We start from the raw sequence: 57,671 nt of genomic DNA on the forward strand, positions 1-57,671 counted from the left end.
GATGCCTTTTGTTGATGTTTAGGACTCTTTTTATATGTACTGGTCATATTAGGATTAATGGAAGACGGTACGACCCCCGGAGAGGATGATAAACAGGGGGCTGACTGGTATCGGACGCTCGTTGAAGAAGTGAACGATCTCGCAACAGTCGTCGATACCGACGGGACGATAACCTACGTCAGCCCAGCCGTCACACGCATTCTTGGCTACGAACCTGACGAGTTGAATGGCCACGAGGGATACGAATTCGTCCATCCCGACGATCAAGAGCGAAACGCCGAGGCGGTCGAGACCGTTCTATCGAACCCGTCTGAACACCAGACTGTCGAAGTCCGGTTCCAGCATGCTGACGGATCGTGGCGCTGGATCGAGGCTACAATGAGGAATCGACTTGACGACGGCCTCATCAAAGGGATTCTCCTCAGCAGTCGAGATATCACTGAGCGAAAAGAGTACGAGATCGAAGTTCGGGAACTCGCCGAAGAGTACGAAGCCCTTCTGAACAATGTGGAGGACGCGATCTTTCTTATCGATGTTAAACAATCGGATGATCGTGATGTCAGATTCGAATTTGAACGGCTCAGTCCATCCTATGAGCGACAAACTGGTATTACGACTGAGGAAGTGCAAGGTCGGACGCCACCAAACGTCTTCGGTGACAAGCAGGGGGCGGACCTCGAAGCAAACTACCACCGCTGTGTCGACGCTGGTGAGCCAATTTCGTACCAAGAGGAGCTACGGGTCGGGGAGGAAGCACGCTTCTGGCAGACGAAGCTTGCGCCGGTTGTCACCGATGATGAGATAACTCGCCTCATTGGGATCACTCGGAATGTGACCGACCGCGTCGAACGGGAACGACAGTTACGTCAGCAAAACGAGCGACTCGACGAGTTTGCAAGTGTTATTTCGCACGACTTGCGTAATCCACTCAACGTCGCACAGGGGCGTGCGACGCTCCTTGTCGAGCAAGCAGAAAGCGAACATCTCGAGCCACTCCTGCAAGCCCTCAACCGGATGGAAGCTATCGTCGAGGACACGTTGACGCTCGCTCGTCAAGGCGATACAATTGACGAGATGGAGTCAATCGGTTTGACCGCTCTCGTCGGGAAGTGCTGGGCGACAGTAGACACCAAAAACGCGACCATCGAAATCGTCGACGGGATGACTTTCCAAGGTGACCCCGACCGGTTACAGGACGTGTTCGAGAACCTGTTCCGGAACGCTGTCGAACACGGTGGGTCTGGCGTGACCGTTCGTATCGGACGTTACGGCGAACAAGGAATTTACGTCGAGGACGATGGACCGGGAATCCCGGCGGACGAGCGGGAGGAAGTGCTCGAACCGGGCCATTCGTCGGCCCGTGGTGGCACTGGCTTCGGGTTGACTATTGTAAAACGAATTGTGGAAGCTCACAGCTGGGAGTTGTCCGTGGGCGAGGGAACAGATGGTGGAGCACGGTTTGAGTTCGAGATGGTGGAATAGGGAGAACGTGTGGGTGGGCAGACAAATGCTGCCACCTATGCATCGAGAGCCTCAGTCTCAACTTCTGCTGCCGGGGGGAAGTTGAGACTACACCGGGGGTAGCTGGCCTGTAATGCGTGGCTTCGGCTGAATCGACGAGTGGAAACTGCTTCAAATCGCTCTCTGAACAGGCATTATTATCATATTTCCAACTAGACGGGCGAATTTCGAGAACGACGGCGACTGGTTGGTCGCTGCCGATGTAACTGCTGAACTTGCAGCGAAGCTAAATGTGGGAGCCTATCCGACTGCTGTGGCACTCGATCCGACTGGCCGAATCCAGTGGTCTGAGTCCGGCATTCACACCGCCGACGAGCTTGTCGCAGGAATCGAAATCGCTCTCAACGCATGATCAGCGAGACGCTTCTGACAAACGCCTCGTTCGCGCTCACAGCGGGTGTAGCAACGTTTTTTCACCGTGTGCCTACCACTGCTGCCGGGCTACGTTGGCTTCTACGTGAACTCTACTGACACCGGAAGCGCCTCTATCACAGGCGCGGGGATTCGAGGAGTGGCAGCCGCGTTGGGCGTACTTGCGACGTTTGCGTTGCTGGGCGGGGCCACGGCGTGGGTCGGCCACGAGGCACTGTCAGATATTACCATTTTTGAGACACTGGTCGGCGGATTGCTCATCATCTTCGGATTACTTGTCGCATTCGACCGCGCTCCGTCACTGTCGTTATCACTTCCAAAGCGCCGATCAAGCGTTCTGGGCTTCGGTCTTTTTGGCGCGGGATACGCATTAGCTGGTGCCGGATGCGTCGCCCCAGTCTTCCTCGCAGTTGTAGCCCGGGCTATCACCCTCTCGACCGAAGCAGCGATGCTCGTATTAGGAGTCTATGCCGGTGTTGTTGCTGTACTAATGGCTGCAACAACCGTCGCAACCGGAGTCGGTATCATCAGTAACGCAAATCGCGTAATGGCTCATGTCGGATGGCTCAAGCGGCTCGCCGGCGTTGTGATGATCATCGCTGGGATCGGTCAACTCTATCTATCAGTTATCGTATACTGATACGGCGATTGAGGCGTACAAAAAATATGGTTCTAATAATCAAAACTGTTGTGGTGAATGCTCCAAAGTGGGAACCGTGTGGCTACTCAAAAGCTATTGTGCCGTAGCGCAAGGTGAATGGGTCCAATCACACTACTGGGTGCCGTCGACCCAGTATGGGTGGCGTTCCTCTCTCCGGAAGTCGCGAGTCGCATGCAGTTCGGATGGACGATCTCCGTTCACATCATCTTCGCGTCCCTTTCGATCGGGCTCGCACCGTTTATCATCTACTTCACCTGGAAAGACGTGCGGACGAACGAGCAGCGGTATGCGCGATTGCGCTCGTTCTGGGTGAAGGTTTTTGCTGTCGGCTTCGTGATGGGTACAGTCACCGGGATTCCGATGAGCTTCCAGTTCGGCACGAACTTCCCACAGTTCGCCGAGGTAGCCGGTGAACTGATCGGCGGCCCGCTGGCCTTCGAAGCGAAGATGGCGTTCTTCTTAGAGGCCGTCTTCCTCGGCGTGTTGCTGTACGGCCGCGACCGTGTTGAGGACCGAACATACCTCATCTCGTCGATGCTCGTCGGCTTTGGCGCCTGGCTGTCGGGGTTCTGGATCCTGATCGTCAACGCTTGGATGCAGACCCCACGGGGCTACGAGATGGTCACCCGCAACGGGATGGAAGTCGCCAAACTAACCGATCCGTTCGCCGCGTTCCTCACCCCGCGAATGCCCTGGATGTACGTCCATATGATGAACGCGTCGGTGATCTCGATCGCACTGCTGGTCGCGGGCGTCTCGGCGTACATCGTCTGGAAAAAGCCCGACACTGAAGCCTGGAACACCGCACTCAAGCTGGCTGTCGTACTCCTGATCATCTCCGCACCGTTCCAAGCGGTCCACGGCGATGCCTATGGCCGCCACGTTGAGGACACCCAGCCACAGAAGTTTGCCGCGATGGAGGCTCACTACGAGACGGGGCAGGCCGACCTACACCTGCTCGCGTTTCCGAAGTCACCTGAGGCACTCACCGACCCGCGAGCCGAGAACCTCGTCACCGTGAGCCTTCCCGCAGTCGGGTCGTTCCTCGCCAGTGGCGGGGACTTCGACGCCGAGGTCATCGGACTGAACGAGTACGAGGAGAACCCCCCGGTAGCACTCGTGTTCTGGTCGTTCCGCTTCATGGTCGGGCTCGGATTCCTGTTCATCGGGTTGGCACTGTGGGGCGGTTACCTCATGTACCGCGGGCGGCTGTCCGACAGCACACGCTATCTGAAGGCGATGATCGCTGCATCGCCGTTCGGCTACGCTGCGTTGCTCACCGGCTGGTACGTCACCGAGATCGGCCGGCAGCCGTGGGTCATCCAGGGCGAGCTCAAGACGAGCGAGGCGGTGTCATCGACGCTCACCGGGGCCGAGGCGACACTGACCCTGGTCGGGTTCGTCGTGCTCTACGTCGGGCTGATGCTGACTGCGCTGTACATCCTGAAGTGGCTGGTCCGGGAGGAACTCCGGTCACTCGGCGTCCGAGAGTCGAGTGGCGGCCGCTGGCACGGCCCGATTCCGTGGGTGAGTAGCGATGACTGACCCGCTGTTGCCCGTCGACGCGTACCTCGTCGAATCGCTGCCGGAGATCTGGTTCGGCGCCGTGCTGTTCGCGTTGGGGATGTACGTCGTTCTCGACGGGTTCGACTTCGGTATCGGGATGCTTTACGCGACCCGGGCGGACGAACGCGAGCGGGAGACGTTCCTGGCGGCGTTCGGACCGGTCTGGGACGCGAACGAGGTGTGGGTCGTCGCCTTCGGGACGATGCTGCTAGCGGCGTTCCCGCGCGTGTACTCGCGCCTGCTGGCGGACAACTATCTGCTCGCGCTCGGGTTCGTCCTCGCGTTGGTGTTCCGCGGCCTCGGTCCGGAACTCCGCGAGCAGCGCGACGACGAGCGCTGGAAGCGCTACACCGACTACGCGTTCATCGGCGGGAGCGTGTTCGCGCCGCTCCTGTTGGGGATGCTTGCGGGTCGCTGGCTGTTCGGCGGGGCGACGCTACCAGTGGCGTTGACTGGCGTCGGCCTGGTCGCCGTCTCGATAGTCACGGGGGCGGCGTTCCTCGCAGCCAAGACCGAGCCCGGTCTGGCATCGGAACTGCGAGCGTACGGCATCGGTGGGACACTGGCGTACCTTGGCGGTGTGGTCGTGCTGCTGGGAACCGTCGTCCTGACCGATGCGGGCGGCGCTGCCGACGCGGTGCTCTCGCTGCCCGTCGCTGCAGTGGTCGCTCTCTCGGTCGCCGTCGGGCTGGGCGGGAGCGTACTGGCCAGACGCGGCCGGTACCGAGCCTGGCTCGCGAGCGCGCTGGCGCTGCCCACACTGTTGACGATCTTGGTCGCAATTCTGCTGTACCCGACGATTTATCCGCCGACCGGGCTGTTGGTTAGAGAAGCGGTCGTGTCGCCACTAGCGCTGAACCTCGTGACCGTCCTCGGGTTTCCGGTCCTGCTGCTGGTACTGTGGTACTTCAAGTTCCTCTACGGCGTGTTTAGCGGTCCAATCGAGGGTGAGGGCTACGGGGGGTAACCCCACCAACCTCTCGTCGTTCCATTCTCCGCTCAGTACTGGTGACTCTCCGATCGGGGATATGTACGATATGATGGAATCACATCCTCGCGCCCGGCCGCCCAAGTTGAGACCGGTTGGCTCAATGCATATGGTATAGATGCGGGTGGCACATTCGTATCTGGTCAGCTGGCTTCGGTTAGTCGTTGTGCGCCGGACTCGGGTCGGGGACTTCGACGGCGCTGCCACCTCGGAGATGCCAGTATGCACCGGTACACGGCGCTTGATCTCTTGGATATCTCACGCTCCGTCGGAGGTTGTAGACGGTGCATTTGAGGATCATCTCGAGGAGTTCCAGATGACAACTTCGCGCATGCACCTATTGGCAAATATATAAGATAGAAAACAATTGAATACGATTGCAGTTCACTCTTGACTGGGGGGTGGTGGGAGGACCGACTCCGACGATTCGCTCGATTCGCTCGGGAAGGCAATCTATCGCGACTGGTTTTCACTCTGGACGAGGGGTGTCCGCCACGCGTCTGACGCTTCTTTCATGTTCTTACTTAGTGGGAATTGACACTTCTTCCGACGGGAGTTACACTCTGGATCAGGGGTGTGGTCTCGATCGTCCGGGCTGTCCAGAACGACAGTGTGCGATACACTCTTGATGAGGGGTGTCCATTCGTTCGAATAGCTCTCCGTGATCGACGCTTACACTCGGGATAGGCCCGATACTTCTGACGGATGATACGCGTCAGACAAAACATAAGAAGACGGTCAAAGGCAGATTTACACTCTGGTCGTGGTAGCCGAATTGTTAAGTAGCCTGCTTGCGCGGTGTCTCATATCGATGGCCGAGGAACCGTCACAACTCACTGATTTCAACGAACGATTCGAGGACCCCTCCGAGGATCCGCTATTCGACTTCGACGAGGAGGACCCCGACCGGGCCAACATCTTCGCTCGAAAGGAACTGCTGAAGGTGGGACACGTTCCCGAGAGTACCCGGATCGTCGGTCGCGACGACGAGATCAAAGCCGTCGCAGCGGCCCCGGCCGATCGTCCAGGGCGACCCTCCGAATAACGTGATGATCTACGGGAAGACGGGGACCGGGAAGTCCCTCGTCGCCCGTCACGTCACCGAGCGAGCTCGACGGGCGGCGATCTCGAACGACGTGGCTGTGGGAACGGTATACGTCGACTGCGCCCAACACAATACGCAAACCCGGGTGGCGAGGACCGTCACACGATCGCTCAACGAAACCGACGCGACCGACTTCGACATCCCGCGTGCCGGGATCGGGAGCGGGGAGTACTATGACTATCTCTGGGAGATTCTCGACACGGCGTACGAGTCGGTCATCATAATCCTCGACGAGGTCGACCGGCTGGACGACGACGACATCCTGATGCAGCTTTCCCGAGCGCGTGAGTCCGGAAAGGCTGACTGTCACCTCGGCGTCATCGCGGTGAGCAACAAGATCGAGTACCGCGATCGGCTGAACGAGCGGGTCAAGTCGAGCCTTCGCGAGGAGGAGTTCGTCTTCCAGCCTTACGACGCGAATCAGCTGCGGCAGATCATGAAGCACCGGCGGGACGCCTTCTACGACGATGTTCTCTCCGACGACGTGATTCCGCTGACCGCGGCCATCGCTGCACAGGAGCACGGGGACGCCAGAAAAGCGATCGAGATTCTCCGCCATGCCGGTGAGCTCGCTGAACGAGAGAACGTCGAGACGGTCACCAAAGAGCACGTCCGCGACGCGCAGGAGTGGGCGCAGATCGACCGGTTCGAGGAGTTGCTCCGCGGTTCGACGACTCAGGTGAAGTTCATCCTGTACTCACTCGCGCTGCTCTCCGAGGAGAACCCGAAAACGGAGGGTTTCTCGACGAGCCGGATCTTTGATCGGTACAAGGAGATGGCAGAGAAGATCGACGCGACCGTCCTCAGCGAACACCGGGTGTACGAGTTGCTGAAGGAACAGGCGTTCCTCGGAGTCGTCGAATCGACGCGCACCGGTGGTGGTCGTGGTCAGGGGAGTTACCTCGAACACCGACTCGTCCAGGACACCGAGATCGTGCTAAAATCGGTGCTTCGCGACAGCCGGCTTGAGGATCTAGCCTGAGGTTTCGAATCCCTGTCCGTTGATTTTTAGATGTTCCGTTCGGCAGCAGCTTTCTGCTCTGAGTTACCCCACAATCCAAACATAATTCTGACTTCGTGGGGTAACCACCTACTCCCGTAATGCGAGCTTGGAGAACTGGCAGTTGACTCGGTGTTTGCCGCGGCGAGAGACGAAACCAAACAAATAAGATGATATTCCCTATTTTATTAAACAATAAGGTACCTCAAAGCCCTTATAGGGGACGAGTAACGGCTTCGTGGCAGAGATACTGGCTGACTGTCCAGCAAACATTCAACTCCCACCCTTCAGGATTGACCTGCCCGGCCAGCACCGGGTAGGAGGCCCGCGCCTTTAAGCGCGGGAGGATGTCACTCGCAGCAGACCGTGTGGCGCCTCGTGGGCGAGGAACACGTCGACGTCGGTTAGTCTAGAGTTCGCTCTACGTCCTCCCGAACGAAATGCCGACGACGTTCGTCTTCGAGTTCTGAGCGCGGCTTGTCGAACTGAGTGGGCGCATAGTTTCCCGACAGCCCCGCGACTCGCAGTCCCTTGAGGTCGACGGCGTCACTCGCGAGGACGTGTACATTCCTCACGCCTTCTGGTTCCCTCCCCTCTCAGTGCCTCGATGACGTTTAGATCTTCGTCGTTGCCAGCAACGAACCACGTCGGGACCGGCAGCTCGTAGTACTGGAGGTCGCCTACCTGGAGGGCGCGATCCGCATCCGTTTCGCCGAAGGCCGCCAAGAGCGCCTCTCGTTTCGCTTTTTCGTCTGCGTGGGCGTCACCCAGGACGAGCATCGGATCCAGTATTCATCACGGTCGGATAACTCTCCTACGCGCGACCCGATCAGTGGTCGGTCAGGTGCCGCGTCGACGGGGTTCGTTCACCATTCCATCCCCCCGTTGATCCCGAGCACCTGTCCCGTCATATAGTCTGAGTGATCGCTGGCGAGAAACCGCACGACGCCGACGATGTCACGCGGATCGGCGAATCGATTCAGCGGGATGTTTTCCTTGATCTTCTCCCGGACCCTGTCGGGGACCTTCTCGAGCATATCGGTCTCGGTGAACCCCGGTGCGACACAGTTCGCTGTCGAGCCGTGCCTGGCGAGTTCCAGTGCGATAGTCCGAGTAAACGCGATGAGCCCGCCCTTCGAAGTCGCGTAGTTGGCCTGTCCGTAATTGCCCTGCTGGCCCACGACGCTTGAGATGTTGATCAGTCGACCGTGATCGGCCGATTTGACGTCATCATAGAACGTCTTCGTGCAGTTGAACGTCCCGTTGAGATTGACCTGCATGACCCGGTTCCAGTCCTCGTGGGTCATGTTCTCGAACTTATTATCGAGCGTGATCCCCGCGTTATTGACGAGGACGTCGACCGATCCGAGCGTCTCGTGAATCTCGTCGGCCATCCGTTCGACCTGTTGCGGATTGGCGACATCAGCGCCCACGCAGATCGCCGTGCGATCGTTCGCTTCTATCACGTCCGCGACCTCCCGGGCCCGGCCTTCGGAGGTATGGTAGTTCACTACGACGTCACCGCCACACCGGGCGAATTCGAGCGCGATTTCACGACCGATGCCACGGGACGACCCTGTAACGACACAGGTCCGACCGGAGAGGGCGATTGATCCAGTGGTTCCAAACGCTGTGACGTCTGCGCCATGCGTCTGACACCACCACGAACGGTGATAAACCGGGTAGGATATTCCCAGACGGTCGGAATTGCGATGTCCTCGGACTTGTTGCGTAGTTCACCAATCGGGCCGGGGAGCCGCTAAATCGTCTCGGCGCAATCCGGCTGCGTATTCGAGTCGACCAGATGATCCGTGACAGCGGGAGCAGTCTAGTGGTCTGTCACGATGTCCGCTGACAGCGGATGATGGGGCCGTCCCCCAGGAACCATCCCTTGGTTGCCGGAGGAAGGCCGGTCGCAGGTAATATCGCTCACCTGTCGTGTACATCACTCCGTCCGATCAGAAGGGTCCAGAACGCGTCCGTGGATATCGATCTCCCCGTTCCGGATGCGGGTGCTACTAATCCGCTCGTTATCTTCGACGACTACGAACGGTGGGATGTGAACCTCGAGTGGCGGGAGCCCAGCGTCCCGGCGTCGCCGGTTGAGTTCGTATACACGATGCTGGGCTTTCGTCTCCGGAGAGGCTACGAGCGCGCCCACGTCCTCGCGTGTCGCGGCAGGCCCGTCGAGGTCTTTCAGCCGGATCACCTCGTAGGAGGCCGTGTAGGCACCCTTCATACGATCGAGTTCGGTTTCGAGGTTCGAGCGACGCTTCTCGAAGGGCTCGATCAATTCGACGTGGGCAGGATCACTCCGGGTCTGCTTAGCCAGACCGGTTGGGGTGATGCCGATGATGACGTGACCGTCACCGTCTTGGCTTGCGGTCTGGAAGCCCTGTGCAGGAAGACGAGATGGCTGCTGTGAATCGGCGAGAACGTCCAACCGAGGATGGCGATACGTTCAGTCAGATCTATACCGAGATGGGTGCTCCCCGTCTTCATATATCAGTCGGGGATGCCCTGGTGGAAGAGATAGGGGTACTTCCGCCCTTCGATGCCGTGTCCAGTCAGTCACCATCGGGCGTCGTTTCTGCCCTGGGTTCCCCACCCTTGGATGGATGCCTGCGTCTTGCGCTCTTCGTGGTGAGCCTGTCGGAGACGGGCGGTCGTCGGCGTGCGGGGATTTAACCGAGTTGGGGGGAAAGGACCGCTCGTCGAGCACGAACGACACCGAGTACGGGTACATCACGCCGGAGAATCTGGCGCTCTTCACCGACCTCTACGAGCTGAAAATGATGCAGGCGTACCATAACCAGGAGCACGATCCGGAGGCGACGTTCGACCTCTTCTTCAGGGATCTGCCGCCGGACAGGGGCTATATGATCGCGGCGGGGCTGGAACAGGCGATCCACTATATCGAGACGCTGTCGTTCACCGATCGGGCGATCGACTACCTGAGCGACGAGGGGTTCGACGAAGCGTTCCTCTCGCATCTGGAGACGTTAGAGTTTACAGGGGAGGTGCGGGTGCTTCCGGAAGGAACGGCCGTCTTCCCGAACGAACCGCTGCTGGAGGTGACCGCCCCGATCCTGCAGGGACAGCTGCTGGAGACCATCGTCGGGATCGACCGAATCCGACCGAGCGATTCCCGGGAGACGAGGATATTCTTGTAGTCACCCACGTGTCCAGTTAGCGGTAGTGAGTGTTCCCGCAGGACGAGAACTCTGAACCGAAGGCATTGGTGACCCTTGACTGGGGCCGCTTGAGGTGCACGGAAATCAGCGAGGATCGCGATCGTGACTCGCCGAGAACTAGCCGATTCACAGAGGGCCGATCAGCCGCCCATCAAAACCTCCGGGAGGATCGATTTCGATTCCCACCCGACGGTACTCGTGGCGAGGCTTTTGTCGCTCTCTTTCTGCATCCCAGTATGGACATCGAACAGCCATCCCGACGTACGGTCGTCACGCTGGTCGCCGTCGCCGTCGTGTCCGTGGTTCTCGACCTCGTGTTCGGGGCGTTCAGGATCCGCCGGACGGACGGCGAGGACGGTCGTCGAGTCATCGAGTCCGTTCCGTTGCCCGCGCCTGCCGAGGAGAGTGACGTCTCGGTCGAGGAGGCGATTGCTGACCGCCGCTCCCGGCGCGAGTACGGCGAGCGCGCACTCGAGCGCCGTGAACTCGGACAGTTACTCTGGGCGGCACAGGGCGTGACGGAACAGTCGACCGGCTTCCGGGCGGCGCCTGCGCCGGCGCCCTCTACCCGCTCGAACTGTACGTCGCTGTCGGAACGCCCGGCGTCGAAGGGCTCGAATCCGGCGTCTACCGCTACCAACCAAGGAGCCACGAACTCGCCCGTGTCAGCTCCGGAGACGTCCAATCGGAGTTACAGCGGGCCGCAGTCGATCAGGCCTTCGTCGAGGCGGCGGCCGTCGATATCATCGTGTGTGCGGTCGACGATCGGACGACGGGGAAGTACGGTGAGCGGGGGCGACAGCGGTACGTCCCGATGGAGGCCGGTCACGCGGGCGAGAACCTCTATCTGCAGGCCGAGGCGCTGGGGCTGGCGACCGTCTCGGTCGGTGCCTTCCACGATAGCCAGGTGCGAGACCTCGTGGGTGCCCCGGCGAACGAACGGCCGCTGTACGTGTTTCCAGTCGGAGGGCGAGCCCAATGATCGAAGTCGTCTTCAGCCATTGGGGTCTCGCGACCACGACCCTCGCGCACGCAGTCCTGACGCTCGTGACCGGGGTCGTCTTGCTGGCGGAACGGTACTGCTACCTGCCACGGGGCCGCTGGCGGCCGGTCCTGCGGGTGGCTCACACGGCGTTCGGGGTGCTGCTGGTCATCTACCTCGTCGCCACGTATCTGGTCGTCCCTATTTGAGTCCCCCAGGCCCGGCCCAGAGCATCCCCCGGACCGTGAGGCAGAATAGCATAGGAGTCCCGACGCCGAGCGCCACCACCAGCGACGAGTTGTCGAGGAGGTTGCCGTCCCGATGTGTCTCGGTGAACACGATGTTACTCACGGGCGGGACGGGCCCGCCAGGAGTGTATCGTTGGTTCCCAACGCCACAATCACTCGACGCGCGAACTACGTTCTACGCTCATCTCCTGCCTCCAGCTCGGAAGGCGAACCTCGAGTGGGCTTGGCGATACCTCAGCAGTACGGTCGAGGCTCGATCTCGACGGTGTGAGTTCGATCCGAAGGAACGGTTCCGCTCGTGATCCCCGGCCTCTCACCGAGTTCCGTTCGGCGGTTCGACGAGCCGGACCTCCTGGGTGCAGCTGTCACCGCATCTCATCAAGTGGGACGAACGACCCTTCGTGGGCCGCGATCCACTCGGAGTGCAGCATTCGCTCACTCTTCGGGAGCGGCGAGATCGTACATGTCTGCACGTCATCGCCCCGCTCCGTGATATCGGCCGTGAACAGCTCTCGTCGATCGGACCAGGGCAGGTCTCCGTCGTCGGCTCTCGTTGGCGGGGTACTCACTCTTATCACCCGTGTCGTGTCACACTGGCGTGCTACACGGGCGTATGCCCCACGTCGATTTAGGTACCATCGTTGTTCCAAGAAATTGGGACTGGACAACCGGAGAGAATCAACGTCGCTCTCAGCCACGAACGAGCCCATGCTGCCGAATCGATCCCTTCCCGCCCGTCACCGCTGGTCGGTCCGACGGTGACACGGGACACTCGATGCCGAACGGGTCGGTTCAAACGTTGCGCCCCAGGAGGCAGTTGGCTACTCCTCGAGCATCCAGCCGAAGCGCCGCTCCCAGAACGTCTCGTCCGGGGGCTTCTTCGTGCGCCCTTGGGTCTTCTTGTCGCGAATCTGCCGCTCGAGGACGTCCCGCGCCTCGTTGAGCGCATGGCTCGCGCCGTACCCCTCCCCCGATGCGACGTAGAGCCCCTGGTCGGTGTGCAGGCGGATACGGGCGAGCAGCAGTGGCGTCCCCCGATGCTTCTCATCGTGCTCGTGGAGGTGGACCTTCGCGTCGAGAACGTTCATCCCGTGGTCCCGATCGTCGAACTTCTCGACCATCGCAACGACCTCCTCGTACTGCACGTCGTCGAGCAGATCCGCGCCGTAGACCTGGACAGCCCGGTTGCCGCCGGCCTCCCAGGTGAGCGCGTCGATGACATCCGTCTTTGTGACGATTCCGTAGGGGTGGCCGTCCTCGGTTACGACCAGGGAGGATCCCTCGATGGCGAACATCTCTTCGACGGCGTCTTGGAGCGTCGCGTCGGGTCTGATCGTCCGCACCGGCGAGACCATGACGTCCCTGACCGGGAGGTCGAGCACCCGTGCGAGCTCCCCTTCGCGTGCCCCGAACCCGCCACCGCGCGTCCGACCGCTGCTTGCGGAGACGTTCCCGCCGAACGAGTCCGTCCCGCCCGCGTCGCCGCCCTTGCTCTGCTCCGCCGGACGGATCGTGAGATCGGTCACGTTGTAGAGACTCAGGATACCGACCACTGTGTCGTTCTCAACGACTGGGAGGTGCGTGATCCGGTGCTCCCGGAAGACGTGGAGCGCCTCGCCGAACGTCGAGTCCGGATCGACCGTGACGAGGTCAGCGGTGTACGCGTTGGCCACGGTCGCCGCATCGAGGAACGGCTGGACTGCCTGTAAGATCGCATCAATCGTGACCACCCCCACCAGATCGCGCCCCTCGAACACGGGGAGGATCTGCGAGTCGCTGTCGATCATGAGCTGTGCGACCTTGCGAACGTCCTCATCGGGCGTGAGCCTAGGGACGTGCCAGACCAGCGATCCGAGCTTCTCGTGGGGCTGGTGGTGTGAGGTGGCGAGTTGTCGCCGCGTGACGACTCCCTCGAACTCGTCGCCGTGCACCACCACACCCTTGAGGGTGGGGTCGTCAAACGCACCGACGAGTTTCGACACGGGCGTCTCCGGGTCGAACTGAACGTACTCCTCCGAGACGATATCAGTGATGTCCATGGTTGGGGGTGTATTCAGCTGGGGCAGTCGTTCGGTCACGTCCGTCCGACTGGGTGACTTCCAAGCGGACCTTCGCGAGATACCTGCAAGTACTCGCCGGTGGTTCTCGTCGTCTGGAAATCCACAGACGATCCGCCCAGTACGGCGACCGGTGACGTGGCAGATCATTGCCCTCATGATAGCCGGGGGCAGTAGAGCCGAGAGCGGTTCTACGGGTCCCAAATCGAGGTATGGAGTCCGGCATCCTGGCATGGCAAGAGAATCTATCGGACCACGGTGACCGGGATGTCGGCGTGCAGAACCACACCGAAGGCGACGCTCCCGAGGAGCAGTTGCGGGACGTTCGACATCCCTCTACCGCCGATGACGATCTGGTCGATCCCGCGTTCGTCGACGTAGTCGAGGACTTCGCGGACTGGATGTCCGATCAGGACCTCCGTCTCGATCTGGACGCCGGCCTCCTCGGCAGCCGTCTCGGCGTCCTCGAGGAGTTCTTCAGCCCGTTCCGTGGCCCGTCGTCGTAACTCCTCGCGTCCGACGAGGAGCTCTCCATAGGGGGCCCCCAGGTGAGCACGGTCGATGACGTGCAACGCCGTGATGTCTGCATCGGGAAACGACTCGATGGCGTACTCGAGCGCATCGAGGGACGTATCGGAGCCGTCATAGGGGACCAGGATGTCCGTCATCGGTCACGGACCCCCCCGCATTCTGGAAGGGATGGTGTCCAGTCGACCCGTCATTCTGCTCCCGTGTCAAGGTACGTCATCGCCTCCTCGTCGGAGACCTGCTCGAACCGTTCATAGAACTGGCCGACGCCCATGAAGCTCTCCGGCGTTTCAAGGCAGACGACCTCATCAGCCATCTCCTCCAGTTCGTGGATGGTCTCCGGCGGGCCGACGGGCACCGCGAGCACGATCCGATCGACGCTGGCGTTGCGAAGCCGAAGCAGACATGCCTTGATTGTTGAGCCCGTCGCAACGCCATCGTCGACGACAACCGCGGTCCTGCCGGACAGGTCGGGCTCGGCCCGGTCGCCCCGGTACCGCTCGGCCTTCTGGCGAGCGTTAGCCGCTTCCTCCTCGCGCTTGCGCTCGAAGTACATCTCGTCGCCGCCCGTTCCACGGAAGGTCTCCTCATTGCGCCAGACGCTCCCGTCGCTCGCGACGGCGCCGATGGCGTACTCCGGGTTTCCCGGCGCACCGATCTTCGTCGCGACGACGATGTCCAGCGGGACATCGAGCGCGTCCGCGACGGCCCGCCCGAGCGGAAGGCCGCCCCTGGGAATGGCGAGGACAATATCCGCGTCGATCTCCCGCTCGCGGAGTGTCTCTCCGAGCAGTTCTCCCGCTTCCGTTCGATCCCTGAATCGACGAGGTCTCGGCATCGTTCTCTGAAGAGAGCTGACTCACACCAATGTAGTACACGGCTGTTCCTGTGAGATGGGAAGGACCGTGTCTGTGAACCTGCTGGGAGTGTCGGTTCGGGCATGCCCCGGAGTTCAGAGGACCTGGTATCAATCCCGGTCGATGACGTCGAACTCGAGGGAATGCTCGAGATTCCGGATGGTACGTCGGGACTGGTCGTTTTCGCTCATGGGAGCGGTTCCAGCCGGAAGAGCCCGCGAAACAACTACGTCGCAGAGGTCATCCGCGAGCGAGGCCTCGGGACGCTGCTGTTCGATCTCCTGACCGAGGAGGAGGAACGGGCCCGCGAGAACCGCTTCGATATCGAGTTACTGACCGACCGACTCGTCGCAGTCACCGAGTGGCTTCGAGGGCACGGGGCGACCCGCGAGCTGTCTGTAGGATACTTCGGGTCGAGCACGGGTGCCGCCTCGGCGCTCCGGGCAGCGGCCCGGCGCGAGGACGTCGACGCGGTCGTCTCGCGCGGTGGTCGCGTCGACCTGGCCTCGGCGGTGCTCGAGGAGGTCCAGGCACCGACGCTGTTCGTCGTCGGGGAGGACGACACGCAGGTCCTCGAACTCAATCGCGAGGCCTACGACGAACTCCCCGGCGAGCGGGACCTTCACGTGGTGCCCGGCGCGGGTCACCTCTTCGAGGGCGAGGGCGAACTCGAAGAGGTCGCCGACGTCGCCGCCGACTGGTTCGCCGAGCACCTCCGATGACGGTCTCCCGTCACTATCCCCTCGTCGATCCGACTGTCGCTCCTCGCATGTCCGATCCGATACTACTCGGGCGTGCAGCTACGACCATCCCACCCTTCCGACGATCCGCGCCCTCGGGGAGACGGTGGGTCGGAAGCAACGACGTGTCGAGACGGCCGGTCGGCCGGCGCTCGAACGGGGTCGACGTCAGGGAGTCCCATCGGGAGATCCGTCGCCGCACGGAACCGTTCCGTGTATGGATTCGGGGCCATCCTGTACCGGCTGTTCGGGGACGAGCTAGTCGTGACGCCACGGGCCCAGGGGTGTGGTCCTGATGGATTTCGTCGTTACGCCGACGGCCGAACACTTCGATATCGACGCACACCGACTCGGGGAGCATTCACAGGACGAGACTCGCACCTTCCCCGATGGCGAAGTTTACGTTCAGTTGGAGGCGCTCGCTTCGATCGACCGTGCCACGGTGATCCACTCGGGACAGCCACACCCGAATCGCGGACTGGCATACCTCTACGGCGTGCTCGACCTGCTCCGGACGAACGGCTGTACGATCACGCTCGTGTTCACGTACGTCCCGTACTGTCGACAGGATTCGGAGTTCTACGCCGGAACGCTGAACTACGCTCGATCGCTCCTCCGTATGGTAACCGACTGCTACGGGGTGGATCGTATCTATGCCGTCGATCCGCATTTCAGTCACCAGGAGTGGATCCGAGACTTCCCCGTAGAGCGGCTCGAGGCGTATCCGCTGATCCACGAACGGGTCGAAATGGAAGACTACGTGGTGGTCGGGCCGGATCTCGGCGCAGTCGAGCGGTTCGACATCCCGGGCTTCGAAAAGACCCGGACAGGCGCACGCGACGTCGAACTGGCGGGCGAGTTCGATGTCGGGGGGCAGAACGTGCTGGTGTTCGATGACCTCATTGCCACTGGGGGGACGATGGTGAGCGCCTTCGAGCGGTTGAAAGATCAGGACGCGGCCACCGTCCAGGCTGCCGCGATCCACGGCGTCCTAGAAGACGGCGTCGAGCGTGTTCGGGAGACCGACGACACACTCTATCTGACGAATACGATCGCGAGGGAAGCAGCCGACATCGGCGCCGAACCATTGATCGAGAACACGGTTCCTGGGTGAACGGCTGTCTCTCCGACGATCGGGTATCGATCGCGGTACTTGGAGCCCGCGCGTCGAATACAGGCTGCTCGCAGTCCCCCTCTCCATCCGACCCCCGTCCCGTAGTCCGGAACAGTTCCATGATCGCGCCGTGTATTCGCCGTGTAGTGTAGACGAATATACCGCGCAAGCCGGGCGTTCAGCGGATGAACTCGCTTACGATACCACCCGCGATGGCCAAAGTGATTGCACCGGCGATAAAGGGCGCTCCCGGAGCGAATCCCGCGACTACGACGAGGTACACGCTAATGGCGCTCACGGTGCCGACCGCGATCGAGACGCGGATGGCGAGCGACTGGATACCTCCTGACCGAGTTCCCGTCGCATTTCGACCGAGGGATATGCCACCGAGAACGCCGAAGAGGAGGGCGCCGATCGAAACGACAGCGGCAGGAACAGATTCCCGATCCGGAAAAGTGGCTCGATACCAGTACTAGGGGGTGGATAGGCGATTACAACAGCGATGAATGCGACGACGACCAGTGCTTCACCGAGTCGATCCATGTCGGCTACAATTCCCTCGTTTGCCCCTACTGAAAAGTACCTTCTGGATATACCGGGTTACCAGCATCGACGCCGGTTCCATTGAGTCGGTGATCTCGGCTCGATATCCCGGATCACACACTCGATACCAGGTGGGTGGACAGGGATCAGGATCGCGAGCGAACGGGGATGCCTCGAGAATACGGGGGTCCGGTACGATTCGAACATCACGAACAAGAGGTATATAGCGCAGGAGGAGTACAGAACCGTGTGCGATGGGTAGCGACGACACGTCGCCGACGACTTCCACGGGATCTCGGTGCAATTGTAAGATCGGCAAGGCGATCGAGCGGTTCGGCCTGACCGAACTGAACGGCGACCTGATCGACGCGTGGACGGGGGCGGCGGACGGAGCGAGCCTGCGGGACCTCGAACGCGAGATCAATCGGCGCGTGCTCTCGGCCGCACTTCGAGCGGCGGCCGTCGACCCGCCCGAGGGCAGTGTGGAAGCGACCTACCGCGTGCTTACCGAAGACGACAGCGGTGGGGGCCGCGTGGCGATCCGGAACCGACTCGACCGACAGGGAGTCGATATCGACGCTGTCGAGAACGCCTTCGTCTCCCACCAGACGGTCCATAACCACTTGCGGAGGTGTCTCGACGTCAGTCATAATTCCGAGTCCCCGACTCCCGAGGAACGGCTCGACACGGGCCGCCAGACCGTGACAGCCCTCCGCTCTCGGCTCGAGGCCGTGACGGAGACCGTCGTCGACCAGTTACGACGCGCGGACGTGCTCTCGCTCCCGCCGTTCGATGTCTACGTCGATGTCAACGTCGCCTGCCGCGAGTGTGGACGGTATCACTCGATCGAAGAGTTGCTTTCGACTCGTGGGTGTGCCTGTCGCGACGATGACTGACGGGCGGGGAACCGGCCTGTTTTGAGACGGTCGTGACGTATATAGCGTTTCACACCGACCTTCGAGTTCGTATGTCGGAGATGTCGTCGCCGGAGGTGACGAACGCATCGGCGGAGGTCGATGTCGTTAATATCGGAGGGATCATTGACACGTCGGTCTCCCTCCGACCGGGTGTGAACGTGCTGACCGGTCGGAACGCGACTAACCGGACGTCGTTCCTTCGAGCACTGATGGCGGCACTCGGCAGCGACAGAGTGTCGCTCAAGAGTGACACCGAACAGGGGTCAGTCAAACTCACGCTCGGCGACCAGACCTATACCCGGACGCTACGGCGCGACGGGTCGGGGTCACGTATCCAGCTCGACGGCGATCCCTACCTCGAGGAGTCCACAGCCGCGAACCTGTTCGCCTTCCTCCTCGAGGACAACGAAGCACGGCAAAGCGTCGTCCGGGCGGATGGGCTCCGTGAGGTCATGATGGAGCCGGTCGACGTCGAATCGATCCGAGCCGAGATCGAACGGCTGGAGGCGAAGAAACGCGACCTCGAAACCCGGCTGGACGATCTCGAAGGCGCCCGCGACCGACTCGTCGAGCTGCGATCCCGACGTGCGGAACTGGAAGACGAGCTCGAGGAGAAGCGGGCCGAGCTGGATGACATCGAAGCGACCATCGAGGCGGCCGACACGAGCGTCGAGGAGACGCGTAAAGAGCAGAAGACGTTCGAATCGACGTTGGGTGCCCTCCGGGATGCCCGTTCGACACTCGAGGACATTCGGTTCAAGATAGAATCCGAACGGGAGAGCCTCACGTCGACCCGAGACTCGATCGAGGCGGCCCGCGAGGAACTGGACGAACTCGACGAGGTAGAGTCGGAGATCGCGGTCGTAGAGGAGCGGATAGAGGCGCTAACCGACCGGAAACGCGAACTCGATTCGACCGTCAACGGACTTCAGAACCTCATTCGGTTCAACGAGGAGGTGCTCGACGGCGAGAACGACCTCCGGGAAACGCTCCGGTCGATCGAGGACGGTCCCGCCGATGATGGTGACACCGGCTCGATTACCGACCAACTCGTCGCGGACGAACGGGTCTGCTGGACCTGCGGGACCGAGGTCGAACGGAACCGCATCGAGTCGATGCTCGACCGATTGCGGTCGACGAGCCGAGAGAAACAGCAGGAACGGAGTGACCTCACCTCGGACCTCGACGAGCTTCGTACACGCCGACGAGAACTGGTGTCGCAGCGCGATCGTCGACAGGAACTCAAGGAGCGTATCGAACGCCTCGAAGAGGAGGCCGACGAACGTGAAGGTCGTCTCGAGCGGTTGACCGAGGAACACGAGACCGCCGAGCGCCGAGTGAGGAAGTTAGAGTCCCGCGCGGACGAACTTCGGACTGACGATGACGACGAGCTGCTCGAACTGCACAGTGAAGCCAATGAAATCGAGTTCGAGATCGGTCGGTTGAGTACTCAACTGGAGGAGATAAGCGATGAGATCGAAGATATCGAGTCACAGTTGATACAAGAATCGGAACTCGAGAACCGGCGTCAGGATATCCAAGCCGAACTCGAAGAACTCCGGACAAAGGTCGACAAGATGGAGCGAGACGCGGTCTCGCAGTTCAACGACCACATGGAGACACTCCTCGAGATCCTCGAGTACAATGATCTTGAGCGCGTCTGGATCGAGCGCCGGAACAGCGAGAGGAGCAAGAGCCGCCGATCGACGTCAGACAGTCGATTTGACCTCCACGTCGTACGGAAGGGCGAATCGGGAGCGGCGTATGAAGACACCGTCGACCATCTGTCGGAGAGTGAACGAGAGGTAGTTGGGTTAGTTTTCGCGCTCGCGGGCTACCTTGTCCACGAGGTCAACGAGGAACTCCCGTTCGTACTCCTGGATTCGCTGGAATCGATTGACGCGAACCGCTTGGATGCGCTCATCGGATACTTCAGCGGGTATGCGGACTACCTAGTGGTCGCCCTCCTCCCGGAAGACGCGTCCGAAATCACCATCGAGCACCACCGAGTGACCGACATCTGACCCGGCTATTCTACCGGCGGGATCCATTCGAACGGAGCTCGCGCATCGGTACTGCTTCGGAGTCGGCGCCAACCCGTATCAAGCCAGGGAAACGCCGGTCTGAATCGGATCGGATCTCCCGGGGCCGGTTCCGTTCGTTTTGAGTGGCAAACCCCTGCTCCGTACGGTTGCTGAAGAAGAGCGTACAGTCGCTCGCTCCGGGGAACACGAGATGATCCTCCCGTCCGGCCACATGTGGTCAAGAGGGCATCGGCCACCTCGCACGAACTGGTCATGAAGGCCAGTTCGTTCGACGGAGCGGAGCACCGACAGTCGACGGACATTTGCGCAGGAATCGGTCTGTCTAACGGTAGGTGTGACCCGACGTTCGACTCTTCTGCTGACGTTTACGTTGAGTTGGGATGCCACGAATCCGGATCGACCACCCCGTGAAATACAACCATTATTAGGTAATTTTTCGGATGTGATGTATCGGAGTTTGACGGCACTAGTTCCGTCAATCACTGGATCACCTCCAGTGAATCTGTATCCCGAGTTCCCTGCAACTGGGATAGTCGAATGGGATAACTGTACGACGGTTTAGTCGAGAGGAAGTGACCTCGGTTGGGGAGAGACCACTTCTCGGATGCGTCTGCGACCTCTAACAGCTCTTGGTATCGGTTGCGGATAGTCACGACACTGACCGCCTTCTGTGAGGGCTTTTCGCCGGTGAGTTGCCCGGCGGCGTAGATCGCTGCTGCGGCCAGCCCGACCGGGCTCTTCCCGTTGAACACGCCCGTCCCTTTCGCCTCGTGGAGGAGTTCGCGGGCGTGATAGCGGGTTTCGTCTCCCACTTCAGATCGTCGACGATTCGGTCGACGAACCGGAGCGGGTCCGCGGGCTCGACCGCGAGCCCGATCTCCCGGTTGATATACCGGTAGGTACGTTTGAACTCCATCTCACCGATGCGGCTGACGGTAGCGACTTCGTCGATGCTGCGCGGTCGGTTCATTTGCCGGGCCGCGGCGTAGATCGCGGCGGTCGCGACGCCCTCGATCGATCGACCCGGCAGGAGGTCCTCGTCGAGCTCGCGTCGGTAGATGACCGAAGCGGTCTCGCGCACGTCCTTCGGGAGCCCGAGGGCACTACCCATCCGTTCGATCTCCGCGAGGGCCTGCTTGAGGTTGCGCTCCTTGTGGTCGCGTGTGCGGAAGCGTTCGTCCCACGTCCGAAGTCGCTGCATCTTCCGGCGGTGCCGCGAACTAAGCGCGTTTCCGTGGGCGTCCTTGTCCTGCCAGTCGATTACGCTCGAGAGCCCTTTGTCGTGCATGAGATTCGTCGTCGGGGCCCCGACGCGGCTCTTCTCGTCTCTCTCCTCCGGGGTGAACGCGCGCCACTCCGGGCTGGGATCGACCTCGGCCTCGTCGACGACCAGCCCACACTGGGCGCAGACCGTCTCGGTGCGGTCGGCGTTGGACTCTAGCTGTCCGCCACACTCGGGACACGTCGACGCTCGACTCGAAACCCGCGAATCTTCGGTCGATTCCGTATCCAGTGACTCGTTACTGTATGCTCGAAGTGTGGTCTCACTCATTGGGATACCAGTTTGGGAAAGGGGACCTGGAGCTTCCCCACCCTAATACTAACGTAAGATAAGTACTATAAATGTATAACTCTTACTCACAAGAGCCTCCGGCGATCCTGGAAACAGCAAAGAGCCCGTGGAATACCGGAGTCAAGCTGTTGTGGGCGGAACTCTTTCACAACCGGGCGACTCATCGACGTGGAGGCTCGAGTCGATTCCCCTTTATAACTCTATCGTCAAACTTCATGGGATGGCGGTAACCGTACGACCCGAGTCAACAGCCGGAGATAGGGTCCCGTGACTCCCCATGCCGGAATGCAAGAACTGCGGTTCGTTCGTCACGCCCGGATTCGCCCGGGTGTTCGGTGACAATCGAAACGAGGTTCACGGGTGCAAGAACTGCCTGAAGATGGCCGAGATACGGGACGGGGGCACGGCTTAGTTCGGGCCGTCATTCGCTATTCGCGATACGTGCGCCCGAACACGACAGAAGCCAATTCGTCCGGTCAGATAGTCCTCGGTCCGGCAGGTAAACGGGAGGTGTCCGAGGTAACGTGGTGCGAGTCGCCGATGTCATATCAGTACAGTTGATACCCGACGATGCGGACTCTCGAGCAGATGGGTTCACGGAAACCGCAGACGAGAGCGACTCTCGTTAGTTTCGTCCTCGCGATCGTTCTCCTCTCTGCGCTTCTCTATATCGTCGGCGTGGCGGATATACTCGCGGTTCTGGGCGCAGTCGATCCCGTGGTGGTCGGTGTCCTCTCGGGCGTCGTCCTGTGCTGGATCGGCGTGTGGAGCGGATCGTTACGCATCGTCCTCCGAGTCCTCGATCTACCCGACCCGCCCGTTCGGACGTTCCTCGCATATACCAGCATGATGTTCTGGGACAACATTACACCCTTTTCGACGGTCGCTGCGGACCCTATCGCTGCGGGGATACTCGCCGAGACGTTCGATGTGGAGTACGAACGAAGCCTCGCTATCGTCATCACGGTCGATTTCCTCAATTTCGTCCCAGCACCCCTTTTTGCCATCGTTGGCCTCCTCTACGTCGTGGCGACCGCCGCCGCGGGGGATATCATTGGGACTATTATGATCCCCCTCATTGCGGGCTTGGTGCTCCTGACGCTTGTCAGTTACCTCTCCTGGCAACATCGACAGCTGCTCGGCAGCGCGGTCGTCACAGCGATCGCAAGGACGACACGGATGCTCGGGCGGATCGTCCCGGGTATCGAAGCCCAGGAGCGACACGAGCTCCAGTGGCGCATGGATACGCTTCTCGAGCAACTAGAAACGGTCGCGACTCATCGACGAGCACTCGTGCTCGTCCTCCTGCTCGCGGTTACCGGGTGGGCGTTCCTGTCGCTCGCCCTCTGGCTTTCGCTCTACGCTGTCGGCGTGGTTATTCCGCCCGGTGTCACTCTCTTCGCCGTCCCCCTGGTGACCGTCGTCGAACTCGTCCCCTCCCCGGCGGTGTCGGTGGACTGGAACCTCTACTCGTGCTGCTCCTTGCGTCAACAACGGGCGGTTCACTCGCAGCCGTGACGGCGGGCGTTCTCGTGTTTCGACTCGGCACACACTGGGTTCCAATCGTCCTCGGTGGAACCGCGCTCCCCGTTCTCCTGGCTCGTTGATCGACGGCCTACCTTGACGGGAAGGGCGACTCCGACGTCGCTGGGATGGCACCTCGGCCCGGCCTGGGTCGTGTCGATCACACGAAGCCCATGCTCGATGGCGCCCTCTCACTTTTCGAGCATGTCTTCGGGCCCATCCCCTTCGACCTTCTCGATCGATTCGAGGACCCGTTCGATATCCTCTTCGGCTGCCTGTCCGGCCTGTTCGCCAGCACCTTCTTCGATGCGAGTCTGTTCGACGGTCTTCTCGCTCACTTCCTCACCAAGTGCTTCGTGAGCTTTCGGCCGCCAGTCGTCACACTCGGCGAGTGCGTCCGCATCGATGTCGCTCTCTCGCAACGCTCGGGCGATCCGCTCACCGTGAGCGACGACCTCATCCCATCATCCGTGGACAAGAAAGCCGGAGACGCGTTCTTCCATAACGGACGGTCATCTCGAACGGTGACTCACTCCGAGTATCCTTCCTGGAGGAATTCCCCTTCCGTCTCGTAGATGGAAACTAACTCCGTGATGAACTCCTCGTGGAACCAGTGGTCCTCCTCACTGTATCCCTCGAGAACAGCCCCGTTGGCCTCGATGATCCCCCTGATAATGTCGAGTTTGCCGAGGATCCACTCGATGCGATAGAGCTGCTGGACGGTGTCCGGCGCTTCGCCCTCGAACTCGTCGAGGGTCGAGACCGACGATATCTTATCGCTTTCTCGGAGCGTTTCGGTTAGCGCCTCGAGCGCGGTCGGCGATCCCGTGACCCAGACGTATGGTGGCCCGGCTCTGCGTTGGGACGATCCGCTCGAGTTCAGCAGAGAGTCCGTTGCCACCAGCAATGTAGCTCCCGAGTTCGAAGCGCTCCGTCGAGATCGTAAACTCGACCAGTATAGTCACACCCAGGAATCTCCTCGGGGCGATTCTTCGGACGACATTGCGGTGTTCGAATACCGGAAACCGTCGGCGAATAAACCGGTCGCCCGAGCTCCGGCGGAGTTCCGACCCGGATTCGCTATCCAGGATGGGGATGGACGAGAGACCCGACTGGCCCCTCGCTTTCAGGCGTGACTGATTGGAGAACTTCGGACTGTACCTGGCCACCTCAAGCCCCGTTCGGATGAGCAGGAGAAGGAGAACGCGTGGCTAACTGACTTCCAGCCCGGCGACGCCCTCCGGGATGGCACCCGAATCGCCACGACGTGCTGTAGTCTCTTTCCCACACCGCAGGAATAGGCGCGATGATTGATGCTACCGTCGCGGGAAGGGTCGAATGGCATGGATTTCGACGAGTTCACAGGGACGGTCCAGCACCGACTCGAACTGCCGGCTACCGGCGAGACGATGCGGGCGATTCGGGCGACGCTGATGACACTGGGACAGCGGATCCAGGACGGAAACGCCGAAGACCTCGCCGCCTCGCTCCCGATGGAGATTAAGTGGTACCTGACCGGCGCGGTTCACGAGCACGGCCAGCGGTTCGACTGGTCGGAGTTCGTAACACGGGTCGCCGAGATCGAGCACGTAGACAGGTCGGATGCCGCGTATCACGCCCAGGTCATCATCGACCTCGTGAGGACGCTGGTCCCGCCGTCGGACTTCCAGCAGCTCCGGGACCAACTCCCGGAGAGCGAAGACGACGAGAACTGGCGGAAACTGTTCGAGGTCGTCGACGCCGGTGGCTGGGGCGACGCTCAGGAGGCACAGACCGGTGGCGGGCCACAGACTGAGGGATAGAGACGACGGGGCAGCCCTCAGAGTGACCCCCAGCGCTGTACGTCGAACCTGCAGCGGTCGTCGACGGCGACTAAGGACGAAACGATAAACCCCACTCAACGGGCACCGTACGTCACAATAGGTGGGATGGCAGAGTGGACGAATGTGCCTGCCTGGAAAGCAGGTGGCCGAGAGGCCTCGTGGGTTCGAATCCCACTCCCACCGTTCTCCGAGGAGTGAAATACGACCAGCAAACGATCGACATTTTGACCGAGCCACCCTGTACAACGCACACGAGCAAAGGGAGCGACCGTCTCTCGGCCGGCCCAGAATCCTGTCGATATCGCCACGACTACTCTTACGAAACGCGATACTCACATTTCGGGACGCGTATACCGAGGTCGTATCCACGAGCTCCGATCACGACGCTGTCGGCAATGCTCCGAGTCTTGCCAATCTGCCGACCTCGGACTGATGAAGTCGTTGTCCCCGCCTGGAATCCTTGGTACCGGATTCTTTCATCACGTCACGGAGACGGCGTACGTACCGGTCTTTTAGCCTTGCTGAGAGGTTCAGTCGAATCCCGCACGAACCCCGCTAGTGAATCAGGATTCCCGCCGTTCGGACGGCCGACCCGGGGTACGCGGGCGAGTAATAACAGACCGAACGGCTGCCACACACAGGGATTCTTCTCCTCAACTGGGATCCATCTTACGAGCTTTTGTTTATGACGCACCATGATGTGTACTGGTGGAGACATCATGGATAAGAACGTTGGCGGTTACGATCGAATCGGGCGGTTCGTGGTCGGTGCAGTATTCCTCGTGGCGGGAATCGCTGGCTACGCCGGTATGTTGCGAGTCGCTGTAGGACCCGTCCCACAGGCTCTTCTGGCGTTGATGCTCGTCCTGATCGGAGCGATTTTGCTCGCGACTGGATACATCCAGAAGTGCCCGATCAACAGCGTGCTGGGGATGAACACCTACGAGTCCCGCAGTCGCTGACCCGGGCCCAACTACCATCTGTTTGATCCGCTCTCCATGTACTAAGCGCGACTTTCACATATCCGCAGGATGCCCGTTTCCAGTGGTATCACGTCAGGGTTGTCGCTCATCGGGAGGACCGGATCCGATGCCCATCGATTGGGTGGCCGAACCACGACTCGGGACTGACGGGCGAGCTCTTGTCAAGAAAGAGTAAACACCGAGTGTCCGCTTTCACCGTGCCCGAAATCACGGCTCCCGGGCGTCGTTGAGCTCGCGATCGGACGTCGCGATGACGAGGTCGTCCGCGTTGTAGACGACCTCCGTCCCTTCCTGGAGGTCGCGGACGGTTACCTCGGTCCCGTCGGTGGTCCACTCCGCTCGGAGACCGTCTCGTTCGACCGCGTCGAAATCTGTCTCCGAGAGGGCGTGCGCGAGTCGATCGAACGCGTCGTTTCCAAGTGGCATTTATTACTGGCTCGGACGCGGCCTCCGAAGTTAATACCCTCGGAGTGACACTCCGGGGATATGGTGCTCCCCTGACGTTCGGTGGGCTGGTCACGTCGGCGCTCGGTGACCTCCTCACACGCCTGTTCGATGCCGCGCAGGCGGCCGGCCTCTTCACCGGGATCCTCTTGGTAGTGTACCTCCCTGGACGGCTGCTGGTTGTCCCGGCGCTCCAGCGACTGGAACCGGTCGTGCCGATCTCCGAGACGGTCACCCATCCGTTCATCAAGATCACGAACGCCGCCTTCGCGTTGTTCTCCCTCTACCTGGCGGTTCCGTTGTCGGGACTGGCCACGACGCCGACGACGATCACGGCCCTCTCGGCAGCAGCGACCCTCGCTATCGGCTTCGCCTCCCGGGACGTCCTCAGTAACCTGGTGAGCGGCGCGTTTATCGTGACCGACCCGAAGTTCCACATCGGTGACTGGATCATCTGGAAGGACAGGCAGGGGATCATCGAGGACGTCAGTTTCCGCGTCACCCGCGTCCACACGTTCAACAACGAGCTCATCACGGTTCCGAACTCGGAGCTCACGGCGAACGCTGTCGTAAATCCCGGCGCGAAGGACGCGCTCCGTATTGCCCAGGAACTTCCGGTCAGTTACGAGGACACTGTCGCCCACGCGGAGGGGGTCATCATCGACGTCGCCCGCGAGCACAAGGAAATCCGCGACCGGCCACGAGCGACCGTCCGGGTCGAGGAACTGGGTGACTCGGCGCTCGTGCTGATGGCCCGGTTCTGGATCGACGACCCAGCGCGGGCGAACGTCCTCCGCATCCGGTCGGAGTTCATCGAGCGGGTAAGCGAGCGATTCGCCGAGGAGGGCATCGAGATGCCGTACCCGCAACGCGAGCTCTCGGGGAACATCGAGACCCACGCGGCACCCGGACAGGCGTCGCTTGTCGATGAGTGACGCGGAGTCGAGCGACGGGAAAGCACGTCCCTCGGTCGGATCCCTGCCCGGCAGTTCTGGCAAACTCCGATCCCATCCAGACGTTCACTCATGAAGAGTCCTCCCTGCCGAGTCCCGGTCGAAGGAAAGACCACACCGTTCTGGCTATCGATCCCGGTGTTCTCACCCATAGCCTGATCTCTCCATCGAGCCGCGCCGAACGTATAGTTAATAGAATACTACCTCCCGAGCCAGATCGGCTTCAGAGAGCCGCTTGGTGAGACCGAGAAAGAGACTGTGCCGCGTGTCGTACTCCCGCACCTCCCAGACTAATTTCCGCTATTGGCTTAGAGTTGGTCACGGTTTCGACCAATGCGATATGTTGACATTGATGAAATCGTTGCCTTCCCCGGACATGTGGACGTCTATCCGATCGACGGTACAACAGTACCGGCCGAGATGTTTGCCACAAGCCGAGAGTCGGGGCATTCAATAAGCAATATATCGGAGAGTCGTTCGAGTTTCCGATAGGCCGTTGAAAGGGGTAGACCTCACGCGTCGGACAACTCGGAAGCGGTGAGTCTCTAATTCGTCGTCACTCGGGAGATAGCTTTCTATCTCGAATCAGCCAGTGCGATCAGATCGGCTTCCCGGGATTGTTCGTCGGTGCGAAACGCCAGCTCCGATCCGTCAGGGGTTCAGTATCGGTCCCAAGTCACGACTCGGTGATTTTTCATATGCCTGGTGAATTTTATAGTTATCTGTGTAGAACTGTCTCGAGAGATCGATCGGGTCACCGTCTTGTATCGGTCCGGTCTCTGGACCTTCGAACCCGAGCGCCGGTTACCACGAGTCAGACGAGCTGGACTGGGCGGTCGGATTGGGCGACGAACCGACTCCCCACGACCTCGCCCGGTTGATCGACGTAGACATCCCCGTCGTGCGAGTCCGATACGAACTCGAGGAGAAGAATGTCACGCTAAAGACGGTGCTCGACCGGCACACGGAGGAATTAGGCCTCTGACCGCCGGACGCCGGGCCCTCATCGGTCGCAAGGCGGGCAAGCGGAGAGACGAGTCGTCGCGGATGTCTGGACTCCTGAGACTATAACAACCGGATCCCATCATGGTGAACGGAGACGGGATGGATACAGCTCTCGGTGGAGGGCGAACTCGGAGCAGCGAGGTACAGGTATTCTCGTCGGCCCGGAGTCGACGACGGTTTGCGACTCACTTGCTCGTGGCTGTCGTCGCCCTCGTCGCCGTGACGGTCGTCGTCCGACAGCACTTCACGTTCCTAGCCGACGCCGACGCGCTACGGTCGATCATCCGACAGTACGGGTTCTGGGCGCCGCTCGTTCTGGTGGTCCTCCAGATACTGCAGGTCGTTCTGGCGCCGATCCCCGGACAGGTCCTGGCGGTCGTCGCCGGCTATCTCTTCGGCGCGTGGTGGGGTACCCTCTACAACATGATCGGGATCGCCATCGGGAGTTCCATCGCGTTCTGGCTGTCTCGACGGTTCGGCCGGGCATACGTGGAGAACATCGTCCACGAGGAGGCGCTCGCATCGTTCGACGCGATCAGCGACGACTACGGCCGGGCGACGCTTTTTCTCCTGTTCCTCGTCCCCGGCCTTCCGGACGACGTGCTCTGTTTCGCCGGCGGGCTGACCGAGATCCCGCTCCGACAGCTCATTTTTCTCGCGGTGATCGGTCGAACGCCGGCGTTCTTCCTCGCGAACGTCGTCGGTGACTTCCTCGGCACCGGCCGGGGCACGGCCGCGATCGCGCTGACCGTCGCTCTCTCAATCCTGGCCGTGCTCGGATACCTGAACCGTGACCGGATCGTCCGTCTGTTCTCGAGCGAACCATAGAACACACGGCTCGGTCAGTCGTCGGCGGTTCGTTCGATCGTGGTGGTTCGGTCGCCCCATTCGGTGGCCTCCTCAACACTCACCCCGGCAGCGTCGGTAACCGCGTCGACGTCCGAATCCGCGAGGTCCACGATCCTGCGGATACCCCCTTGCCGGAGCCGTTCGGCGTAGGTCGGGCCGATACCATCGACGGTTTCGAAATGTCGACCGGACTCGCCCGACCGCTCTACCCCTCGGCCAGATCGCGTGCCGACTCCACCCAGTCTTGAGCTTGATCGCGGGTCGCCTCGGCGGCCGCGGCGACGGTCTCCGGCTCAGTGGTGGCGAGCGACATGACGTCCTCGATCCCTGCCTCGCGCAGTCGACCCGCGTAGGTGGGTCCAATCCCCTCAACGTCCTCCAGTTCGACCGCGGCCGCGAGGTCGGCGTCCTCGATTGCCTCCTCGATCTCCTCGCTGATGGCCGCGGCGATTCCCATAACGACTACCCTGCCGGCCGTCTCATCGCCCTGTACCTGGACGACGATGCCGTCGGACCCTTCACTGATCCGGATATCGACGCCCAGTGCATCCTCAACGAACCGTCGGATCGACTCAACGTCGCGCTGGACGATCCCGTGATCGATGTGACCGGATTCGCCGGCGATCCGGACCTCTACTTCGTCCGCGCCCCCGACAGTCACGTCCGTTTCGACATCGTAGCCGAGCACCTCTTCGATGCCCTCGCCGATGACGTCCGCGAGCGAGGGCGCTCCCGACTGCTCGAAGAACCACTCGGCGACCTCTGGCCAAACGTCACGGTGGACGGTGTCGGACATCGACAGGCCGACGTGCCCTGTCGGATACTGAATGACCGTCACGTCGGCGGGGATCACATCGTTGAACGCTAGACTCGCCTCATTCGGCACGAGGTTGTCGTACTCGCCGACGATCTGTAACACCGGCATGTCGAGATTCATAATATCGACGTGTTCGCCGCCGACCTCCAGTTCGTTTCTGTAGAGACAATTGCTCTGATAGATATCCTCCAAGAATTGGACGTAGACTTCGCTGGCAACGTCGACCCCGTCGGAGAGCCAGCGCTCCATCCGGGCGAAGTTCTCGACGAAATCCTCGTTCTCGAGTCGGTCGTACAGGTGGACGTACTTCGTGAGGTAGTTCGCGATGGGATCCATCAGCGCGAACCCGATAGCGAGGAATTCCGCTGGAACGGTCCCAAACATCTCGGTCACACCGCGAGAGTCATAGTACGCCCCGTCACCCCACAGCTCGAGGATTCCGCCGCTGTCCTCGAAGTAGAGGCCCGTCGCCATCAGCCCGAGCGTTTTGACCTTCTCGGGGTGGAGCGCGGCGTAGATGGTCGACAGCGTCCCCCCCATGCAGTAGCCGAGTACGTTGATCGCGTCCTGCCCCGAACGGTCGCGAACGACGTCCACACAGTTGTCGATGTAGCGTTCGACGTAGTCGTAGATGCCGAGCGATACGTCCAGCCGTGACGGTTCTCCCCAGTCGATCAGATACACGTCGTGACCTGCCTCCAGCAGACGACGGACGACTGAACGATCGGGCTGGAGGTCCAGTATGAAGGGTTTGTTGATCAGGGCGTACACGACGAGGATGGGGACGTCGTGCTGTGACTCGGTCAACGGTTCGTAGTGCAGGAGCTCCAGCTTGTTTTCCGTGTAGACGACCTCACTGGGAGTCTCACCGACGTCTACCGATGCCATCGAGGTCAGGCGGTCGTCAGCGATAGCCGACTTCCGAATCACGTCAGCGGCCGTCTTCATTACCTCGCGTTGAATGGCCGCCGTATTCGTGACTGGGTTTGACTTCGTCGGCTCCCAACTATTGTCGGTCATAGGATCGGACCTCGCTTCGCTCACTCGGGTGTCCACAGTCGAGCTCTCGTAGCATTCGACTTCTCCGCGAGACTCGGTCCCCGGTGAGGGTATATCCTCCTTCGGTTCTCATGAAATGGGTACCAGGAATCGATTGATTTCAGCCGAGGATCCACGCCTACGTACCATGCTAGACAGCAAGGTCGCCATCATCACCGGCGGTGCGTCGGGGATCGGCCGGGCCACCGCTGCGGAGTTCATCGCGGAGGGTGCGGAGGTCGTGATCGCGGACATCGACGAGGACCGTGGAACCGCCGTCGCCGAGGAACTGGGCTGTGAGTTTGTCCGCACGGACGTGAGCGAGTACGACCAGGTCGATGAACTTGTCGAGTCCACCGTCCAGGAGCACGGGAGGCTCGACGTCATGGTGAACAACGCCGGGATCGGCAGCGAGACCAGTATCGAAGAGATGGAACTGGAGGAGTGGCATCGGGTCGTCGAGGTGGACCTCAGCGGGGTGATGTACGGGATGAAGGCCTCCCTCCCGCACTTGGACGAATCGGACGGATGTATTATCAACACGGCTTCGATCTACGGGCTGGTGGGCGGAAAGGGCGCGGCCTCCTACTCGGCGGCCAAGGGGGGCGTCGTCAACCTCACCCAGCAGGTGGCGATCGACTACGCCGACGAAGGCATCCGCGTCAACAGTGTCTGCCCGGGCTTCGTCGACACGCCGATGACGGAAGAGTTGCTGGAGTCAGAGCGGTTCTACAGTTTCCTTGAGGCGAACACGCCGATGGACCGCCCGGCCCAGCCCGAGGAGATCGCCCCCGTGATCGCGTTCCTCGCCTCGGAGAAGGCCTCCTACATGACCGGGGCGAACGTCCCCGTCGACGGTGGGTGGACCGCGCACTGACCGATGTTCCCGACCCACAGCCGTCTCAGGCCCGGTTCCGGAGGGAATCTCCTCTGGTTCTCGATAGACAATCCCGCACGCCGACGACAGAGACTCGAGGAGTAACGGTCGAGCGGGAGCTCGGATCCCCGAAACTCGCCCCGTGTGACGCACACAGGTAAAATATCGCTTCGCCGCCTCACCGGAGCCCCACCGGTAGTCATCACGCCAGTAGTCCTCCGACCGTCGATAGTCCGGGGTTCGTATTCCACGCGCCGGAGGAGAGGCACACTGACTGACGGAGCGACCGGGCAAGACAGAGAAAGGGAACGCAGTTCGCTGCTGTCCTCGGGTTGAGGTCCCTGGCTATCTCGGGCGCACGCTTTTTCAAGCCACACCCATAGGTCAGGTACAATGAACACCAACCAGAATTCTGGATCGCTATCCAGGATCGGTGTGTGGCTCTCGAACCCGGGACCGAGCTGGTAACGCCGCGTTCTAGCCGGCCGTTTCGAGTCACCGAGATCTCACCCGATCGTCTCCGGATCCGCTTCGACGATAGCGGCGAGGAGCGCGTGCTCAGGCGGGAACAGTTCGGGATCCTCGCCGACCGTCTGGAGGAACACCGACTCGCCGTTGCCGAACTCCCACACGGCGTCGAGCCGTACGCCACGATCCTGACGCCGCTGGCCGACTATGGCGTCGAGGACGACGACATCGTCTACTTCTCCGACCCCGAGATGGGCGGCGGGAGTCCATACCTCATCTCGCCGGCAGAGGCCCGCACGCACCCCGAGCGTCTCTACGATGACGCAATCTTGCTGGCGGACCTACTCGAGTCGCTGGATGCTGGCGATCCCGAGCGGCTCGAGACAGACTCATTGACCGACCTGTACGTCCTCCTCTCGGATGTACAACACGAGGCGGACCGCCTCCGACAGACCGCTCGGGAGTCGCTTCTGGCCCGCCTCAGTTCGGATCAGGAATTACACGGCAGGTTCGGGACGATACGTCGAACGACCCGCGAGCGCCGGCAGCCGAAGGACGACGAGGCGGTATTTGACGCCCTGGACGAGCGCAGTATTCCCCGCGAGTGGGTGCTCGGAGTAGATCGCGACAGGCTCGACGTCGTGTTGGCCGTGACCGACCTCGATGAGGACGAAGTGTACGATATCGAAGAGCAGGACTGCGTCCAGAAGATCCACGTCGAGGAGGAGGCGAAGTATTCCAGACTGCAGGACCTCGCGGACCGACTCGAGGAGATCGAAGGGGCGGATGCCGAAGAACTTCGCGATGACATCCTCGAGTTGGAGGCCCGCTTGAACGAGGCGTTGTCGGCCTGATGCTGGCGCCAGATGCTGCTGTCGATACGTTGTGCTGCTGAGGACTGCCCCGGGGTTGGATCGGATGGAACAAGAGAACCCGATGTAGGGATTCGATCGATTCGAACTCCGGGAGCGATTGGACCGGAGTAACGGACCCGACTTGACGGACGATCAGGAGGTCGACAACGCCTCCGGATCGATGGTCAGGCGCAGGTCGATCGCGTACACGCTGTCGGGAGAGACGACGAGCGGATTGACGTCGAGTTCTTCGATCGCGGGGAAGTCGGTCACGAGCTGGGAGATCCGCTGGATCGTCTCGACGACGGCGTCGAGGTCCGCCGGCGCCCGGCCCCGTGCACCGCGGAGCATCGGAGCGGCCTGGATCTCCTCGGTCATCTCGCGGGCCTCGCGCTCGGTGACCGGTGCCACCCGGAACGACGTGTCCTCGAAGATCTGGACGAAGATTCCGCCGAGCCCGAACATCACGAGGTGGCCGAACTGGGAGTCCCGCTTCGCGCCGACGATCGTCTCCGTACTCTCGTCCGGATCGACGAGTGCCTCGACGTGCACACCGAGGATCGTCGCCTCGGGGTCGTGATCGGTCGCCCGCTCGCGGATCGCCTGGAAGGTCTCTCGGACGTCCTCGAGCGGAACACCGACCTCGACGCCGCCAACATCGGACTTGTGGACGATGTCCGGGCTGACGATCTTCATGACGACCGGCCCGCCGATCTCCTCGGCGATCGACTCGGCCTCCGGGGCGCTCTCGGCGAGGCCACTCGCCGGCGTGGGGATCCCGTACGCGTCGAGCAGGTCCATCGCCTCGACGCCGAGGTAGTCGACCCCGCGGTCGACCGCCTCAGCGAGTATCTCGTGCGCCCGCTCCCGGTCGACGTCGAACTCGGTCGGCGATCCGTACTCTCGCTCCCTGACGTCCCGGTAGTTGGCGAGCGCGGTGAGGCTCGGGACCGCCCGGGCGGGGTCGAAGTAGTTGGGGATACCGTACGACGCCAGTTCTTCGGCCGCCCGGTCCGCCTCCTCGCCGCCCATCAGACACGCCACCACCGGCTTCCCGTGCCGTTCCTGCAGATCTCCGATAGCCTCGGCCAGCTCGTCGAACTCGAAGAGGGCCGTCGGGATCGAGAGGACGACGGCACCGCCCACCGTCTCGGCGCCCAGGACGATATCGAGCGCCTGCCGGAACCGGTCGAGGTCCGCATCGCCGATGATATCGAGCGGGTTGGTCGGGTCGGCCTCCTTCGGGAGTAGCTCCACGAGTTCGGCGCGCAGGTCCTCGTCGAACTCGGCAACGGTCAGCCGCGATTCGCCGATGGCGTCGGTCGCCAGCACGCCCGGCCCCCCGCCGTTCGTGACGACCGCCACGTCGTCGCGGTCGAGGAGCGGTTGCCCGGCGAGGACCTGCCCGAAGTCGAACACCTCCTGGATGTTCATCGCCCTGAGCGCCCCCGCCTGGCCGAGTCCGGCCTGGTAGGCCTGGTCGCTGCCGGCGATAGAGCCGGTGTGTGAGGCTGCGGCCTCGGCGCCTGCCTCGGTCCGGCCGGACTTGATGACCACGAGTGGGGTGTCCCTCGTCACCTCCCGGGCCGTCTCGATGAACGCCTCTCCGTCGTCGATGTCCTCGAGATACGCGAGGATGACGTCCGTGTCCGGGTCCTTGCCCCACTCGGCGAGGAAGTCGACCTCGTCGAGGACGGCCTCGTTGCCCAGCGAGACCACGTGTCTGAACCCGACCCCGTGCTGGGCCGCCCAGCCCAACACCGCGGCGATGAACGCCCCCGACTGGCTCATCAGCGAGACGTTCCCCTCCGGGGGACATCCCCGGGCGAACGTCGCGTTCAGCCCGTTGGACGTGTTGATGACGCCGACGCAGTTCGGCCCGACCAGGTCGAGGTCGTACTCCTCGGCGACCTCGATCAGTTCCGCCTCCCGTTGCCGACCTCGGTCGCCGGTCTCGCTGAATCCCGCCGTGATGACGACGACGGTCCCGATGCCGGTTTCGCCGGCCCCCCGGAGGACGTCGACCGCCTCAGAGGCAGGCACGACGACGATGGCCAGGTCTATCGACGACGTGTCCGGGACGGCGTCGATCCCTGGATAACACCTCTCGCCGAATACCGTCTCGCGGTTCGGGTTGACCGCGAGCACCTCTCCCTCGAACGACGAGAGGTTCTCCATCAGTGCCCGGCCGACCGAGCCCTCGCGATCGGTCGCCCCGATGACCGCAACTTGCTCCGGCGCGAACAGCGTCGAGAGGTCGGACACGGCGCTCACGCCTCCGCCGGACGGAACGTGAGGAGCGGCGCTCCCTCATCGCGCGGTTCGGTGTCGAGAAGCACCTCGTCGCCGATGGCAATGTCCTCCGCGGTCGCCTCCCGGAGTTGGCCCGTGAGTTGTATCCCCTCAGCCAACTCGACGAGGAGGACGGTGTAGGGGTCTCCCCGTGGAACTTCGGGGTCGTGACCGAGATCTCGGTGAACGACAGGACCTCACCCCGGTCCGAGAGCGCTTCCCGCGTCAACTCGGTCGACCCGCAGTCGGGACAGATCTGACGGGGTGGGAGCGTCGCCTCCCCGCACGCCTCGCAGACGAGGTACTGCCCGTCGCCCGATGCGATGGCGTCCGTGAAGTCGTCGAACCATGCAGGCATACTCACGCACCTCCGAGGACCGTCACGGTGGTGCTCGCACCGCTCCCGCCGACGTTGTGTGCGAGGGCGATCTCGGCGTCGTCGACCTGGTTCGGATGCCGTCCCTCGAGCTGTTTCGTCAGTTCGACGACTTGGCCGATCCCGGTCGCGCCCACCGGATGGCCCTTCCCGAGGAGGCCGCCCGACGTGTTGACCGGGAGTGTGCCATCGACCGCCGTCTCTCCCTCGACTGCCCCCCGTGTCCCCTCGCCCCGCTCGTAGAACCCCAGCGCCTCGATCGCCAGGACCTCCGCGATGGTGAAGCAGTCGTGGACCTCCACCACGTCGACCTCGTCGGGCGTGACGTCGGCATCGCGGTAGGCCGCCCGGGCCGCGCGCTCGGCCGCCGGCGTCCGGGTGATAGACGCCCGGTCCTGGAGTGCCACGGCGTCGCTCGACTGACCCGTCCCGAGAACGCTCGCCGACGTGTCGAGGTCGTTCTCCGCTGCGAACTCGTCGCTCACCATGACGACGGCGCTGGCCCCGTCGGAGACCGGACACGCGTCGTAGAGGACGAGCGGCGTGGCGATCGGTTTCGATTCCAGGACCTCCTCGGTGGTCAGTTCCTCTTGGAACTGTGCGAGGGGGTTCTCGACTGCGTTGTTGTGGTTCTTGACCGAGACGGCGGCGAGATCCCCGTTCGTCGCATCGAACTCGTGCATGTAGCGGCGGGCCATGAGCGCGTAGATCCCGGGGAAGGTCAGCCCCTGCTCGTTCTCGTAGACATCGTCGGCCGCGTTGGCCAGCGCGTCGGTCACGTGCTCGATATCGGCGACGGACATGAGTTCGACCCCGCCCGCGAGCACCACGTCGGCAGCCCCCGATTCGATGGCCGACACGGCCTGCCGGATGGTCGCACCTCCGGACGCACAGGCGCTCTCGATCCTGACCGAGGCCGCCTCGCGGGCGCCGACGTGGTCCGCCAGGAGCGGTCCCATGTGCCCCTGGTCCTCGATGAGGTCGCCCATGAAGTTCCCGACGTAGACGGCGTCTACGTCACCGGGGAAGAGAGGGGTCCCTTCGAACGCCTCGGCGGCCGCCTCGCCGAACAGCTCCCGCGACGAGGACTCCGGGTGTTGGTCGTACTTCGTACTCGCTACGCTTGCGATTATCGCTCCCATCTCGTGCCCCGGTACCGTAACCCGGGGATTAACATCACCGGTCGTTCCCGTTCGACAGGAATCGACTATCGTCGCGCTTCGATCGGACACGGCTGACGTGAGGTCTTTCTTCCGATCAGCGATCGAGGCAGGGTTCGTATCACTCATGCCTATCGTGGGCGATCGCCGGGTATGCCCAACTGGTGCGCTCGGTGTGGCCCTCGGCGAGGACGATATTCGTGTCTCCGTCATGGATGCACTCTCCCCACGGATCTGGATGACCGGCGCAGCGCTTCTCGTCCGGTCGTGCGCCACACACCGTCTATCGATGAGAAAGGATTGCGGAGCCGATTACGGCGGACCGGGATTGTCAACGAGGGTGCTGTGCTCGCTGAACATGAACTCGGGAAGGCTGATCTCTTCGGGATCGTATTCCGTACCGGGCACTTCGTTGTAGAGACGTGACACGACTTCACCGCGTTCGTTCGTCCGTGCAGGACGGTCGTGTACCGGCAGGACGAACTCGCCCTCGTAGAGCGCCTGCTTGACCGCGGTCTTCTCCTGTCGTTTGCTCGTCCCGTGGTTCCCCGTCGGTGCCGGCTCCTTGACGCCGACGCGCCCCGAGTTGGCGGGCGGGTGAGGCTCCTGAACCTGATCGTGGATATCGTAGATGACGTCGCCGCAGATGACGGCCGTCCCTTCGTCGGTTTCGACGTGCACGTTCATCGACCCCTCCGTGTGACCGCCGGCCGCGTGGCACGTGACGCCCGGGATGATCGTCTCCGGGCCGTCGTCGAGGTCGAGCAGCGCGAGCGCTTCGTCCTCGTGTAACCGATCGACGAGGTGTTTGACGTCCTCGGGTGGGTACTGCTTGCCCATGATCCCCGAGACGGAGTACTCCATCTCCCGGCGGTTGAGTGCCACCGTCGTGCTCATCGGGAACTGATCGTCCTGGCCCCCGTGATCGATGTGCATGTGGGTGTGAAGGATCCACCCGATGTCCTCGAAGTCGTACCCGTGCTGTCCGAGTTGGTTCTCGAGTCTCATCTCCGGCGGCCGGTAGCCCTGCATCCCAAGCCGCTGCATGATGTCCTCCTCGCGGAATCCCGTGTCGACGAGTACGGGTTCCTCGCCGCCCTCGATCAGGAACGCGTTGGTCGGCGCGGGGACGTCCTGACCGAGCTCCCGACCCAGGACGAGGAAGCTCGACTCGAGCGTGATGTCACCTGTGTCTAGTACCTTTATTTCGAGTCCCATGGGGATCAACCCGTTCGATCACGGGGCTCCAGGGGAGGTATCGCTTCGGATACTTCTCGATCACTGGGATGTTACCGATCGACTATACGTGTGCGGAACTCCCCTTCTCGCCTGGCGAGGGTCGAACGTCGAGACCCCGGAGTGAAGGGGGCGGCGCATCGCTGTGGACGTCCCCGATCGCACCGACGGAACGATCACGGACGACGATCCCGGAGGAGGTTCTCGTTTTCCTTCCTCGGGTCGACGGCGAGTCCGAACTCGTTCTCATGGTTTCGGACGGGGCGAGTTGCCGTTGGGAAAGCAGGTACGCCAGCGGGGACTGCGCGAGGAACTCGAACCCGATCTCCGACGCGATCGACACCGAGTGGTGTTGACGGCCTCTCCACGCGGCCCGCGAGCGAAAGGCACCGAAACGATTCCTGCTCGGTGGAACCCGATCGGAGCAGCCCTGGCTCGAGAGACCATCTCGAGCCGGGGGACCGTCCCCACGGGCGAGGCCGGATCGGTTCTCGGACCGATCGGTACCCTCCTCCGATGCTGTCGACGAGAACGGTGCGCTCGAGCGCCGGTTACCGACCATCGGGACGAGACGATCCCGCGGCGGTCGACCGGGACGGCGATGTATATTTGCGGCTACACGTCTCGCGTTATCGTATGCCGACCAGAGTGCTTGTGCCGACCGAAGGTTCGCCCCTCTCGATGAAAGCCCTGGAAGTCGCCTTGACGGATTACCACGATGCCGGGATCGTGGTACTGCACGTCATGGATCCCATCGGATCGGGACTCAGCATCATCGACGTGATGCGGCCGAAGTTCGGCGACGGCGCCCCACCCGGCTCGGTGACGCCCGAGTACTGGGAGGAGTGGCACGAGCGGGCCGAAGCACGCGCCGAGGAGGTATTCGAGCGTGCTCGCGAGGTGGCCGGGGAGTACGACCACGCCGTCGAAACCGTCCACGAGTTCGGCGACCCCGACGACGTCATCGTCGAGTACGCCGACGAGCACGACATCGATCGCATCGTCTTGGGCAGTCACTGCCGGACCGGCGCGGAGCGCTATCTCCTCGGGAGCGTCGCCGAGACGGTGGTCAGACGAGCGTCGGTCCCGGTCATGGTCGTCAGGTGAACGGGCGCGCGAGTCGAGGGTCGTCCGGCGGATGTGAGCCGAACGGACGGGATCGACTCTGCGCTTCGACTCGTCGGACGTAGATAGCGGAGATACGTTACAGCACCCGTACCGGAGGTCTGGCGGGACTGGGGCAGTCGGGTACTCGACGCACACTCGAGTGGCGAACGGATGAGCGACCTACCTCCGTGCGAAGGGAAATCCAACGGGATGGGAACGACTACGGAGACTTTTGAAAGATCCGCGTTGAACCGGTACCATGGCGAAACTCAACCGTCTCGAGTACGACGGAGTCTCGCACCAGCCGTGGAGCGAACCCACGCTCGCCGATCTCACGAGCGGACATACGGGGATGTCCGAAACGAGCGAGTGGGACGACCTGACACGGGGCCAGAAGCGACACATCAGGCATCACTTCCTCGTTACCGTCGGCGAGACCGATTCGGACGGACTCCCGGAGACGTTCGGCCAACTGAAACTCCCCGTGGTGACTCCGAACCACAAGCTATCGAAGCAGGCAGTGGACAACGCCGACGCCCGGTTGGGTCAGGTCGAAAGCCTCGGAGACGTCGAGTCGGACGCCCGTACCCGCCTCACCAACCTCCAGGAGAACGAACTCGGCGAGTAGGGGTCGGCGAGGGGTCCCCGGATCCGACCCGCCCTGAGAGCCCGTCAGTGGATCGTCCGGACGCTCCGAACGGAGGGCGTGTATCTCCCATCGAATGGGTCGAAACACGACGAGTACAGAACCCGTACACGGGGGGGCCGGGTTCCGATGATCGGTCGGTAAGGAAGCTTCCGTCGTACCGACTGCATTCCTCGTGGAGACCGTTTCGCCGTCCGGAGGCCGAGAGACGTCACTCGGCGTCGGGGGGCGCGAACACCCGGTCGAGGACCTCGCTCGTACCGAGGTTCAACACGAGGAAGCCGACGAACGCGGCGCCGATCCAGGTCCACTCGTCCACCGAGAGCGGTCGAACCGCGAAGAACTCGTTGAGCGGCGTGTAGAGCACGAGTAACTGCAACAAGAGCGTGATCCCGATCGACCCGATCAACCACCTGTTCGAGAGGATCGAGAGGTCATACCGCGCCCGGATCACCTGGATCCGCACCACCTCGACGACGACGAGGAACGTGAACAGCAGCGTCTGGGCGCGGATCAGGGTCGTGACCGTCAGCAGGCCGTAGAAGAACAGCGCGAGCCCGGTGACCGTCATGACGAGACCGATCACCGCGATCGAAGCCATCATCTGTCGGTTGATGACCGGCTCGTCCGAACCCCGTGGCGGTCGGTCGAGGATGTTCTCGGTCTTCGGATCGGCACCGAGCGCCAGCGCCGGGAGCCCGTCGGTCACCAGGTTGATCCAGAGGAGCATGACCGGCGTGAGGATCAGTGCCTCGGACTGCTCCGCGAAGAGCTCCGGGAACAGGAACGTCCCGACGAGGACGCCGACGAACACCACGAGCACCTCGCCGGCGTTGGCCGAGAGGAGGTAGTTCACGAACTTCCGGATGTTGTCGAAGATGCCCCGGCCCTCGGCGATGGCGTCGCGGATCGTCGCGAAGTTGTCGTCCTGGAGGACCATGTCGCTGGCCTGCTGGGCGACGTCCGTCCCGCGGATCCCCATCGAGATGCCCACGTCGGCGTTCCGGAGCGCCGGCGCATCGTTGACGCCGTCGCCCGTCATCGCCACGTTGTGCTCGTTGGCCTGGAGCGCCTCGAGGATCCGGACCTTGTGGTCCGGATTGACACGAGCGAACACCTCGACGTCCTCGACGGCCTCCCGGAGTTCTTCCTCGGAGAGCGGCTCGACCTCCTGCCCGGTCATGGCCCCCTCCGAGTCGAACCCGACCTCCTCGCCGATGGCCTTTGCCGTCTCGGCGTTGTCGCCGGTCACCATGACGACCCTGATCCCCGCGCTCCGGCAGTCCGCGACGGCGTCCGGGACCTCCTCGCGCGGCGGATCGAGCATCCCCTGGAGTCCGAGGAAGACCATCCCGTTCTCGATCTCCTCCTCGCTCGCGTCCGGGTCGCCGACCTCTTTCGACGCGAACCCGAGGACACGAAGCGCGTCGCCCGCGAAGGTCTCGTTTGTCTCGAGGATCGCCTCGCGCTTCTCGTCGGTGAGCTCCGAAACCTCCCCGTCTTCGAGGACGCGGTCGCAGTGGTCGAGCACCACCTCGGGAGCGCCCTTCATGTACGCGGTGGTGGGGTCCTCCTCGACGACGACGGTCATGCGCTTGCGTTCGGAGGAGAACGGGATCTCGCGGCGACGGTCGTGGTCGTAGTCGAGCCCGGCCTTCTCCGCGGAGACGAGGAGGGCCGCTTCGGTCGGATCGCCCAGGTACTCCTTCTCCTCGGATTCGGGGGCGCGTTCGGCGTTGTTGCAGACCGCGCCACACCGGAGGACGGGTTCTAACTGGCCCGGATCGATCGACTCGTCGTTTAACTGGAACTCGCCCTCTGGTTCCGTCCCCGATCCGGTTACGGTGTACGTCTCACCCGACGTGTAGATCCGCGTGACGGTCATCCGGTTCTCCGTGAGCGTCCCGGTCTTGTCCGTCACGATGACGTCGACAGACCCCAGGCTCTCGACGACGGGGAGCCGCCTGACGAGCGCGTTCCGGTCGACCAGTCGCCGCGAACCGAGTGCCAGCGTGAACGTGACGACCGCGGGGAGGCCCTCGGGGACGGCCGCGACGGCGAGCGTCACTCCGACGAGGAGGATCGTCAGCGGGCTCGCCGCCGTGAGCAGAAACTGGACCACGGCGACGAGCGCGATGAGGGCGATGACGCCGTAGCCGATCTGTTTCCCGAGCTGATCGACCTCCTTCTGGAACGGCGTCCGTTCGTCCTCCGCCTCCTGTATCTGGGTGGCGATGCTGCCGACCTCCGTATCCATGCCCGTTTCGACCACGACAGCGGTTCCCCCGCCCCTGACGGCCGAGGTGTTCATGTAGACCATGTCGGTCCGGTCCGCCAGTGGCGCGTCCTCGTCGACAGCCTCGACCGATTTTTGGACGTTCGTGCTCTCGCCGGTGAGCGCGGACTCGTTCGTCTCGAGACTATTGCCCTCGACGAGTCGGGCGTCGGCGGGAACCGCGTCGCCCTGTTCGAGGACCACGACGTCCCCTGGGACGATCCCGGTCGCATCGATGGAGACCTTCTCGCCGTCCCGCAGTACCGTCGCCTCGGGCGAGGACATCTCCCGCAGTGCCTCGATGGATTTCTCGGCCTGATAGTCCTGAACGAACCCGAAGACGCCGTTCGCGAGGAGGATCAGGAGGATGAGCGCGGCGTCGGTATAGTGGGGTTCGAATCCCGGGAACAGGCCGACGCCCAGCGAGAGGAGTGCTGCGAGGACGAGAATATAGATGAGGAAGTCCTGGAACTGCGAGAGGAAGATCTTCACGGCGGAGATCTCCTCCTCTCGACGGATCTCGTTCGGACCGTATTCCTCAAGTCGACGCTCGGCCTCCTCAGACGTGAGTCCCCCTTCGTCCGTGTCCACCCGTTCGAACACGTCCTCGGGTGCCAGACTGTGCCAGGCAGTCGATCCGACGTCCCCGTCTCGCGCTCCCTCTCCTCCTGGCTGCTCGGAGGACGCCGTCGTACTCATTGCCCGGGGGACGAAAGCGAGAGCGCGTTCGACGTATCGAGTCCCCGTCTTATCATCAATATGTTACCTACGACTACGCATGCGCAAAAGACGGCACCGATATTCCCGGTCGGTGGGAAGTGCCCATCCCCGGCCGATCGTCGTCCGATACGAGCACACCGGCCGCGGGCCAGGTCCGCTGGTAGCGGACGATCCCCGGCGGCAACTCTCCGAGCTCGAGGACGTGGACGATGCACAGCTCGGCATCGAAGCGGTCGGCGAAAGCGATGGCCGCCTCGGCGGCGGCGTCGGCGACATCGCTCCCATCCGTGGGGACCAGAATCCGATCGTACATGCGTTCTCTCTGTGGCTGGAGTCGGTGTGGTCATAAAATCGACCCGTGAACTCGGCGATGGACCCCGCGAGAGTCTGGATAGGGCCACACGGATCGTCCATCGGACGGCCGTTTGAGGCCCCCGACTCCTCTGACGACGGTCACCGGGACAGGCGCCCGCTGGACGACGGTCCCTGCGACGTCGCCGAGTAGCACCCGGGAGACGAGCGACCTGCCGTGCGAGCCGATCACGATGAGGTCGATACCGTGCGCCTCCGTGCACTCCGGAATGACCCGCGAGGGCTTTCCGAACTCCGTGACGGTTCGGACCTCGCTGGCGTGGTCTTCCGTCCGCTCGCGAATCTCGCCGAACAGTTCCTCGGCGCCCTCCACTGGACGGTCCCGGATTTCCGCCGGTCCGACGAGCATCTCGGCCCCCGTACCTCTCCTCGACGTGGTCGATGACGCGGAGAACGGTGATGCTGGCGTCCGGGTGGATGTCCAGTGCGAAGTCGAGAGCACGCTCGGCGAGCGGTGAATCGTCCATCGGAACCAAGACGTGTTCGACCATACCACGAACCCTCGTCAACGGGTGCAACAGGTTCTCACGATACTTCCCCGTCGCCTGGGTTGTAGCCCCCCGTGACCCACTCGGGCCGGACTCGACCGGAAGGCACCTCAGTTCACCGCCAGCGGCACGAGCAGGAGCGCCAACGGCACCACCAGCAAGAACAGGACGAATGCGAGGAACACGCGTCGATCCTCGAGAAGCCGCTCGTCGATGGCGACGATGACGCGACTGTAGGTGTCGTGGACGAGGAGCGCTCCCAGCGTGAGGAGCGTCGCGATCGCCAGGAGTTCGAGGACGACTGCGGTACCGACGGCCGACTCGAGGAAGACGGCCACGACCAGGGTATCGATTAGCGTGCCGATGTTGGCGCCGAGCACGTACGGGATGAGTTCCTCGCGTTCGACGTAGCCCCGGTTGTAGAGGGGGACGATGACACCGAGCGAGAACGCCACGCTCGTCGTCACGCCAGTGACCAGCAGACCGATGGCGAACGACACCCAGGTGCGCTGCAAGCGACTGAAGAACCGCTTGCGGAGTGTCGCCGTGTCGACGTTCGCGAGGATCCGGTCGAACAGCTTCAGACTCGCGAACAGCACCCCGACCGCAACGAGGAACGACAGCACCGGGCCGATAGCGTTCGTGATCGTGGCGGTGAGCGGGTCAAAGAATCCCAGCGGGTCGGCGCTGACGGTCCACCCCCGACTGGCGGCGCGAAACGAGTCACCGAGGTACGGCAGCGCGAGATACCCGAAGGCGGTGACCGGGAGGTAGACAGAGAGCGTCAGGAGGAAGGTGAGTAGCCCCATGCTGACCGATTTCTGCAGGGAGTAGCGCTCCTTCTGGAGGTAATCGAGCGCGCCGATGAAGACGACGATCGCCGCGGCGCCTAGCCGCGACCCGGCGACCATCAGGAACAGCTGTGGCGCGGAGACGATGTCGACCGTGAACAGCGAGAGGGCCAGCGCCGCGACCACCGACCCATTGGCGAGGGCGTACGCACCCGACCAACTCAGCCCGAGCGCGGAGGCGTCCCCGACGACGACCCGGAGGAACACCCGTTCGAGGAGCGGGGCCGCGGCGTCCGTGGCCGTCCCGAGCAACTGGACGGCGAACAGGAACAGGAGGATCGCGCCGGCGGCACCGATGGGGAGGAGACGGGAAGACGAGAGTTCATCGGCCAGCTGGGAGAACCGAAATCTCATCGGATGCGCCTCTTCGGAGCGGACGGATTCCACCACGAGCGAGACGGGCATCTGGGTCCCTCGTCCCACCGACGTACCGAGATAATGGCGCGACTGTCGAATCGAATCATGCTGTTGCTAGCGACACTCCCGATCACTGGGCGCGTCGAATACCTACCGATGAAACCCTCCGCCCCACGATAGTCCGAACGGGCTCGTTCGATTCCATGGCTACTGCACTCCGGCTTCGACGACTTCCATGTCTCGGTCAGCCAGATCCGCGACTTTCCGCCCGACCCCACGGAAGTGTTCGTCGTGATCACCGTGTTCGCCCATCACGATGACGTCCGCGTCCACCTCCTCGGCGTATTCGAGGATTACGTCGTGAGGAACCCCGTGTCGGGTCTCCCCCCGGACCACCACGTTGTGTTCCTCGGCCATATCGACCACTTCATCGACGCATACCGCCGCGTGGTCCTCCGCGTAGATGGTCGCGAGCTCCGCCGAACTGAGGACCGGGTCCTCGAAGCGTCGCCGGTCGACCACGCAGATGACGTGGAGTGTCTCCCCCCTCTCTTCGGCGAGGTCGATGGCACGTTCGGCCGCCTGCCGTGCGTATTCGCTTCCATCCGTGGCCAGTATGATCACTCCCATAACGTAGTAGTCGCCGGGAATCAATTAACTCTGTACCGTAGTTCCCAGTGGCTCGGAACAGCTCTGTACGAAGCGCGAGCGTGCCTCGTCGAACACTCCGTTCCCGGTCTCGAGAGCGGGGAAGATTGCGCCCGCAACCGAACACCCGATCCGCTGTTCGTCGATCAGCCCGTCGAGGATCCTCATTCCGTTCCAACACCTCCGGCCTGGTTCCGGATTGCCGAACCGAAACGAGCAAACGACTGCGACGCAGCCATACCGACGGGACCGTCAGTACAGGAGGTGCGATCCCTCTACTCGGGATAGGTACCGTCGTTCGGTCACATCCGGGACCCGGTCGCTACTGCGGGGAAGGTATGCGATGTGAAGGGAGAGGTATGCCACTGGCGGGTCCACGCCTCACTGTCTGTCCAGTCCGGGATATCTCTCGGTATCGAGCAGGGAGATCCGGGCTGTTGACCCTGCGAACCCCCGGTTCGAGTGTCGGTCCGACCGACTCGAATGAATCGTTCCGATCACGCCTCGTCGGACTCCCTCTCGAACCCCGGTGGAAGCCCGATATGCTCGATCCCGACCTGTGCGTCGATCTCGAACCGGTAGAGTTTGGTCTCCTCCACCGCGCTGGCCTGTTCGAGCGCGTCGGGACGCCGCCGTAGCTCCATGACGTCCTCCACGGCCTGTCGCTCACTCTCGGGCACCTCGCTGATCGTCCCGGTGAGAAGCACGCTCTGCCAGTTGAACATGGTGTCCGCACGATACACGAGGAATCGTGCGACATCCGTCCGCGTGCTCAACGCCGCCTTCCGACTTTCCGAACCGAGGACGTAAATAAAGTAGAGATGGGACTCCCCATCAAACCAGTACGACAGCGGACGCATGCTGGGTGCTCCATCAGTGGGAAGTCCGAGCACGCCTACGTTCTGGCTCGAGAGAAACCCCTTGATTTGGTCCTCGTCCATCTGGACGACGCCGTAGTCGGAAAACTCGTCGATTGTCATTGGGAAACACAGAAGAGACAGATCGTATAAAAATGGTTCGTCGGTTCCTAAGTTACGAGAGCAGACACTAGGACGACTCAATATGCGGCTCAGTTGGCGATTGTATCGAATGGGACGTAACCGAAACGACGAGCAGTGCGTGTTCGAACGAGCTATACGACCAACGCGCGTTTGCGCTCGACGATTAAGCAGCGGGTAGACTCATCACCGCGTCGATCGTACCTGTCTGTATGACTATCCAAGTCGACACTACCGAACGCATCGACATCGTGGACGTCACGTCGGACGTGATCGATATATTCCCCTCCGAGTTCGACCGTGGCGTCTGCACTGTTTTCGTCCCACATACGACGGCTGGAGTCGTGGTCAATGAACCCGAAAGTCGCCTCCTTTCAGATATCGAGCACGCACTTGAGCGGCTCGTCCCTCGCGATGAGGAGTACGACCACAATACGATCGACGATAACGCGGACGCCCACCTACGGGCGATGCTTCTCGGCGAAAGCGTCTCCATCCCGGTCGTTGACGGTGACCTCGCTCTCGGGACGTGGCAGTCGATCCTTTTCATAGAGTGTGACGGACCACGAACGCGGTCGTTGGAGGTCACGACCATACCGGCGTAGTTGACTGGGGTTACCCTGACTCGGAAAAGAGAGAGAGAAGTTTGGATCTCCCGGACCAGCGCACCGAAAGGTCGACAGCCCTCCATAGGGCTATCCTGAGACTTGCGCAAAAGTCGATCGAACATCCCGAGGAACGAGCCGTCGGATCCCTCCCACGGCTAACGCTGTGTGACCTCCTCCCCGTCGTTCACGACGGGGCTTCCCACGGCCCCGCACCGCTGGGTTGGGATATTTGCTGGTTTGCGACTCCTCGGCATGACGAGCCGATGGCGGGGCCACACCGCCGTTACTCCTATCCCCGGCAGGGGATTCGGAGGTATCTTGACCGAGACACCACAGCGGTTCGAGGGTGTGGCTCGAACGTTCTGGTTCTCGGAGACCCGATATTGTGCCGTTAGGTGGCGGTGTGACCGCCCCGGTGTGGGTCATGTTAGGACGCGATGTTACGTAAATATCCGTATTAGCGTCAGAGCGTGGTCTGGAGAGGAGGTGTCGGATTCACGCCCCCCGTAAACGGCGGGATTCTCTCCTCGAAGAAAGATAGGCTCCCTCCTGGCATCCGGTTGAACAGTGAAAGCGACGCCCTCGGGGGCTACGAGGAACGTGACAAGGATGCAGTGAGATCCATGGTCGTGACCATCCCGATGACTTCTCCTCCGTCAACGACCGGGACGTGATGGATCAGGTGTTCGAGCATCGCATTGATAACGTCGCTCACGGGCGCGCTCCGCTTAGTCGTAATAACGTCAGTCCGCATGAACTCGGCCACGGTCGCATCTGACGACACCATCTGATCCCTGACGATCAGGACGAAATCAGTCGCCGTGAGGAGTCCCTCGATTTGGTTCGCATCGTTAACGACGACGAGGGCACCGACATCGTGTTTGATCAACTCCTCTGCAGCGTCGTGGATCGGGGTACTCGGGAGGACCGTCTCGACGGGTCGGGACATGATCTGGTCGACGTAGAGTTTTTCCATGGTCTGGCTATCGATGGATCGACACAAAGAAGTTCGCCCTTCGATCTGCCTCCGATCGGATTGGTAGCTATTGAAACGTATCGTCTGAGTCAAAAGGACTCTGGCGTGACCCTCTCGGAAAGGACGATGGGCATCACGTAATGTGGCTCATTCCAGAACCGATCGTCGAGGGGGAGTCTCGATGTACGATACGATCCTCATACCAACGGACGGAAGCGAAGGGGCTGAAGTTGCAGCACAGCATGGACGGACGCTCGCGGCGGCGTTCGATAGTCGGATTCATGTCCTGAGTGTCGTCGACGAACGGTCGTATAGCAGCGATCTGACGGACCTCGATCCAGCGATTTGGGACCAGCGAGAGATGCTCAAACAACAGGCGATCGAGAGAGTTGTTGATATCGAGGACATCGCTAGCGACTCATCTATCACGTGCCACACAGCGGTCGAACATGAGGTTCCTCACGAGTCGAACTTTCCCACGTTACAGACCACGATATCGATCTCATCTCGATGGGCACCCACGGTCGCACGGGGCTCAAGCGATTGCTACTCGGGAGCGTGACCGAACGTGTCGTTCGAACGAGTGACGTTCCCGTTTTCACCTCTCGACTCGCGCTTGTTGACGAATCGGGCTACGACCATATCTTGATCCCAACCGATGGAAGTGAGGCCGCGACTGGCGCAACCGATCATGCGGTAGTGATCGCTGAACAGCATGATGCGACGATTCATGCGCTCTCCGTCGTCGATATTAGTGCGCTAGCTGGGGTCTACGGTGTTGGAACAGGCACTTCCGACGTACTAGAAAGTCTTGAGGAAGGATGTGAGCAGGCCGTCGGAGCAGTCGAAGAACGATGCGCGGACCGAGATCTTGATGTCGTTACGAACGTGGCAGAGGGGAGTCCGTACCGTGTGATCCAACAGTACATCGACGACGAGGGGATCAGCCTCGTCACGATGGGGACGCCCGGCCGGACAGGCCTCGAACGCTATCTTCTCGGTAGTGTGACCGAGCGCGTGATCCGGACGAGTGATGTTCCGGTACTCATTGTGCGATGATAGTGAGGCTGTGTCAGGGCTCGCTGGACAGACATCATGAGCGTAACTTACAGATCACGCTGTTGCAGCCGTGTCGCTTGATCTATTCTGCGTTCGATCACCATTCCATTTCGACCTCGTCACGAGGGATTGCCGCTATTCGATAAGACCCGCTCCCCGTCCCACGTCGGCCGTCAGTGGGAAGCCCCCACTAATCAGGTAGCCGGTATTTAAGTGCTCGCTGGACACACGCCGAGATATGGCTACGGCACGGTGGTCATCCGGATTCGGGTTCGTTCTCGCGACGGTCGTTCGTGTTCAATCTTGGTTTCGACCGCAGACTCGGAGGCTTGGGTCGCCTGCTCTTCGGATGGAAGCCGTGGTGCCGAACTCGCATTAGGTGAGGGAATCGCCGTAGTGAAAGCCACCGGCGCAACGCTCCATCTGCTTCACGTCGTCGAGGTAGGGAGCCTGGGTTCCGACGCTCGATCCGTCCTGAAAGAGGGTGAGTTGACGGAGCGAGTGAACGAAATCGTGTCAACAGCTATCGAGACTGCAGAGGCGTCGTCACTCGATGCCATCGAGAGCGAAACCGAATCCGGTGTCCCGTCCAAGGAGATACGAAACTACATGAAGAGAACGCGATTGACCTCGCTGTCCTTGGGACGCACGGGGAGATCGATTTCAGCCGATATATGATGGGTGGCGTAAGCGCGAAAATCGTCCGAACGACACCAGTTCCGGGGATGTGGGTTCGTGAGCCGGAATCGAGTGGGTGACAAACCATTTGGACGTGATTCCCGTAGTCACGCACAGTAGAGATGTACGAAGACATTCTGCTCCCGTTCGACGGCAGCGATGGGGCTGCGGAGGCACTACATCACGCCGCCGAAATTGCACACTGGGCCGACGCTACCATCCACGTCCTCTTTGTCGCGGATACGACACGGGATAGCGTCACCGTCGTTGAAACCCAGGTCGTCGACGCCCTCGTCCAGGAGGGCAAGGCTATCGTTGAAGAGGCAGAGAAGACACTGCGCACGCTCGGGGTGGACTACGATTCCGATGTCGTCCAGGGGAATCCAGCGCCGACGATCGTTGAGTACGCTGAGCGATATGGCCACGATGTGATCGTGATGCCAACCCACGGCCGGAAGGGGGTGTCACGATATCTACTCGGAAGTGTCACGGAAAAGGTCGTCCGTCTGGCGTCTGTCCCCGTTCTTACGGCACGGATGCAGCCCGACGAGCAACTGATGTTCCCCTACGAGAACATCCTCATCCCGACAGACGGGAGTGATGGTGCGATCCACGCTGCGGGCCATGGTCTCTCACTTGCAGCGGCTCTCGATGCGACCGTTCACGTGCTCTCCGTCGTGGACGACACCTCGCTTGGCCCGGACGTTCGCTCGACCGTGTCCGGACAGGATAGTGAACAGACCGCGACCGATGCCGTCGAGGATGTCGTGTCCGAGGCCGAGACTCACGGGGTCACAAATACACTCCGCCACATCGAACACGGCGCACCCATCGAGAAAATACTCGACACTATCGATTCGAACGACATCCACGCCGTCGTGATGGGGACGACGGGAAGGCGGGGGACTGATCGAATCCTGCTCGGGAGCGTCGCTGAAAAGACTGTCCGCTCCACGCCAGTGCCCGTCATCACCGTTGGACACGGCGAGTAGCGGCTCAATAAGGGGTCTCAAGCTTGAAGGAATGAGCAGTGAAACCTCAGTAAGGGTTTTCTCCGGGGTCCTCGTCGAGCGGGAGATATCGTTTGATTGCAAGCACGACAGCGAGGTATGCGGGGAAGCCGAGGACGAGTACAGCGCCGATGATCCCCCAGTCTTCGAGGCCGAGTGGCACTGTTCCAAAGTACTGATTGAGTGGGGTATACAGTACGGCGAGTTGCAACACCACCGATCCCCCGACCGCGAGTGCGAGCCACGGATTCGAGAACGTCGGCGTCTCCCGGAGCCAGCGGATGACGTACAGCTTCTCGAATTCCAGGAAGACGAACCCCGTGAACACCATCGTCATCGCATACGGCGTCACTGCGGCCGCTCCACCGACCACGTAGAACATCAACCCGAGCATGAGTACGGCCGAGACTGTCCCCGCGCCCCCGATGAGGCCAAGCATGGGGCGTTCGATAATGCCCTTGTCGGGATCACGCGGTGGTCGGTCCATCACGTCGCCACTTCGCGGGTCTGCACCCAGCGCCAGCGCAGGCAACCCGTCGGTGAGCAGATTGATCCACAGTAGCTGAACCGCAGGGAGCACGAGGTAGCCGTACAGCGATGCGAGAAAGACGAGTGCGACTTCCGCCACGTTCGCACTAAGCAGGAAGGCCACGAACTTCCAGAGGTTGTCGAAGATGGCTCGACCGCGTTCGACCGCTCGTTCGATCGTGGCGTAGTTGTCGTCCAGCAAGACCATGTCGCTCGCCTGTTTGGCCACGTCAGTCCCTCGGACACCCATCGCGACACCGACATCAGCGTTCTTTAGCGCCGGTGCGTCGTTGACGCCGTCACCCGTCATCGCGACGATGTGGCCGTTCTCTTGGAGCGCCCGCAGGATGCGTACTTTGTGTTCGGGAGAAGTGCGGGCGAACACGTTGACCTCCTCAACCCGTTCAGCCAGTACTTCCTCATCTAGCTGATCGAGGTCACGTCCCTCTGTCACCTCTTGGCCCATCCCGAGTTCTCCCGCGATCGCGGCGGCCGTGCGGACGTTGTCGCCGGTAATCATCTTCACGTCGATCCCCGCCCGCTTGGTCGCCGCGAGCGCGTCGGCAACCTCCGTCCGTGACGGGTCGATCATCCCGACGAGCCCAACGAACACCAGGTCGTCCTTCAAGTTCTCTGGATCGTCCGTGTAGGCGATCGCGAGCACACGGAGGGCTTCGTCGGCGAACGTCCGGACCTGTTCCTGAACCGTTCGGCTCTCTCTGAGGTGAGATCGGTCGGTCCGTCGTCGGTGAGGACGCGAGCGGACTTCGAGAGGACGACCCCCGGGGCGCCCTTGACGTACCCCACGTCGCCGTGGACGGTTCCCATCCACTTCTGCTCTGAAGAGAACGGAAACTCGTCGGTTCGGGGATGCTCCTCGCGGAGCGCCTCGACGTCGAGCCCGTGGTCTTCGCCCGCCGCGACAAGCGCCTGCTCGGTCGGATCACCCTTCTCGGCGGTGGCGTCGTTGCAGAGCCCCCCGGCCCATAACAGGAGATCGACGCGGTCGGACGAGGACTCGACGCCGGCGTCGTCGAGGTCGACGGCGGCGTCGTTCACCCACACCTTGCTGACGGTCATCTGGCCCTCGGTGAGCGTCCCGGTCTTGTCGGTGCAGATGACGTCCACCGATCCCAGCGCTTCGACGGCCGGCAGGCGGCGAACGAGGGCGTTCTCCTCGGCCATCGTCCGTACCCCCAGTGCGAGGGTCAGCGTCACCACGGCCGGCAGTCCCTCAGGGATGGCTGCAACGGCTAGCGACACTGCGGTGAGCGCTGCCTCGACGAGTGGCGTGTCCCGGAACAGTAACAGCGGGATCACGAGCGCGGCCAGCGCGAAGACGCCGAGGCCCAGCCGGCGGCCGAGTTCGTCCAGTTCCTCCTGGAGCGGCGTCTGTGTCTCTTCGGTGGCCGCAAGTTCCCGTGCAATCGAACCGACTTCGGTCTCCATCCCGATCGCGGTGACGGCCGCCACTCCTCTGCCACGCGTGACGTTCGTGCTTTTATACACCATATTGTCCCGCTCGGCGAGTGGTGTATCGGAATCGACCGGTTCCGGCGACTTCGAGACTGGTGCACTCTCACCGGTGAGCGCCGCTTCATCAATTTCGAGGTCGGTATCTTCGAGCAACCGTCCATCGGCGGGGACGACGTCCCCGCTTTCCAGTTCAATTACGTCTCCGGGAACGAGTTCGGTCGCATCAATCTCGACAGTTGTTCCGTCCCGGCGAACCGTCGCCGTCGGTGCAGTCAGTTCACGGAGTGCCTCGAGGCTCTGCTCGGCGCGGTAATCCTGGACGAATCCGAAGATTCCGTTCACGACAACGATGACGGCGATCAGAACGGCGTCGATGGAGTGGCCGGCCCAGGCCGAGAGTACAGCCGCCGCCAGCAGTACCCAGATGAGTACGCTGTTGAACTGTGCGAGGAAGATCGCTAGTGGCGTTCGTTCGCTGGCCTGGGCGACCTCGTTCTCGCCGTACTCCGCGCGCCGTTGCTGGGCCGCCTCAGAAGTCAGTCCTTCAGTGGAGGTGTCGTGGGCTTCCAGGACCTCTTCGGCCGAACGGCTGTGCGGATGGTCGTTCACTACCGGTTGTTCACTCTCGTCCGTAATGGAAGTTGTCGGAACGATCCTGCTGACAGTACTATCGGTCCAGCGCTGTGGCAGACCAGCGTTTTGACCTCCGCCGCGAACAGGCGCGACCAGTTCGGAAGGGTGACGGACGACCGAGCCAGTCAGTGTTACTTCAGCCCTCGAAACATCATAGAGTAGTCGTCCAGGAGTCTTCTTATCCAGACTCCGAGTGTAGGCGCTCCCGTGCTCGATGACAAGATTGCGATTGTCACGGGCGGGTCGACAGGTATCGGACGGGCGACTGCAGAGAAGTACCTCGAGTACGGGGCCGACGTCGTTATTGCGAATCGCTCGACCGAGACCGGTCGAACGACGGCGGAGGAGCTCGGTTGTGACTTCGTCCAGTGTGACGTCGCCGAGTACGAGCACCTGAAAGCGCTGGTGGAGACGACCGTCGAGGACTACGGCCGATTGGACGTGATGGTGAACAACGCAGGCATCGGTCGCGTCGGGTCAGTCGAGGATATGTCACTCGAGGACTGGCACGACGTGATGCGGATCAATCTGAACGGCGTCATGCACGGGACGCGAGCCGCGGTGCCACACCTGAAAGAGTCCGAGGGAAGTATCGTCAATATCGCGTCGATCTACGGCCTCGTCGCCGGGCCGGCAGCAACCGCCTATGCGACGGCCAAAGGCGGGATCGTCAACTTCACACGATCTGTTGCCGTCGATTACGCCAAGCAGAACGTGCGAGTCAACAGTATCTGCCCTGGGTTCGTCGACACACCGATGACCGAACCCGTCTTCGGTGAGGAGGAATTCTACGAGTACGTCCACGGGCAGACCCCGATGGGGCGGGTCGCACAACCAGAAGAGATCGCCGGCTTAGCAATGTTCCTCGCCTCCGACGAGGCCTCATACATCACAGGAGCGAACATCCCCGTTGACGGCGGGTGGACAGCACAGTAATTGACTACCGGATCACCATTCGGGCTGTTTGTAGTTTAGTCTTCATCGCTCCTATTCTGTGATTACGAGGGCAACTGGTAGCCACAGGTACGTGATCTCCTCGGGGGATCAATCGGATCGCTTTACCACAAGGACAGGGACATCGACGGTTCGAAGCACGGTCGAAGCGACGCTCCCGATTAGTTGCCGCTGGAGGTTCGACCGGCCGTGAGAACCCATGACGACGAGGTCAACGTCGTTTTCCTCGACGTACTCACGGACACCGCCAGCGGCACCCTCGAACGAACGAAGTCGTTCGACGGCAGTCTTCACAGTCCGATTCGGGGCGGATTCCTCGATTTTGTCTGCAACTCTGTCGACAGCGTCCTGCCCTCTCGCGTCGAGCCGGTCGACGAATTCCTTTTCGAGCCCCCCGGCGTTGAAGACACCGCCTGCAGCCTGCAGATCCACGACGTTCAACACGTGAACGTCTGACTCATAGCGCTGAGCGATCGCTATTCCATGAGGGATCGCTACTTCAGCGTTTTCGCTCCCGTCCGTCGTGATGAGGATTCGTGAGTAATCGGACTCGCTCCCGCTGTCGTGGTTCTCGCCCGAGACGACAAGCACGGGGACGTCACTTCGATGGAGGAGATGCTCGGTAACGCCGCCCAGAAGACGCCGGCCAAGCCCGGTCAATCCCTGTCTCCCGACGACGATCAGATCTACGTCCTGCTCATCCGCATACTCGCTAATCTGGACTGCCGGCTTGCCTTCGGTCAGTCTCGTGGTAACAGAATGGCCAAGTTCTGACGCGAGTTCCTCTATTTCTGTGAGGGCCTCTTCCCCACGTGCTCGTAGCCGGGTCTTCTCGTCAGAGGTTTCCGTGAGCCGGAGTGCCTTCTGTTCAATGACAGACAGAACATCGACGGTCGCGTCGAAGCCCTGAGCGAGTTGGAGCCCACGTCGTGCTGCTCGCTTCGCTTCGTCACTCCCATCCACGGCGATCACGATACGGTCATACATCGTGAGTGGGATTTTGAGAGCGACTCCCTTCATCGTTTGCCAGAGTGACTTCGACGGCCAAGATATTATGAGAGCGTGTCTCGTAGCTCCATGGAGAGATCCATGAATTTCGATGAATTCACAGGCGAGGTACAGCACCGGCTCGAACTTCCGGGAACCGGAGAAACGGTTCGAGCGATTCGGGCGACGTTGATGACGCTGGGCCAGCGCATTCCGGAGGGGAACGCCGAGGATCTCGCCGCCTCACTCCCGACGGAGGTCAAATGGTACCTGACCGGGGCCGTCCGCGAGCACGGCCAGCGATTCGACTGGCGGGAGTTCGTCAACCGTGTCAGCGAGATAGAGGGAGCAGACCGACCGGAAGCGGCCTACCACGCGCAGGTTATCATGGACCTCGTGAGCACCCTCGTGCCACCATCTGATCTGCAACAGCTTCGGAACCAACTTCCGGAGAGTGAAGACGACGAGAACTGGCACAAACTCTTCGCCGTGATCGATTCGGGAGGCTGGGGTGACGCCCAAGAAGCACAAACCGGTGGAGGTCCCCAACCAGACGAGACACCCGTCGATCAGCCGGAGGACTCCGATACGTGATCCGCTGGCCGGACAACTAACTCGTACTTCAAAAATTGCGTCCATTATGTATACCCACATCCTGTTCCCGACGGACGGAAGTGATCCCGCAGAGTCAGTTCTGGAGTACGCACTCCAAATCGCGTCCGAACACGAGGCCACAATTCACGTCCTCAATGTCGCGGACACCGGTCGAGACAGCCTCACGACCATTCGTGGGAAAGTCATCGATGTTCTTGAAGAAGAAGGGCAGGAGATTGTGGACGAAGCGGCGCAACGTGCGAGAGCTAGAGATGTGGCCGTCGTTTCTGAGGTCCTCCAGGGCGACCCGTACAGAACGATCGTCGACTACAGCGAACAGTCGGATATCGACTGTATCGTCATGCCGACGCACGGACGCCGCGGGATTCAACGGTTCCTCCTCGGGAGTGTCACCGAACGCGTCATCAACACTGCTGCGGTGCCCGTCATCGCGGTCAATCCGGATCGAGATCGGCCACTCGCGTACCCATCCCAGCGCGTTCTCGTCCCGACGGATGGGAGCCGTGGCGCCGAACTCGCGCTGACAGAAGGGATCGATGTCGCGAGAGCGACTGGGGCAACGCTCCATCTGCTTCACGTCGTCGAGACGGGAAACCTCGGGCCCGATGCTCGTTCCGCCCTGAAAGAGAACGAATTGACTGGCCGAGCGAACGAGATCATGGCTGAGGCCGCCGAGACGGTGGAGGAAGCGTCAGTTGAAGCAGTCACCAGCGTAATTGAGCACGGTGAACCCTCGAACGTGATCCGCAACTACATCGACGAGAACGAAATCGAACTCGCAATTTTAGGGACACACGGACAAACCGATTTCAGCAGATACGTCATGGGTGGTGTCAGCGCCAAACTCGTCCGGACATCTCCGGTCCCGGTAATGTGGGTTCGCGAACCCGGATCAGATGTCACCCCCGATTCCTGAATAGAACCCCTGATAGCAAACCCACAAGTCCGATAGCGTTTGGAGTGTGGGGCCACATC

General features: G+C 61.8%; 48 protein-coding genes, 1 tRNA gene and 12 pseudogenes. 32 read left to right on the plus strand and 29 right to left on the minus strand.

Annotation, left to right across the window (positions count from 1 at the left end; genetic code table 11):
- Positions 1-57 precede the first annotated feature (57 nt).
- The 5 genes and pseudogenes from WDJ58_RS22795 to WDJ58_RS22815 all read left to right on the plus strand — a co-directional run bounded on the left by WDJ58_RS22795 (position 58) and on the right by WDJ58_RS22815 (position 5,087).
- Positions 58-1,482 carry a PAS domain S-box protein gene (locus WDJ58_RS22795; RefSeq protein ID WP_338917916.1) on the plus strand — a complete coding sequence of 475 codons (1,425 nt, stop codon included), beginning with the start codon at positions 58-60 and terminating at the stop codon, positions 1,480-1,482.
- Positions 1,483-1,690: 208 nt separating this feature from the next.
- Positions 1,691-1,873 (plus strand): annotated as a pseudogene (locus WDJ58_RS22800) (TlpA family protein disulfide reductase); the annotation flags it as partial.
- Positions 1,870-2,533: pseudogene (locus WDJ58_RS22805) on the plus strand (cytochrome c biogenesis protein CcdA). The pseudogenes WDJ58_RS22800 and WDJ58_RS22805, both read left to right, overlap by 4 nt.
- A gap of 117 nt (positions 2,534-2,650) precedes the next feature.
- Positions 2,651-4,099, plus strand: a complete 1,449-nt coding sequence (locus WDJ58_RS22810) for a cytochrome ubiquinol oxidase subunit I (protein WP_338917917.1) — start codon at positions 2,651-2,653, stop codon at positions 4,097-4,099.
- Positions 4,092-5,087, plus strand: coding sequence for a cytochrome d ubiquinol oxidase subunit II (locus WDJ58_RS22815; protein WP_338917918.1), 996 nt, complete (start codon positions 4,092-4,094; stop codon positions 5,085-5,087). Before WDJ58_RS22810 ends, WDJ58_RS22815 begins: the two co-directional genes overlap by 8 nt.
- Positions 5,088-5,358: 271 nt before the next feature.
- Here WDJ58_RS22815 and WDJ58_RS22820 read toward each other — a convergent pair.
- A pseudogene (locus WDJ58_RS22820) lies at positions 5,359-5,445 on the minus strand (IS5/IS1182 family transposase); the annotation flags it as partial.
- Between the two features lie 474 nt (positions 5,446-5,919).
- On the opposite strand from WDJ58_RS22820, the pseudogene WDJ58_RS22825 reads away from it, so the two are divergent.
- Positions 5,920-7,195, plus strand: a pseudogene (locus WDJ58_RS22825) (Cdc6/Cdc18 family protein).
- A 375-nt stretch (positions 7,196-7,570) separates the two neighbouring features.
- Here WDJ58_RS22825 and WDJ58_RS22830 read toward each other — a convergent pair.
- The 3 genes and pseudogenes from WDJ58_RS22830 to WDJ58_RS22840 form a co-directional block, all read right to left on the minus strand.
- A pseudogene (locus tag WDJ58_RS22830) lies at positions 7,571-7,993 on the minus strand (metallophosphoesterase family protein); the annotation flags it as partial.
- A gap of 86 nt (positions 7,994-8,079) precedes the next feature.
- Positions 8,080-8,861: pseudogene (locus WDJ58_RS22835) on the minus strand (beta-ketoacyl-ACP reductase).
- A gap of 297 nt (positions 8,862-9,158) precedes the next feature.
- A complete protein-coding gene (locus WDJ58_RS22840) occupies positions 9,159-9,656 on the minus strand; it encodes a pantetheine-phosphate adenylyltransferase (protein ID WP_338917919.1) in 498 nt (165 codons plus the stop codon).
- 250 nt (positions 9,657-9,906) lie between these two features.
- On the opposite strand from WDJ58_RS22840, the pseudogene WDJ58_RS22845 reads away from it, so the two are divergent.
- The 3 genes and pseudogenes from WDJ58_RS22845 to WDJ58_RS22855 form a co-directional block, all read left to right on the plus strand.
- Positions 9,907-10,332, plus strand: a pseudogene (locus WDJ58_RS22845) (nicotinate phosphoribosyltransferase); the annotation flags it as partial.
- A gap of 652 nt (positions 10,333-10,984) precedes the next feature.
- Positions 10,985-11,389, plus strand: coding sequence for a SagB/ThcOx family dehydrogenase (locus tag WDJ58_RS22850; protein ID WP_338918378.1), 405 nt, complete (start codon positions 10,985-10,987; stop codon positions 11,387-11,389).
- The gene (locus tag WDJ58_RS22855) at positions 11,386-11,598 is read left to right on the plus strand and encodes a hypothetical protein (protein WP_338917920.1); all 213 of its coding nucleotides are present in this window, start codon (positions 11,386-11,388) and stop codon (positions 11,596-11,598) included. Before WDJ58_RS22850 ends, WDJ58_RS22855 begins: the two co-directional genes overlap by 4 nt.
- On the opposite strand, the gene WDJ58_RS22860 is transcribed toward WDJ58_RS22855, so the two are convergent.
- The 4 genes from WDJ58_RS22860 to WDJ58_RS22875 form a co-directional block, all read right to left on the minus strand.
- Positions 11,591-11,740 carry a hypothetical protein gene (locus WDJ58_RS22860; protein WP_338917921.1) on the minus strand — a complete coding sequence of 50 codons (150 nt, stop codon included), beginning with the start codon at positions 11,738-11,740 and terminating at the stop codon, positions 11,591-11,593. The genes WDJ58_RS22855 and WDJ58_RS22860 overlap by 8 nt on opposite strands.
- Positions 11,741-12,458: 718 nt before the next feature.
- Complete coding sequence (locus WDJ58_RS22865) at positions 12,459-13,676, minus strand: CBS domain-containing protein (protein ID WP_338917922.1); 1,218 nt, start codon at positions 13,674-13,676, stop codon at positions 12,459-12,461.
- 263 nt (positions 13,677-13,939) lie between these two features.
- Positions 13,940-14,362, minus strand: coding sequence for a universal stress protein (locus tag WDJ58_RS22870; protein WP_338917923.1), 423 nt, complete (start codon positions 14,360-14,362; stop codon positions 13,940-13,942).
- 50 nt (positions 14,363-14,412) lie between these two features.
- A complete protein-coding gene (locus WDJ58_RS22875; protein ID WP_338917924.1) occupies positions 14,413-15,060 on the minus strand; it encodes a phosphoribosyltransferase in 648 nt (215 codons plus the stop codon).
- 102 nt (positions 15,061-15,162) lie between these two features.
- Between WDJ58_RS22875 and WDJ58_RS22880 the strand changes: the two genes are divergently transcribed.
- The 4 genes from WDJ58_RS22880 (at position 15,163) to WDJ58_RS22895 (ending at position 20,417) form a co-directional block, all read left to right on the plus strand.
- The gene (locus WDJ58_RS22880; RefSeq protein ID WP_338917925.1) at positions 15,163-15,801 is read left to right on the plus strand and encodes a dienelactone hydrolase family protein; all 639 of its coding nucleotides are present in this window, start codon (positions 15,163-15,165) and stop codon (positions 15,799-15,801) included.
- Positions 15,802-16,114: 313 nt separating this feature from the next.
- Entirely contained in the window at positions 16,115-16,933 is an 819-nt protein-coding gene (gene prs, locus WDJ58_RS22885) for a ribose-phosphate diphosphokinase (RefSeq protein WP_338917926.1), read from the plus strand.
- Positions 16,934-17,730: 797 nt separating this feature from the next.
- Entirely contained in the window at positions 17,731-18,372 is a 642-nt protein-coding gene (rdfA, locus tag WDJ58_RS22890) for a rod-determining factor RdfA (RefSeq protein ID WP_338917927.1), read from the plus strand.
- A gap of 80 nt (positions 18,373-18,452) precedes the next feature.
- Positions 18,453-20,417: an archaea-specific SMC-related protein gene (locus WDJ58_RS22895; protein WP_338918379.1), complete on the plus strand. Its 1,965-nt coding sequence runs from the start codon at positions 18,453-18,455 to the stop codon at positions 20,415-20,417.
- 623 nt (positions 20,418-21,040) lie between these two features.
- On the opposite strand, the pseudogene WDJ58_RS22900 reads toward WDJ58_RS22895, so the two are convergent.
- Positions 21,041-21,990: pseudogene (locus tag WDJ58_RS22900) on the minus strand (transcription initiation factor IIB); the annotation flags it as partial.
- A 609-nt stretch (positions 21,991-22,599) separates the two neighbouring features.
- Between WDJ58_RS22900 and WDJ58_RS22905 the strand changes: the two are divergent.
- Positions 22,600-23,529 carry a lysylphosphatidylglycerol synthase transmembrane domain-containing protein gene (locus tag WDJ58_RS22905; RefSeq protein ID WP_338917928.1) on the plus strand — a complete coding sequence of 310 codons (930 nt, stop codon included), beginning with the start codon at positions 22,600-22,602 and terminating at the stop codon, positions 23,527-23,529.
- 197 nt (positions 23,530-23,726) lie between these two features.
- On the opposite strand, the gene WDJ58_RS22910 is transcribed toward WDJ58_RS22905, so the two are convergent.
- Both WDJ58_RS22910 and WDJ58_RS22915 read right to left on the minus strand, forming a co-directional pair.
- Positions 23,727-23,957, minus strand: coding sequence for a DUF5828 family protein (locus WDJ58_RS22910; protein ID WP_338917929.1), 231 nt, complete (start codon positions 23,955-23,957; stop codon positions 23,727-23,729).
- 107 nt (positions 23,958-24,064) lie between these two features.
- On the minus strand, positions 24,065-24,442 hold the full coding sequence (locus tag WDJ58_RS22915) for a DUF7557 family protein (protein WP_338918410.1): 378 nt from the start codon (positions 24,440-24,442) through the stop codon (positions 24,065-24,067).
- 436 nt (positions 24,443-24,878) lie between these two features.
- On the opposite strand from WDJ58_RS22915, the gene WDJ58_RS22920 reads away from it, so the two are divergent.
- From WDJ58_RS22920 to WDJ58_RS22930, 3 genes are all read left to right on the plus strand, one after another.
- Complete coding sequence (locus WDJ58_RS22920; protein WP_338917930.1) at positions 24,879-25,337, plus strand: DUF2267 domain-containing protein; 459 nt, start codon at positions 24,879-24,881, stop codon at positions 25,335-25,337.
- Between the two features lie 120 nt (positions 25,338-25,457).
- Positions 25,458-25,541 (plus strand) — tRNA-Ser (locus WDJ58_RS22925).
- A gap of 536 nt (positions 25,542-26,077) precedes the next feature.
- Positions 26,078-26,320 (plus strand): YgaP family membrane protein, encoded by a 243-nt coding sequence (locus WDJ58_RS22930; RefSeq protein ID WP_338917931.1) that lies wholly within the window; start codon positions 26,078-26,080, stop codon positions 26,318-26,320.
- 228 nt (positions 26,321-26,548) lie between these two features.
- On the opposite strand, the gene WDJ58_RS22935 is transcribed toward WDJ58_RS22930, so the two are convergent.
- Positions 26,549-26,767, minus strand: coding sequence for a hypothetical protein (locus WDJ58_RS22935; RefSeq protein WP_338917932.1), 219 nt, complete (start codon positions 26,765-26,767; stop codon positions 26,549-26,551).
- Between the two features lie 44 nt (positions 26,768-26,811).
- Between WDJ58_RS22935 and WDJ58_RS22940 the strand changes: the two genes are divergently transcribed.
- Both WDJ58_RS22940 and WDJ58_RS22945 read left to right on the plus strand, forming a co-directional pair.
- On the plus strand, positions 26,812-27,720 hold the full coding sequence (locus tag WDJ58_RS22940; RefSeq protein WP_338917933.1) for a mechanosensitive ion channel family protein: 909 nt from the start codon (positions 26,812-26,814) through the stop codon (positions 27,718-27,720).
- A 1,218-nt stretch (positions 27,721-28,938) separates the two neighbouring features.
- Positions 28,939-29,571, plus strand: a complete 633-nt coding sequence (locus tag WDJ58_RS22945; protein ID WP_338918380.1) for a TVP38/TMEM64 family protein — start codon at positions 28,939-28,941, stop codon at positions 29,569-29,571.
- 14 nt (positions 29,572-29,585) lie between these two features.
- On the opposite strand, the gene WDJ58_RS22950 is transcribed toward WDJ58_RS22945, so the two are convergent.
- The gene (locus WDJ58_RS22950) at positions 29,586-29,834 is read right to left on the minus strand and encodes a helix-hairpin-helix domain-containing protein (RefSeq protein ID WP_338918381.1); all 249 of its coding nucleotides are present in this window, start codon (positions 29,832-29,834) and stop codon (positions 29,586-29,588) included.
- Complete coding sequence (phaC, locus tag WDJ58_RS22955) at positions 29,798-31,429, minus strand: class III poly(R)-hydroxyalkanoic acid synthase subunit PhaC (protein ID WP_380661754.1); 1,632 nt, start codon at positions 31,427-31,429, stop codon at positions 29,798-29,800. The genes WDJ58_RS22950 and phaC overlap by 37 nt, the downstream gene beginning before the upstream one ends.
- A 166-nt stretch (positions 31,430-31,595) precedes the next feature.
- Between phaC and WDJ58_RS22960 the strand changes: the two genes are divergently transcribed.
- Complete coding sequence (locus WDJ58_RS22960; RefSeq protein ID WP_338917934.1) at positions 31,596-32,324, plus strand: SDR family NAD(P)-dependent oxidoreductase; 729 nt, start codon at positions 31,596-31,598, stop codon at positions 32,322-32,324.
- 416 nt (positions 32,325-32,740) lie between these two features.
- Positions 32,741-33,646 carry a hypothetical protein gene (locus tag WDJ58_RS22965; RefSeq protein ID WP_338918383.1) on the plus strand — a complete coding sequence of 302 codons (906 nt, stop codon included), beginning with the start codon at positions 32,741-32,743 and terminating at the stop codon, positions 33,644-33,646.
- Between the two features lie 153 nt (positions 33,647-33,799).
- Here WDJ58_RS22965 and WDJ58_RS22970 read toward each other — a convergent pair whose 3' ends face one another.
- The 5 genes and pseudogenes from WDJ58_RS22970 to WDJ58_RS22985 form a co-directional block, all read right to left on the minus strand.
- Positions 33,800-35,911: an acetate--CoA ligase family protein gene (locus tag WDJ58_RS22970; RefSeq protein ID WP_338918384.1), complete on the minus strand. Its 2,112-nt coding sequence runs from the start codon at positions 35,909-35,911 to the stop codon at positions 33,800-33,802.
- A 5-nt stretch (positions 35,912-35,916) separates the two neighbouring features.
- Positions 35,917-36,066: pseudogene (locus tag WDJ58_RS22975) on the minus strand (hypothetical protein); the annotation flags it as partial.
- Between the two features lie 131 nt (positions 36,067-36,197).
- Positions 36,198-36,296: pseudogene (locus WDJ58_RS26450) on the minus strand (hypothetical protein); the annotation flags it as partial.
- Positions 36,297-36,298: 2 nt separating this feature from the next.
- Positions 36,299-37,456, minus strand: coding sequence for a thiolase domain-containing protein (locus WDJ58_RS22980; RefSeq protein WP_338917935.1), 1,158 nt, complete (start codon positions 37,454-37,456; stop codon positions 36,299-36,301).
- Positions 37,457-37,786: 330 nt separating this feature from the next.
- Positions 37,787-38,692, minus strand: coding sequence for an N-acyl homoserine lactonase family protein (locus WDJ58_RS22985; RefSeq protein ID WP_338917936.1), 906 nt, complete (start codon positions 38,690-38,692; stop codon positions 37,787-37,789).
- Between the two features lie 654 nt (positions 38,693-39,346).
- Between WDJ58_RS22985 and WDJ58_RS22990 the strand changes: the two genes are divergently transcribed.
- On the plus strand, positions 39,347-39,817 hold the full coding sequence (locus WDJ58_RS22990; protein WP_338917937.1) for a universal stress protein: 471 nt from the start codon (positions 39,347-39,349) through the stop codon (positions 39,815-39,817).
- Between the two features lie 259 nt (positions 39,818-40,076).
- Entirely contained in the window at positions 40,077-40,445 is a 369-nt protein-coding gene (locus WDJ58_RS22995; RefSeq protein WP_338917938.1) for a hypothetical protein, read from the plus strand.
- Positions 40,446-40,674: 229 nt separating this feature from the next.
- Here the strand turns inward: WDJ58_RS22995 and WDJ58_RS23000 are convergent, their stop codons facing one another.
- The 7 genes and pseudogenes from WDJ58_RS23000 to WDJ58_RS23030 all read right to left on the minus strand — a co-directional run bounded on the left by WDJ58_RS23000 (position 40,675) and on the right by WDJ58_RS23030 (position 47,154).
- Positions 40,675-43,437 carry a cation-translocating P-type ATPase gene (locus tag WDJ58_RS23000; protein WP_338917939.1) on the minus strand — a complete coding sequence of 921 codons (2,763 nt, stop codon included), beginning with the start codon at positions 43,435-43,437 and terminating at the stop codon, positions 40,675-40,677.
- Positions 43,438-43,510: 73 nt separating this feature from the next.
- Positions 43,511-43,771: a universal stress protein gene (locus tag WDJ58_RS23005; RefSeq protein WP_338917940.1), complete on the minus strand. Its 261-nt coding sequence runs from the start codon at positions 43,769-43,771 to the stop codon at positions 43,511-43,513.
- A gap of 30 nt (positions 43,772-43,801) precedes the next feature.
- Positions 43,802-44,179, minus strand: coding sequence for a universal stress protein (locus WDJ58_RS23010; RefSeq protein WP_338917941.1), 378 nt, complete (start codon positions 44,177-44,179; stop codon positions 43,802-43,804).
- A gap of 76 nt (positions 44,180-44,255) precedes the next feature.
- Positions 44,256-44,321: pseudogene (locus WDJ58_RS23015) on the minus strand (universal stress protein); the annotation flags it as partial.
- Positions 44,322-44,428: 107 nt separating this feature from the next.
- Entirely contained in the window at positions 44,429-45,574 is a 1,146-nt protein-coding gene (locus WDJ58_RS23020; RefSeq protein ID WP_338917942.1) for a sodium:phosphate symporter, read from the minus strand.
- A gap of 159 nt (positions 45,575-45,733) precedes the next feature.
- Positions 45,734-46,156 carry a universal stress protein gene (locus WDJ58_RS23025; protein ID WP_338917943.1) on the minus strand — a complete coding sequence of 141 codons (423 nt, stop codon included), beginning with the start codon at positions 46,154-46,156 and terminating at the stop codon, positions 45,734-45,736.
- Positions 46,157-46,671: 515 nt separating this feature from the next.
- A complete protein-coding gene (locus tag WDJ58_RS23030) occupies positions 46,672-47,154 on the minus strand; it encodes a pyridoxamine 5'-phosphate oxidase family protein (protein ID WP_338917944.1) in 483 nt (160 codons plus the stop codon).
- Between the two features lie 230 nt (positions 47,155-47,384).
- On the opposite strand from WDJ58_RS23030, the gene WDJ58_RS23035 reads away from it, so the two are divergent.
- Positions 47,385-47,777: a secondary thiamine-phosphate synthase enzyme YjbQ gene (locus WDJ58_RS23035; protein ID WP_338917945.1), complete on the plus strand. Its 393-nt coding sequence runs from the start codon at positions 47,385-47,387 to the stop codon at positions 47,775-47,777.
- 592 nt (positions 47,778-48,369) lie between these two features.
- Here WDJ58_RS23035 and WDJ58_RS23040 read toward each other — a convergent pair.
- Positions 48,370-48,756: a cyclic nucleotide-binding/CBS domain-containing protein gene (locus tag WDJ58_RS23040; RefSeq protein WP_338917946.1), complete on the minus strand. Its 387-nt coding sequence runs from the start codon at positions 48,754-48,756 to the stop codon at positions 48,370-48,372.
- A 181-nt stretch (positions 48,757-48,937) separates the two neighbouring features.
- On the opposite strand from WDJ58_RS23040, the gene WDJ58_RS23045 reads away from it, so the two are divergent.
- The 5 genes from WDJ58_RS23045 to WDJ58_RS23065 all read left to right on the plus strand — a co-directional run bounded on the left by WDJ58_RS23045 (position 48,938) and on the right by WDJ58_RS23065 (position 51,485).
- Positions 48,938-49,318, plus strand: a complete 381-nt coding sequence (locus WDJ58_RS23045; RefSeq protein WP_338917947.1) for a universal stress protein — start codon at positions 48,938-48,940, stop codon at positions 49,316-49,318.
- Positions 49,267-49,815 (plus strand): universal stress protein, encoded by a 549-nt coding sequence (locus tag WDJ58_RS23050; protein WP_338917948.1) that lies wholly within the window; start codon positions 49,267-49,269, stop codon positions 49,813-49,815. The genes WDJ58_RS23045 and WDJ58_RS23050 overlap by 52 nt, the downstream gene beginning before the upstream one ends.
- Positions 49,816-50,211: 396 nt before the next feature.
- A complete protein-coding gene (locus WDJ58_RS23055) occupies positions 50,212-50,493 on the plus strand; it encodes a universal stress protein (protein WP_338917949.1) in 282 nt (93 codons plus the stop codon).
- Positions 50,439-50,573 (plus strand): universal stress protein, encoded by a 135-nt coding sequence (locus tag WDJ58_RS23060; RefSeq protein ID WP_338918385.1) that lies wholly within the window; start codon positions 50,439-50,441, stop codon positions 50,571-50,573. Before WDJ58_RS23055 ends, WDJ58_RS23060 begins: the two co-directional genes overlap by 55 nt.
- 42 nt (positions 50,574-50,615) lie before the next feature.
- Complete coding sequence (locus WDJ58_RS23065; protein WP_338917950.1) at positions 50,616-51,485, plus strand: universal stress protein; 870 nt, start codon at positions 50,616-50,618, stop codon at positions 51,483-51,485.
- Positions 51,486-51,531: 46 nt separating this feature from the next.
- Here WDJ58_RS23065 and WDJ58_RS23070 read toward each other — a convergent pair.
- Positions 51,532-54,077, minus strand: a pseudogene (locus WDJ58_RS23070) (calcium-translocating P-type ATPase, PMCA-type).
- Positions 54,078-54,347: 270 nt separating this feature from the next.
- Here WDJ58_RS23070 and WDJ58_RS23075 point away from each other — a divergent pair.
- A complete protein-coding gene (locus WDJ58_RS23075; RefSeq protein ID WP_338917951.1) occupies positions 54,348-55,076 on the plus strand; it encodes an SDR family NAD(P)-dependent oxidoreductase in 729 nt (242 codons plus the stop codon).
- A gap of 108 nt (positions 55,077-55,184) precedes the next feature.
- Here WDJ58_RS23075 and WDJ58_RS23080 read toward each other — a convergent pair whose 3' ends face one another.
- Complete coding sequence (locus WDJ58_RS23080; RefSeq protein ID WP_338918386.1) at positions 55,185-56,081, minus strand: universal stress protein; 897 nt, start codon at positions 56,079-56,081, stop codon at positions 55,185-55,187.
- A 102-nt stretch (positions 56,082-56,183) separates the two neighbouring features.
- Between WDJ58_RS23080 and WDJ58_RS23085 the strand changes: the two genes are divergently transcribed.
- Both WDJ58_RS23085 and WDJ58_RS23090 read left to right on the plus strand, forming a co-directional pair.
- Positions 56,184-56,675 carry a DUF2267 domain-containing protein gene (locus tag WDJ58_RS23085; RefSeq protein WP_338918387.1) on the plus strand — a complete coding sequence of 164 codons (492 nt, stop codon included), beginning with the start codon at positions 56,184-56,186 and terminating at the stop codon, positions 56,673-56,675.
- Positions 56,676-56,721: 46 nt separating this feature from the next.
- Entirely contained in the window at positions 56,722-57,612 is an 891-nt protein-coding gene (locus tag WDJ58_RS23090; RefSeq protein ID WP_338917953.1) for a universal stress protein, read from the plus strand.
- Positions 57,613-57,671: the final 59 nt, after the last annotated feature.

Origin of the sequence: Salinirubellus litoreus (assembly GCF_037335815.1) — an archaeon.
GTDB lineage: Archaea > Halobacteriota > Halobacteria > Halobacteriales > Haloarculaceae > Salinirubellus > Salinirubellus litoreus.

Excerpts from the sequence above, each read along its gene's own strand:
- WDJ58_RS22795 (WP_338917916.1), top strand. The coding sequence starts at position 58 with ATGGAAGACGGTACGACCCCCGGAGAGGATGATAAACAGGGGGCTGAC.
- WDJ58_RS22810 (WP_338917917.1), top strand. The coding sequence starts at position 2,651 with ATGGGTCCAATCACACTACTGGGTGCCGTCGACCCAGTATGGGTGGCG.
- WDJ58_RS22815 (WP_338917918.1), top strand. The coding sequence starts at position 4,092 with ATGACTGACCCGCTGTTGCCCGTCGACGCGTACCTCGTCGAATCGCTG.
- WDJ58_RS22855 (WP_338917920.1), top strand. The coding sequence starts at position 11,386 with ATGATCGAAGTCGTCTTCAGCCATTGGGGTCTCGCGACCACGACCCTC.
- WDJ58_RS22865 (WP_338917922.1), bottom strand. The coding sequence starts at position 13,676 with ATGGACATCACTGATATCGTCTCGGAGGAGTACGTTCAGTTCGACCCG.
- WDJ58_RS22870 (WP_338917923.1), bottom strand. The coding sequence starts at position 14,362 with ATGACGGACATCCTGGTCCCCTATGACGGCTCCGATACGTCCCTCGAT.
- WDJ58_RS22875 (WP_338917924.1), bottom strand. The coding sequence starts at position 15,060 with ATGCCGAGACCTCGTCGATTCAGGGATCGAACGGAAGCGGGAGAACTG.
- WDJ58_RS22880 (WP_338917925.1), top strand. The coding sequence starts at position 15,163 with ATGCCCCGGAGTTCAGAGGACCTGGTATCAATCCCGGTCGATGACGTC.
- prs (WP_338917926.1), top strand. The coding sequence starts at position 16,115 with ATGGATTTCGTCGTTACGCCGACGGCCGAACACTTCGATATCGACGCA.
- rdfA (WP_338917927.1), top strand. The coding sequence starts at position 17,731 with ATGGGTAGCGACGACACGTCGCCGACGACTTCCACGGGATCTCGGTGC.
- WDJ58_RS22895 (WP_338918379.1), top strand. The coding sequence starts at position 18,453 with ATGTCGTCGCCGGAGGTGACGAACGCATCGGCGGAGGTCGATGTCGTT.
- WDJ58_RS22905 (WP_338917928.1), top strand. The coding sequence starts at position 22,600 with ATGGGTTCACGGAAACCGCAGACGAGAGCGACTCTCGTTAGTTTCGTC.
- WDJ58_RS22920 (WP_338917930.1), top strand. The coding sequence starts at position 24,879 with ATGGATTTCGACGAGTTCACAGGGACGGTCCAGCACCGACTCGAACTG.
- WDJ58_RS22930 (WP_338917931.1), top strand. The coding sequence starts at position 26,078 with ATGGATAAGAACGTTGGCGGTTACGATCGAATCGGGCGGTTCGTGGTC.
- WDJ58_RS22935 (WP_338917932.1), bottom strand. The coding sequence starts at position 26,767 with ATGCCACTTGGAAACGACGCGTTCGATCGACTCGCGCACGCCCTCTCG.
- phaC (WP_380661754.1), bottom strand. The coding sequence starts at position 31,429 with ATGACCGACAATAGTTGGGAGCCGACGAAGTCAAACCCAGTCACGAAT.
- WDJ58_RS22960 (WP_338917934.1), top strand. The coding sequence starts at position 31,596 with ATGCTAGACAGCAAGGTCGCCATCATCACCGGCGGTGCGTCGGGGATC.
- WDJ58_RS22980 (WP_338917935.1), bottom strand. The coding sequence starts at position 37,456 with ATGGGAGCGATAATCGCAAGCGTAGCGAGTACGAAGTACGACCAACAC.
- WDJ58_RS22985 (WP_338917936.1), bottom strand. The coding sequence starts at position 38,692 with ATGGGACTCGAAATAAAGGTACTAGACACAGGTGACATCACGCTCGAG.
- WDJ58_RS22990 (WP_338917937.1), top strand. The coding sequence starts at position 39,347 with ATGCCGACCAGAGTGCTTGTGCCGACCGAAGGTTCGCCCCTCTCGATG.
- WDJ58_RS22995 (WP_338917938.1), top strand. The coding sequence starts at position 40,077 with ATGGCGAAACTCAACCGTCTCGAGTACGACGGAGTCTCGCACCAGCCG.
- WDJ58_RS23000 (WP_338917939.1), bottom strand. The coding sequence starts at position 43,437 with ATGAGTACGACGGCGTCCTCCGAGCAGCCAGGAGGAGAGGGAGCGCGA.
- WDJ58_RS23005 (WP_338917940.1), bottom strand. The coding sequence starts at position 43,771 with ATGTACGATCGGATTCTGGTCCCCACGGATGGGAGCGATGTCGCCGAC.
- WDJ58_RS23010 (WP_338917941.1), bottom strand. The coding sequence starts at position 44,179 with ATGCTCGTCGGACCGGCGGAAATCCGGGACCGTCCAGTGGAGGGCGCC.
- WDJ58_RS23020 (WP_338917942.1), bottom strand. The coding sequence starts at position 45,574 with ATGCCCGTCTCGCTCGTGGTGGAATCCGTCCGCTCCGAAGAGGCGCAT.
- WDJ58_RS23025 (WP_338917943.1), bottom strand. The coding sequence starts at position 46,156 with ATGGGAGTGATCATACTGGCCACGGATGGAAGCGAATACGCACGGCAG.
- WDJ58_RS23030 (WP_338917944.1), bottom strand. The coding sequence starts at position 47,154 with ATGACAATCGACGAGTTTTCCGACTACGGCGTCGTCCAGATGGACGAG.
- WDJ58_RS23035 (WP_338917945.1), top strand. The coding sequence starts at position 47,385 with ATGACTATCCAAGTCGACACTACCGAACGCATCGACATCGTGGACGTC.
- WDJ58_RS23040 (WP_338917946.1), bottom strand. The coding sequence starts at position 48,756 with ATGGAAAAACTCTACGTCGACCAGATCATGTCCCGACCCGTCGAGACG.
- WDJ58_RS23045 (WP_338917947.1), top strand. The coding sequence starts at position 48,938 with ATGTACGATACGATCCTCATACCAACGGACGGAAGCGAAGGGGCTGAA.
- WDJ58_RS23050 (WP_338917948.1), top strand. The coding sequence starts at position 49,267 with ATGGGCACCCACGGTCGCACGGGGCTCAAGCGATTGCTACTCGGGAGC.
- WDJ58_RS23065 (WP_338917950.1), top strand. The coding sequence starts at position 50,616 with ATGTACGAAGACATTCTGCTCCCGTTCGACGGCAGCGATGGGGCTGCG.
- WDJ58_RS23080 (WP_338918386.1), bottom strand. The coding sequence starts at position 56,081 with ATGTATGACCGTATCGTGATCGCCGTGGATGGGAGTGACGAAGCGAAG.
- WDJ58_RS23085 (WP_338918387.1), top strand. The coding sequence starts at position 56,184 with ATGAATTTCGATGAATTCACAGGCGAGGTACAGCACCGGCTCGAACTT.
- WDJ58_RS23090 (WP_338917953.1), top strand. The coding sequence starts at position 56,722 with ATGTATACCCACATCCTGTTCCCGACGGACGGAAGTGATCCCGCAGAG.